The sequence below is a fragment of the Amycolatopsis sp. NPDC031561 genome, from assembly GCF_055580625.1.
This window is the reverse complement of sequence record NZ_JBVILA010000007.1, coordinates 273,599-330,345: the sequence shown is the minus strand read 5'-3', so window position 1 is coordinate 330,345 and position 56,747 is coordinate 273,599. Positions and strand designations below refer to the sequence as shown.

General features: G+C 69.0%; 48 protein-coding genes and 2 tRNA genes (1 of these 50 cut by a window edge). 20 read left to right on the top strand and 30 right to left on the bottom strand.

The window, feature by feature from the left end:
• Positions 1-152: 152 nt before the first annotated feature.
• From ACZ5IK_RS18345 to ACZ5IK_RS18310, 8 genes are all read right to left on the bottom strand, one after another.
• A complete protein-coding gene (locus tag ACZ5IK_RS18345) occupies positions 153-1,055 on the bottom strand; it encodes a TauD/TfdA dioxygenase family protein (protein WP_465488744.1) in 903 nt (300 codons plus the stop codon).
• A complete protein-coding gene (locus tag ACZ5IK_RS18340; protein ID WP_101605951.1) occupies positions 1,052-2,383 on the bottom strand; it encodes an LLM class flavin-dependent oxidoreductase in 1,332 nt (443 codons plus the stop codon). Before ACZ5IK_RS18340 ends, ACZ5IK_RS18345 begins: the two co-directional genes overlap by 4 nt.
• Positions 2,380-3,219 (bottom strand): ABC transporter permease, encoded by an 840-nt coding sequence (locus ACZ5IK_RS18335; RefSeq protein ID WP_465488743.1) that lies wholly within the window; start codon positions 3,217-3,219, stop codon positions 2,380-2,382. The genes ACZ5IK_RS18340 and ACZ5IK_RS18335 overlap by 4 nt, the downstream gene beginning before the upstream one ends.
• Positions 3,216-3,977: an ABC transporter ATP-binding protein gene (locus tag ACZ5IK_RS18330; RefSeq protein ID WP_465488742.1), complete on the bottom strand. Its 762-nt coding sequence runs from the start codon at positions 3,975-3,977 to the stop codon at positions 3,216-3,218. Before ACZ5IK_RS18330 ends, ACZ5IK_RS18335 begins: the two co-directional genes overlap by 4 nt.
• Positions 3,974-5,002 carry an ABC transporter substrate-binding protein gene (locus ACZ5IK_RS18325; protein WP_465488741.1) on the bottom strand — a complete coding sequence of 343 codons (1,029 nt, stop codon included), beginning with the start codon at positions 5,000-5,002 and terminating at the stop codon, positions 3,974-3,976. The genes ACZ5IK_RS18330 and ACZ5IK_RS18325 overlap by 4 nt, the downstream gene beginning before the upstream one ends.
• A 96-nt stretch (positions 5,003-5,098) precedes the next feature.
• Positions 5,099-6,265, bottom strand: coding sequence for an ROK family protein (locus tag ACZ5IK_RS18320; RefSeq protein ID WP_465488740.1), 1,167 nt, complete (start codon positions 6,263-6,265; stop codon positions 5,099-5,101).
• 60 nt (positions 6,266-6,325) lie between these two features.
• Positions 6,326-6,766, bottom strand: a complete 441-nt coding sequence (locus tag ACZ5IK_RS18315; RefSeq protein WP_465488739.1) for a GNAT family N-acetyltransferase — start codon at positions 6,764-6,766, stop codon at positions 6,326-6,328.
• Between the two features lie 58 nt (positions 6,767-6,824).
• Positions 6,825-6,901 (bottom strand) — tRNA-Pro (locus ACZ5IK_RS18310).
• 86 nt (positions 6,902-6,987) lie between these two features.
• On the opposite strand from ACZ5IK_RS18310, the gene ACZ5IK_RS18305 reads away from it, so the two are divergent.
• A tRNA-Gly gene (locus ACZ5IK_RS18305) sits at positions 6,988-7,061 on the top strand.
• Positions 7,062-7,346: 285 nt separating this feature from the next.
• On the opposite strand, the gene ACZ5IK_RS18300 is transcribed toward ACZ5IK_RS18305, so the two are convergent.
• The gene (locus ACZ5IK_RS18300) at positions 7,347-11,972 is read right to left on the bottom strand and encodes a HAMP domain-containing protein (RefSeq protein WP_465488738.1); all 4,626 of its coding nucleotides are present in this window, start codon (positions 11,970-11,972) and stop codon (positions 7,347-7,349) included.
• Positions 11,973-12,156: 184 nt separating this feature from the next.
• Between ACZ5IK_RS18300 and ACZ5IK_RS18295 the strand changes: the two genes are divergently transcribed.
• Positions 12,157-13,734, top strand: a complete 1,578-nt coding sequence (locus tag ACZ5IK_RS18295; protein ID WP_465488737.1) for a SpoIIE family protein phosphatase — start codon at positions 12,157-12,159, stop codon at positions 13,732-13,734.
• On the opposite strand, the gene ACZ5IK_RS18290 is transcribed toward ACZ5IK_RS18295, so the two are convergent.
• Positions 13,717-14,724: a DNA topoisomerase IB gene (locus ACZ5IK_RS18290; RefSeq protein WP_465488736.1), complete on the bottom strand. Its 1,008-nt coding sequence runs from the start codon at positions 14,722-14,724 to the stop codon at positions 13,717-13,719. The genes ACZ5IK_RS18295 and ACZ5IK_RS18290 overlap by 18 nt on opposite strands.
• Positions 14,725-14,823: 99 nt before the next feature.
• Here ACZ5IK_RS18290 and ACZ5IK_RS18285 point away from each other — a divergent pair, with 99 nt between their 5' ends.
• Positions 14,824-15,366 carry a type 1 glutamine amidotransferase domain-containing protein gene (locus tag ACZ5IK_RS18285; RefSeq protein WP_465488735.1) on the top strand — a complete coding sequence of 181 codons (543 nt, stop codon included), beginning with the start codon at positions 14,824-14,826 and terminating at the stop codon, positions 15,364-15,366.
• A 68-nt stretch (positions 15,367-15,434) separates the two neighbouring features.
• Positions 15,435-15,617, top strand: a complete 183-nt coding sequence (locus ACZ5IK_RS18280) for a hypothetical protein (protein WP_465488734.1) — start codon at positions 15,435-15,437, stop codon at positions 15,615-15,617.
• On the opposite strand, the gene ACZ5IK_RS18275 is transcribed toward ACZ5IK_RS18280, so the two are convergent.
• Both ACZ5IK_RS18275 and ACZ5IK_RS18270 read right to left on the bottom strand, forming a co-directional pair.
• Entirely contained in the window at positions 15,610-16,005 is a 396-nt protein-coding gene (locus ACZ5IK_RS18275; RefSeq protein ID WP_465488733.1) for a hypothetical protein, read from the bottom strand. The two genes, ACZ5IK_RS18280 and ACZ5IK_RS18275, sit on opposite strands and share 8 nt — an antisense overlap.
• Before the next feature lie 49 nt (positions 16,006-16,054).
• Complete coding sequence (locus ACZ5IK_RS18270; protein ID WP_465488732.1) at positions 16,055-17,371, bottom strand: serine/threonine-protein kinase; 1,317 nt, start codon at positions 17,369-17,371, stop codon at positions 16,055-16,057.
• 144 nt (positions 17,372-17,515) lie between these two features.
• On the opposite strand from ACZ5IK_RS18270, the gene ACZ5IK_RS18265 reads away from it, so the two are divergent.
• Both ACZ5IK_RS18265 and ACZ5IK_RS18260 read left to right on the top strand, forming a co-directional pair.
• On the top strand, positions 17,516-18,613 hold the full coding sequence (locus ACZ5IK_RS18265; protein ID WP_465488731.1) for a sialidase family protein: 1,098 nt from the start codon (positions 17,516-17,518) through the stop codon (positions 18,611-18,613).
• Between the two features lie 140 nt (positions 18,614-18,753).
• On the top strand, positions 18,754-19,587 hold the full coding sequence (locus tag ACZ5IK_RS18260) for an SAM-dependent methyltransferase (RefSeq protein ID WP_465488730.1): 834 nt from the start codon (positions 18,754-18,756) through the stop codon (positions 19,585-19,587).
• Here ACZ5IK_RS18260 and ACZ5IK_RS18255 read toward each other — a convergent pair.
• The 3 genes from ACZ5IK_RS18255 to ACZ5IK_RS18245 all read right to left on the bottom strand — a co-directional run bounded on the left by ACZ5IK_RS18255 (position 19,577) and on the right by ACZ5IK_RS18245 (position 23,798).
• On the bottom strand, positions 19,577-21,418 hold the full coding sequence (locus ACZ5IK_RS18255) for a M48 family metalloprotease (RefSeq protein ID WP_465488729.1): 1,842 nt from the start codon (positions 21,416-21,418) through the stop codon (positions 19,577-19,579). The two genes, ACZ5IK_RS18260 and ACZ5IK_RS18255, sit on opposite strands and share 11 nt — an antisense overlap.
• 336 nt (positions 21,419-21,754) lie before the next feature.
• On the bottom strand, positions 21,755-22,588 hold the full coding sequence (locus ACZ5IK_RS18250) for an aldo/keto reductase (RefSeq protein WP_465488728.1): 834 nt from the start codon (positions 22,586-22,588) through the stop codon (positions 21,755-21,757).
• A 28-nt stretch (positions 22,589-22,616) separates the two neighbouring features.
• Positions 22,617-23,798, bottom strand: a complete 1,182-nt coding sequence (locus ACZ5IK_RS18245; protein WP_465488727.1) for an MFS transporter — start codon at positions 23,796-23,798, stop codon at positions 22,617-22,619.
• A gap of 143 nt (positions 23,799-23,941) precedes the next feature.
• Between ACZ5IK_RS18245 and ACZ5IK_RS18240 the strand changes: the two genes are divergently transcribed.
• The gene (locus ACZ5IK_RS18240) at positions 23,942-24,394 is read left to right on the top strand and encodes a MarR family winged helix-turn-helix transcriptional regulator (protein ID WP_101605968.1); all 453 of its coding nucleotides are present in this window, start codon (positions 23,942-23,944) and stop codon (positions 24,392-24,394) included.
• Here ACZ5IK_RS18240 and ACZ5IK_RS18235 read toward each other — a convergent pair.
• Positions 24,375-25,187 carry a metallophosphoesterase family protein gene (locus tag ACZ5IK_RS18235; RefSeq protein ID WP_465488726.1) on the bottom strand — a complete coding sequence of 271 codons (813 nt, stop codon included), beginning with the start codon at positions 25,185-25,187 and terminating at the stop codon, positions 24,375-24,377. The genes ACZ5IK_RS18240 and ACZ5IK_RS18235 overlap by 20 nt on opposite strands.
• A 74-nt stretch (positions 25,188-25,261) precedes the next feature.
• Between ACZ5IK_RS18235 and ACZ5IK_RS18230 the strand changes: the two genes are divergently transcribed.
• Both ACZ5IK_RS18230 and ACZ5IK_RS18225 read left to right on the top strand, forming a co-directional pair.
• Positions 25,262-26,719, top strand: a complete 1,458-nt coding sequence (locus tag ACZ5IK_RS18230; RefSeq protein ID WP_465488725.1) for an amidohydrolase — start codon at positions 25,262-25,264, stop codon at positions 26,717-26,719.
• A 72-nt stretch (positions 26,720-26,791) separates the two neighbouring features.
• Positions 26,792-27,256, top strand: a complete 465-nt coding sequence (locus tag ACZ5IK_RS18225; protein WP_465488724.1) for a DUF2127 domain-containing protein — start codon at positions 26,792-26,794, stop codon at positions 27,254-27,256.
• A gap of 9 nt (positions 27,257-27,265) precedes the next feature.
• Here ACZ5IK_RS18225 and ACZ5IK_RS18220 read toward each other — a convergent pair whose 3' ends face one another.
• From ACZ5IK_RS18220 to ACZ5IK_RS18195, 6 genes are all read right to left on the bottom strand, one after another.
• The gene (locus ACZ5IK_RS18220) at positions 27,266-27,964 is read right to left on the bottom strand and encodes a PP2C family protein-serine/threonine phosphatase (protein WP_465488723.1); all 699 of its coding nucleotides are present in this window, start codon (positions 27,962-27,964) and stop codon (positions 27,266-27,268) included.
• A 96-nt stretch (positions 27,965-28,060) separates the two neighbouring features.
• Positions 28,061-29,908 carry a glycosyltransferase family 39 protein gene (locus ACZ5IK_RS18215; RefSeq protein WP_465488722.1) on the bottom strand — a complete coding sequence of 616 codons (1,848 nt, stop codon included), beginning with the start codon at positions 29,906-29,908 and terminating at the stop codon, positions 28,061-28,063.
• A gap of 4 nt (positions 29,909-29,912) precedes the next feature.
• On the bottom strand, positions 29,913-31,166 hold the full coding sequence (locus tag ACZ5IK_RS18210; protein ID WP_465488721.1) for a bifunctional glycosyltransferase family 2/GtrA family protein: 1,254 nt from the start codon (positions 31,164-31,166) through the stop codon (positions 29,913-29,915).
• A gap of 74 nt (positions 31,167-31,240) precedes the next feature.
• Complete coding sequence (locus tag ACZ5IK_RS18205; RefSeq protein ID WP_465488720.1) at positions 31,241-33,091, bottom strand: ArnT family glycosyltransferase; 1,851 nt, start codon at positions 33,089-33,091, stop codon at positions 31,241-31,243.
• 4 nt (positions 33,092-33,095) lie between these two features.
• Positions 33,096-34,634 carry a sensor histidine kinase gene (locus ACZ5IK_RS18200; protein ID WP_465488719.1) on the bottom strand — a complete coding sequence of 513 codons (1,539 nt, stop codon included), beginning with the start codon at positions 34,632-34,634 and terminating at the stop codon, positions 33,096-33,098.
• A gap of 322 nt (positions 34,635-34,956) precedes the next feature.
• A complete protein-coding gene (locus tag ACZ5IK_RS18195; RefSeq protein ID WP_465488748.1) occupies positions 34,957-36,969 on the bottom strand; it encodes a fatty acid desaturase in 2,013 nt (670 codons plus the stop codon).
• Positions 36,970-37,435: 466 nt separating this feature from the next.
• Here ACZ5IK_RS18195 and tig point away from each other — a divergent pair, with 466 nt between their 5' ends.
• The 6 genes from tig to ACZ5IK_RS18165 all read left to right on the top strand — a co-directional run bounded on the left by tig (position 37,436) and on the right by ACZ5IK_RS18165 (position 43,300).
• Entirely contained in the window at positions 37,436-38,806 is a 1,371-nt protein-coding gene (tig, locus tag ACZ5IK_RS18190) for a trigger factor (protein ID WP_101605974.1), read from the top strand.
• A gap of 184 nt (positions 38,807-38,990) precedes the next feature.
• Positions 38,991-39,593: a ClpP family protease gene (locus tag ACZ5IK_RS18185; RefSeq protein ID WP_076166113.1), complete on the top strand. Its 603-nt coding sequence runs from the start codon at positions 38,991-38,993 to the stop codon at positions 39,591-39,593.
• Between the two features lie 27 nt (positions 39,594-39,620).
• Positions 39,621-40,292, top strand: a complete 672-nt coding sequence (locus ACZ5IK_RS18180; RefSeq protein ID WP_101605975.1) for an ATP-dependent Clp protease proteolytic subunit — start codon at positions 39,621-39,623, stop codon at positions 40,290-40,292.
• A gap of 230 nt (positions 40,293-40,522) precedes the next feature.
• Complete coding sequence (gene clpX, locus ACZ5IK_RS18175; protein ID WP_101605976.1) at positions 40,523-41,818, top strand: ATP-dependent Clp protease ATP-binding subunit ClpX; 1,296 nt, start codon at positions 40,523-40,525, stop codon at positions 41,816-41,818.
• A gap of 104 nt (positions 41,819-41,922) precedes the next feature.
• Positions 41,923-42,303 carry a hypothetical protein gene (locus ACZ5IK_RS18170; protein WP_465488718.1) on the top strand — a complete coding sequence of 127 codons (381 nt, stop codon included), beginning with the start codon at positions 41,923-41,925 and terminating at the stop codon, positions 42,301-42,303.
• A 76-nt stretch (positions 42,304-42,379) separates the two neighbouring features.
• Positions 42,380-43,300 (top strand): anti-sigma factor RsbA family regulatory protein, encoded by a 921-nt coding sequence (locus tag ACZ5IK_RS18165; RefSeq protein ID WP_465488717.1) that lies wholly within the window; start codon positions 42,380-42,382, stop codon positions 43,298-43,300.
• 6 nt (positions 43,301-43,306) lie between these two features.
• On the opposite strand, the gene ACZ5IK_RS18160 is transcribed toward ACZ5IK_RS18165, so the two are convergent.
• Together ACZ5IK_RS18160 and ACZ5IK_RS18155 are read right to left on the bottom strand one after the other, a co-directional pair.
• Positions 43,307-44,269, bottom strand: coding sequence for an alpha/beta hydrolase (locus ACZ5IK_RS18160; protein ID WP_465488716.1), 963 nt, complete (start codon positions 44,267-44,269; stop codon positions 43,307-43,309).
• Between the two features lie 103 nt (positions 44,270-44,372).
• The gene (locus tag ACZ5IK_RS18155; protein WP_465488715.1) at positions 44,373-45,071 is read right to left on the bottom strand and encodes a TetR/AcrR family transcriptional regulator; all 699 of its coding nucleotides are present in this window, start codon (positions 45,069-45,071) and stop codon (positions 44,373-44,375) included.
• Between the two features lie 75 nt (positions 45,072-45,146).
• On the opposite strand from ACZ5IK_RS18155, the gene ACZ5IK_RS18150 reads away from it, so the two are divergent.
• Positions 45,147-46,586, top strand: coding sequence for a carotenoid oxygenase family protein (locus ACZ5IK_RS18150; protein WP_465488714.1), 1,440 nt, complete (start codon positions 45,147-45,149; stop codon positions 46,584-46,586).
• A 1-nt stretch (position 46,587) separates the two neighbouring features.
• Here the strand turns inward: ACZ5IK_RS18150 and fdhD are convergent, their stop codons facing one another.
• The gene (fdhD, locus tag ACZ5IK_RS18145; protein WP_101605982.1) at positions 46,588-47,418 is read right to left on the bottom strand and encodes a formate dehydrogenase accessory sulfurtransferase FdhD; all 831 of its coding nucleotides are present in this window, start codon (positions 47,416-47,418) and stop codon (positions 46,588-46,590) included.
• A 101-nt stretch (positions 47,419-47,519) separates the two neighbouring features.
• Here fdhD and ACZ5IK_RS18140 point away from each other — a divergent pair, with 101 nt between their 5' ends.
• The 4 genes from ACZ5IK_RS18140 to ACZ5IK_RS18125 are packed head-to-tail and all read left to right on the top strand — an operon-like array spanning position 47,520 to position 51,238.
• Positions 47,520-48,881 (top strand): L-lactate MFS transporter, encoded by a 1,362-nt coding sequence (locus ACZ5IK_RS18140; RefSeq protein WP_465488713.1) that lies wholly within the window; start codon positions 47,520-47,522, stop codon positions 48,879-48,881.
• A complete protein-coding gene (locus ACZ5IK_RS18135) occupies positions 48,878-49,006 on the top strand; it encodes an MFS transporter small subunit (protein ID WP_400945053.1) in 129 nt (42 codons plus the stop codon). The genes ACZ5IK_RS18140 and ACZ5IK_RS18135 overlap by 4 nt, the downstream gene beginning before the upstream one ends.
• 18 nt (positions 49,007-49,024) lie before the next feature.
• Entirely contained in the window at positions 49,025-49,783 is a 759-nt protein-coding gene (locus tag ACZ5IK_RS18130) for an SDR family NAD(P)-dependent oxidoreductase (RefSeq protein WP_465488712.1), read from the top strand.
• 48 nt (positions 49,784-49,831) lie between these two features.
• On the top strand, positions 49,832-51,238 hold the full coding sequence (locus ACZ5IK_RS18125; protein ID WP_465488711.1) for an LCP family protein: 1,407 nt from the start codon (positions 49,832-49,834) through the stop codon (positions 51,236-51,238).
• 3 nt (positions 51,239-51,241) lie between these two features.
• On the opposite strand, the gene ACZ5IK_RS18120 is transcribed toward ACZ5IK_RS18125, so the two are convergent.
• From ACZ5IK_RS18120 to ACZ5IK_RS18100, 5 genes are all read right to left on the bottom strand, one after another.
• Entirely contained in the window at positions 51,242-52,129 is an 888-nt protein-coding gene (locus tag ACZ5IK_RS18120) for a hypothetical protein (protein WP_465488710.1), read from the bottom strand.
• An 87-nt stretch (positions 52,130-52,216) separates the two neighbouring features.
• Entirely contained in the window at positions 52,217-53,779 is a 1,563-nt protein-coding gene (locus ACZ5IK_RS18115; protein ID WP_465488709.1) for an SMI1/KNR4 family protein, read from the bottom strand.
• Positions 53,776-56,091 (bottom strand): FdhF/YdeP family oxidoreductase, encoded by a 2,316-nt coding sequence (locus ACZ5IK_RS18110; protein WP_465488708.1) that lies wholly within the window; start codon positions 56,089-56,091, stop codon positions 53,776-53,778. The genes ACZ5IK_RS18115 and ACZ5IK_RS18110 overlap by 4 nt, the downstream gene beginning before the upstream one ends.
• A gap of 43 nt (positions 56,092-56,134) precedes the next feature.
• Positions 56,135-56,458, bottom strand: coding sequence for a hypothetical protein (locus ACZ5IK_RS18105; RefSeq protein ID WP_465488707.1), 324 nt, complete (start codon positions 56,456-56,458; stop codon positions 56,135-56,137).
• A gap of 28 nt (positions 56,459-56,486) precedes the next feature.
• Positions 56,487-56,747, bottom strand: the 3' portion of a protein-coding gene (locus tag ACZ5IK_RS18100) for a hypothetical protein (RefSeq protein ID WP_465488706.1). 732 nt of this gene lie beyond the right edge of the window; only the last 261 of its 993 coding nucleotides appear in the window; its start codon lies beyond the right edge, outside the window; it ends in the stop codon at positions 56,487-56,489.

Here is a 56,747-nt window from a genome sequence, read left to right as displayed (position 1 = left end):
AGTATCGCCCACTGCTCATTCGTCAGGTCACCACGCCCCACACGAAGATCATCTCAAACCAAGACACACTTCTAAAACACGCCCTAGTTGCGGTAGTTGCACGCGCAAGGACCGCAACTAGAGGACGAAACGCGGGGGATCAGGACGCGGGATCAGGCGACGGGGGAGTAGTGCGAGGCGTCGCCTTCGAGGGATTCGCTGGGCACTCCGTCGATGCCCACCGGGACGTCGCCCGCCACGGTCACCCGGTTCAGGCGGCGGGGCAGGTCGTCGTAGTTGTCGACGGCGTAGTGCTGGGTGATGCGGTTGTCGAACAGGACCAGCTGGTTCGGCTCCCAGCTCACCCGGACGACGTTCTCCGGCCGCGTCACGTAGGACTGCAGCAGGCGCAGGATGTCGCGCGACTCTCCCTTGGACAGCCCGATGATCCGCTGCGCGAACCCGCCGATGTACAGCCCGCGTTCGCCGGTCACCGGATGCACCCGCACCACCGGGTGCACCGTGCGGAACTTCTGCGAGACGAACACCTTGCGGCGTTCCTGCTCCGCCTCGTCGAGGGTTTCGGGCGCCTTCGCGTAGTCGTAGTCGTTGGTGTGCTCGGCGCGCAGCGTGTCCGCGAACGCCCGGAGCGGCTCGGGCAGGTCACGGTAGGCGGCGGCCGAGTTGGCGATCAGCGTCTCGCCGCCGTAGGGCGGCACGACCAGGCTGCGCAGGGTGCTGGCCTTCGGCGGGTTGTGCACGAAGGTGACGTCGGTGTGCCACTGGTTCGCGCGGCCCTGTTCGCTGTCGACCGGCAGGATGGCGGGCTCGCCGTCGACCGACGGGACGGTCGGGTGCGCCTTCGTCAACTCGCCGAAGTGCTCGGCGAACCGCTGCTGGCCCGCGTCGTCGAGGTCGACATCGCGGAACACGAGCGCCTTGTGCTCGTGCAGGGCGTCGGTCACGAACGCGACGGTCGCGGCGTCGAGTTCCTTGGCCGGATCGACGCCGATGACCTGCGCGCCGATCCTGCCGGTGATCTTGCGGACCTCGACCTGGGTGTTGAGGGCGGTCATGCGGCGTGCTCCTTCACTGGGATTCGGTTGACTGGGCGGGCGAGGCCGTAGTGGCCGCGCAAGGTCGTGGCGGTGTACTCGGTGCGGAACAGCCCGCGCCGCTGGAGTTCCGGGACGACGAGGTCGACGAAGTCCTCGAGCCCGCCGGGCAGCGTGGGCGGCATGACGTTGAAGCCGTCCGCGGCGCCTTCGGTGAACCAGTGCTCCAGCTGGTCGGCGACCTGCGTGGCGGTCCCCGCGAAGACACGGTGTCCTCGGCCGCCGGCCAGCCGCTCGATCAGCTGGCGGATGGTCAGGTTCTCGCGCCTCGCCAGGCCGGTGACCAGCTCGAACCGGCTCTGCGCGCCTTCGGTGAAGGTGCCGACGTCGGGCAGCGGACCGTCGAGCGGATACGGCGTGAGGTCGTGGTCGAGCATGTTCGACAGCTGCCGCACGCCGTACGCGGGCGTGATGAGGGCGTTGAGTTCGGCCTCGCGTTGCTTCGCTTCGGCCTCGGTGCGGCCCAGGATCGGGCTGATCCCCGGCAGGATCTTGATCTCCTCCGGCGAGCGCCCGTACTTGGCGAGCCTGCCCTTGACGTCGTCGTAGAAGGCCTTGCCCTCGGCGAACGTCTGCTGCGCGGTGAACACCGCCTCGGCGAACCGGGCCGCGTATTCCTTGCCCGTCTCGGACGAACCGGCTTGGACCAGCAAAGGATGTCCCTGCACCGGCCGCGGAATGTTCAGCGGGCCGCGCACCTGGAAATGCGGGCCGTTGTGGTCGATCGGGTGGATGAGGTCGGTGTCGGCGTAGACCCCGGTCTCCTTGTCGATCCTGGCCGCGTCGTCGTCCCAGCTGTCCCAGAGTTTCCTGGCCACTTCGACGAATTCGGTGGCGCGTTCGTAGCGCAGCGCGTGCGCCGGCCGGGCGTCGCGGTTGAAGTTGCGGGCCTCGTCCTCACCCGCCGACGTCACGATGTTCCAGCCCGCGCGCCCGCCGCTGAGGTGGTCGAGCGACGCGAACTTCCGTGCCAGGTGGTACGGCTCGTTGTAGGTCGTCGACGCGGTGGCGATGAGGCCGATGTGCTCGGTGGCCCCGGCCAGCGCCGAAAGCAGCGTCAGCGGCTCGAACAGGGTGTGCGAGTTGTAGCGGACGTTGCCCCACAAGGCGACGCCGTCGGCGAGGAACAGCGAATCCAGCTTGCCGCGCTCCGCCGTGCGCGCGATGTCGACATAGTGCTTCAGCGTCGCGGCGCGGCGCGGATCCGTGCTCGGATGCCGCCAGGCGGCCTCGTGATGCCCGTTCGGCATCACGAACGCGTTGAGGTGCAGGTGTTTCTGCGAGGTCATGCCTTCTCCTTGACACGCCAGGTGGAGAATCGCCGCTCCAGTGCGACGAAGCCCGCGTTGATGGCCAGCCCGAGCACCGACACCGTGATGATCGCGGCGTACATCTGCTGGATCTGGAAGTTGACCTGGGAGTTGTTGATCAGATAGCCGAGCCCGGCCTTGGCACCGACCATTTCGGCGGCGATCAGGATGAGGATCGAGTACGCCGCCGCCATCCGGATACCGGTGAAGATCGTCGGCACCGCCGACGGCAGGATCACCTTCCGGAACAGGCTCGGACTCGACAGCCCGAGCGAACGCGCGGCCTTGACCAGCAAGGGATCCACGGTGTTCACCCCGGCGATCGTGTTGAGCAGCACCGGCCAGACGCAGGCGTAGACGATCAGCGCGATCTTGGACACCTCGCCGATCCCGAGCAGGAGCGTGAACACCGGCAGCAGGGCCAGCGCGGCGGTGTTGCGGGCCAGCTCCAGCAACGGGTTCAGGAATTCGGCGAGCGGGCGGTACCAGGCGATCAGCAGCCCGAGCGGGACCGAGACGGCCACCGCGATCACGAACCCGGCGGCGGACCGGCCGAGGCTCGCCAGCAGATGATCGGCCAGCTGCCCGTTGAGGACCAGCTCCCAGAGCGCGACGAGATCTTCCGACAGCGGCGGAAGGAAGGTCCGCGTGCCTTCGTCGAGGACGAAGCGGGGAGCGAGTTCCCAGACGGCGAGGAAGAGCAGGATCGCCGCCGAGCTGCGGAAGGCCTTGCTCAGCCGGTTCTTCTTCTTGCGAGGTGGCTCGGCGACCTTCGGTCCGGTGTGGACGGCAGGCGCTTCGAGGGTGGTGGTCACGCGGCCCTCCGGATCTCGTCGTGCAGGAGTTCCCACAGTTGGTGGCGATGCGCGACGAACGCGGGAGCCGACCGCAGGTCGTCGTTCGAGCGGTCGCCGAGGTCGATGTCGACGACGTCCTTGAGCCTGCCCGGCCGCGAGGTGAGCACCGCGACCCTCTGTCCTAAGTAGACGGCTTCTTCGATGCTGTGCGTGATGAACACGATGGTCTTGCCGGTGCGGCCCCAGATCCGTCGCAGTTCTTCCTGCAGCAGCTCGCGGGTCTGCGAGTCCAGCGCGGCGAACGGCTCGTCCATCAGCAGCACGTCGGGGTCGTAGGCGAGGCTTCTCGCGATCGCGACACGTTGCTTCATCCCGCCGGAAAGCTGGTGGGGGAGATGGTCCTCGAAGCCGGAAAGCCCGACCAGGTCGAGGAATTCCCGTGCCCGTTCGGCGCGCTGCCGTTTGGTGAGCGTGCCGCCTTCGAGGCCGAACTCGACGTTGGCGCGTGCGGTGCGCCAGGGGAACAGGGCGTACTGCTGGAACACGACCCCGCGGTCCAGGCCCGGTCCGGTGATGGGCTTCCCGTCGATCAGGACCTCGCCGGAGCTCGGCTTCGCGAGGCCGCCGAGCAGGTCGAGCAGGGTCGATTTGCCGGACCCGCTCGGCCCGACGAGCGACAGGAACGTGCCGTCCTCGATGTCGAGGGAGACATCGTCCAGCGCGGTCAGCGCGCCGAAGGTCTTGGTGACCGAGCGAAGGCTGATCTTGGCGGTCATGCGCCACCGCCTTCGCGGAAGGGGTTGAATTCGTTGGTGTAGAGCTTCTTCAGGTCGACCTGGTCGTTCTTGATGAACCCGGACTGCTTGAGCCAGTCCGTCCAGAGCGTGTAGTCGTTGTCGGAGATCAGCCCGCCCTTGGTGACGCCGGTGCTCTTCCAGTACTTGAGCGTTTCGGTGTTCTCGTTGCGGCCGCGGTTCTGGATGATCTTGGTGAACCGGGCGATCACCTCGTCGCGCGGCGTGGTGCGCGCCCATTCGATCGCCTTGGCGACGCCGGCGACGAAGGTCTTCGTGGTCTCCGGGTACTTCTTGATGAAGTCGGTCCGCAGCACGTACGGCCCGCCGTTGTAGGGACCGAACGCCTCGACGTCCTTCACGATGGGCCGCAGGCCGCCGACGGCGGTCGCGCGGTCCTGTAGCACGCCGTTGAGCGCCGCGACGTCGATCTGGCCGTTGCGCAGGGCCTGTTCGGTGTTGATCGGCGGCAGGACGACCAGTTGCACCTGGTCGATCTCGGCGTCGGAGAGGCCCTGGCGCTTGAGCCAGGTGTCGAGGGCGGCCTCCAGGTTCGCGCCGACGGTGTTGACGCCGACCTTCTTGCCGATGAGGTCGCGAGGGTTGCGGATCGGGCTGTCTTCCTTGACGTAGAAGCCCAAGAAGGTCTTCTCGTCGGAGCCGTAGTAGTTGACGACGGCCTTGATCGGGGCGCCGGCGTCGACGAGTTTGGCGACCGCGCCGGTGAAGGCACCGCCGAAATCGGTCTGATCGGTCGCGGCGGACTGGATGTCCTGCGGTCCGCTGATCGTGTTCCCGACCCACTTGAGCTTGACCGGGCCGAAGTAGCCGAGGTCTTCGGCGAGTTCGGGGAACGTGACGTTGTTCGCCGATCCCTGGTAACGGAGTTCGAGCTTCTCCGGCTGTCCGGCGACACTCGCCGGGCTCGCGGACGCGCCGCAGCCCGACAGCGCCACCCCGGCGAGAAGCACGGCGGCCGCGGCGAGTAAGGGCACTGGTTTCTTCACGGTGGGCTCTTTCGTTCGGGTTCGCGTCGTTGAAGGAGATTCTTCGCAGGCCCGGTGGAGAGCGTCAATTTTGCGATTAAATGAAGTAACCCCGGCTCAAGAAGCGTTGGCGAGCTTCGTGAAAAGCGGATCTTCGTAGAGGACGTTCAGCATGACGGCGCCACCGGCCGTAGCCAGCTCGGTACCCGGAAAGCTCGACGCCACAACATTTTTCGTCGCGTCCTGGCAGATCCAGGATCGCTGGGAGACCTCGTCCCGGATCGTGGAAAGGCAGCCTTCGACGTCGCGTACACTCTGATCGAGAACGATGAGAATTTCCGGATTGAGGACGTCGAAGAGCAAGGCGGCGGCCTGTCCGATTATTCGCGCACGCTCGTGGAAAATAGCGATGGCAGCCGAATTTCCCGATGCCGCCAAATGGAGCACGCCGGTGAAATCCGGTTCTTCGATGATTCGCGCTTCGACGGCTTTGCGGGCGACCGTCCGCTCGGACACCGTGGCCTCGAGACAACCGGAACGTCCGCAGCGACACGGTTCTTCACTGTCGTCGACCCGCAGATGCGCGACGGCGCCCGCCGCCGAACGAGGACCATGATGGACGGTGTCGCCGGTGGCGAAGGCGGCGTCGACCACGTTGCCGGTGAACAACTGCACGACACTGCTGCGCGCTCTCGGCTGCCCCAGCAGGCGTTCGGCGTGGATGAGCGCCCGCGAATGCCCGTCGACCCGGACGTCGAGACCGGTGACCTCCGTGAGCAGCTCGCGCAACGGAACCCCGTGCCAGCCGAGCAAACCGTGCTCCACCACCGTCCCCGAGGCCTCGTCGACCCACCCGCCGGTCGCCACGCCCAGCCCGAGCGGCGTCCGCTCCGGCGCGTGTCCGATGAGGAGGTCGTCGAGCAACTCCGCGATCTGCGCGACCTGGACGGCGGGCTCGGCGCCGTGATGCGGGGCCTCCTGCTGGGCCAGCACTTTCCCGCGCAGATCCAGCAACCCGACGGTGAGATGGTCGACCGCGATATGCGCGCCGCCCACCACGAACCGCTCGGTGTCGAGCTCCAGCGGCACATGCGGCCTGCCGACCGCGCCGGCGACCTCGGGCAGCTCGATGAGGAACCCCCGGCGCATCAGCTCCGCCACATGCCCCGTGACGGCCGCCGCGGACAGCCCGGTGCGGCGCGCGATGGTGCTGCGCGCTATCGCCCCTTCGTCCAGCACCACGCGGAGCACCGCGCTGGCACTGGCGCTCCGCCTGCCGGTCACGGTGCCGATGTTCGCAAGCGGGTGCCGAGGGGCCTAGGGCTCTCAGCATCCGGGAGCTGGTCAGACGGTCAACTGGCGCACGAACCTGGCGCTTTGTTCGCAGCGGTCCTCGTAGCCGCGCGCCCGGTAGAAGGCGTGCGCGCCGGTCCGATGGCGGGAGCTGGTGACCTCCATGAAGTTGCAGCCCCAGCGCTGCGCCTCCGCTTCGGCCGCGGCGACCAGCTCGCGGCCGACCCCCGTGCCGCGCTGGGTCTCGTCCACGACCAGGGTCACGATCCGGCCGCCGGAGCCTTCCTTCTCGAGAAGGGGGATCGCGACCACCGCGACGACGCCGATCACGCCGTCGTCCGACACGGCGACGAGCGCGGCACCCTCGGGATGACGGGCCCAGCGTTCGAGCCGACGGCGCACGTCGGCCTCGTTGTTGTCCGGGTAGCCCAGCTCGGTGAGCAGCGCGGTCACGGTGGGGGCGTCGGTGCTGCGGGCCGGGCGGATCTCCACGGGCTCTCCTCTTGCGTTCCGGACCGAAAAAGGCCGGACCCGCAGGTCCGGCCTCATCTGGTCGGGATGACAGGATTTGAACCTGCGACCCTTCGCTCCCAAAGCGAATGCGCTACCAAGCTGCGCCACATCCCGTGACTTCCCCGATCTTGCCGGGGGGTGTGCACACAGCCTAGCGGGTCACGCTAAGCTGTTTTCGCACCCGGGTCCTCCGGGTGCATGCGGGTGTAGCTCAATGGTAGAGCCCTAGTCTTCCAAACTAGCTACGCGGGTTCGATTCCCGTCACCCGCTCCACAGTTTCAAACGAGACCCGCAGGCACTCTGGCCTGCGGGTTCTTTCATGTTCGGGACCGGGAGTTCGAGACAGACCCTGCTGACGCCGCCGTGGGTCGTGAGTGGCCGCGGTGTCCGTGAAGGACTCCTTGAGGGACCCAGGGTCCCTCAAAGTTCCCCTCACTCGCCCAGAACAGGCCCGGAACAGCACCCTTAGCCTCAGCAACCTCACGAGACCCAGCGACGGCGCGTGAAGGACCCCTTCACGTACTTCAAGCGACCAGCGGGCGACCGCAGTCCGCGGCCTCAGTCCGAAGTGTCCGCAGGGACAACGGCCTGCGAGAGGCCGCTCGAGGCGGCATCCGCTTCCAGGTGCGCCGCGATCAGGTCCAGCAGCCGGTCCGTGTCGACAGGCTTGGTGACGTAGTCGTCCGCTCCCGAGGCCAAGGTCCGCGCCTTGTCCTCCGCGGTCGCCTTCGCGGTGACGGCGATCACGGGCAGGTCCTCGTGCGCGGCTTCGGCGCGGATCGCGGTGATCGTGGCGTTGCCGTCCAGTTCGGGCATCATCACGTCCATCAGCACCAGCGCGGTGTCCTCGTGCCGTTCCAGGGCCCGGATGCCCGCGACGCCGGTCTCGGCGTAGATGACTTCCAGGCCGTTGCGTTCCAGGACGGCGGCCAGCGCGAAGACGTTGCGCAGGTCGTCGTCGACGATCAGGATCTTCTCGCCGTGGAACCGCAGCGACGAGGTCACCGGGATCACCTGCGGGACGGCCATGATCAGCGGGACGCCGCTCGCCTGCGTGGTCGGGACGATCAGGTTCGACGCGCTCACCGGCAGGTACAGGGTGAACGTGCTGCCCTTGCCGGGTTCGCTGCGGACGCGCAGTTCGCCGCCGAGCAGTTCCGTCAGCTGCTGGCTGATCGACAGGCCCAGCCCGGTGCCGCCGTACTTGCGGCTGGTGGTGCCGTCGGCCTGGCGGAACGCGTCGAAGATGATCGCGAGTTTGTCCGGCGCGATGCCGATTCCGGTGTCTTCGACGGCGAACGCGAGGACACCGGGGGCCTGGCGGAGCGAGTCGGCTTCGACCTCGCCCTGGTCGGCCATGCGGATGTGCAGGCGCACGGCGCCCTCGTCGGTGAACTTCGCCGCGTTGGACAGCAGGTTCCGGAGCACCTGCTGCAAACGGTGTTCGTCGGTGTGGATCGACGACGGCACCGGCGGGTCGATCAGGACGGCGAATTCCAGGCCCTTGTCCGAAGTCAGCGGCCGGCAGATCGATTCGACGTACTCGACCACTTCCGGCAGCGTGACGTCGGACATCTGCAGATCGAGATGCCCGGCTTCGACCTTGGCCATGTCGAGGATGTCGTTGATCAGCTGTTGCAGGTCGCTGCCCGCCGAGTAGATCGTCCGCGCGAACTGGATCTGCTTCTCCGACAGGTTCCCGTCCGGGTTCTCCGAAAGCAGTTTCGCGAGGATCAGCGCGCTGTTGAGCGGAGTCCGCAGTTCGTGCGACATGTTCGCCATGAACTCGGACTTGTACTGCGACGCCATGGTCAGCTGCCCGGCGCGCTCTTCGAGTTCCTGTCGCGCCTGCTCGATCTCGCTGTTCTTGACCTCGATGTCGCGGTTCTGCTGCGCCAGCAGTGCCGCCTTCTCCGCCAGATCCGTGTTCGACCGGCGCAGTTCCCGTTGCTGCGCCTGCAACTGCTCGGACCGCGCGCGCAGTTCCTGTGCCAGGCGCTGGGATTCGGTCAGCAGCGCCTCGGTGCGCGAGTTGGACTGGATGGTGCTGACGTTGACCGCGATGGTCTCCTTCAGCTGCTCCAGCAGGTCGATGTGGACGGTGCTGAACGCATTGATCGTCGCCAGTTCCAGCACACCGAGCACCTCGCCCTGGAACAGCACCGGCAGCACGATCACGTTCACCGGCGCGGCCGAGCCCAGTCCCGACGAGATGAGCGCGTACTCCGGCGGGGCCTCGTGGACCAGGATCGTGCGCCGGTCGACGGCGGCCTGGCCGATGAGCGACTCGCCGGGGGAGAACCGAAGGCCCGCTTGGGATTTCGCCAGCCCGTAGGTGGCGATGCTCTCCAGGACCGTTTCGTCCTGCTCGTCTTCGCGCGCGAGGAAGAACGCGCCCTGCTGCGCGGACACCAGCGGCGTCAGCTCGGACAGGATCAGCGAAGCCACCGAAGCGAGATCGCGGTGGCCCTGCATGAGCGCGGACAGCCGGGCGAGGTTGGTCTTGAGCCAGTCCTGTTCGCGGTTCGCCCGGGTGGTCTCCTTCAGGTTCGCGATCATCTGGTTGATGTTGTCCTTGAGTTCGGCCACCTCCCCGGACGCGTCGACGGTGATGTGCCGGGTCAGATCGCCCGCGGTCACCGCGGTGGCCACCTGCGCAATCGCCCGCACCTGGGTGGTCAGGTTCCCGGCCAGCTGGTTCACGCTCTCGGTCAGCCGCGACCACGTCCCGGCGACCCCGGGCACCTCCGCCTGTCCGCCGAGCGTGCCGTCCGTGCCGACCTCGCGCGCGACACGCGTGACTTCGGAGGCGAAGGACGACAGCTGGTCGACCATCGTGTTGATGGTCGTCTTGAGTTCGAGGATTTCGCCGCGGGCGTCGATGTCGATCTTCTTCGACAGGTCGCCCTGGGCCACCGCGGTGGTCACCGTCGCGATGCTGCGGACCTGGCCGGTCAGGTTGTCGGCCATGACGTTCACGTTGTCCGTCAAGGCTTTCCACGTGCCCGCCACGTTCGGGACGCGGGCCTGGCCGCCGAGGATGCCTTCGGTACCGACCTCGCGCGCGACCCGGGTGACCTCGTCGGCGAACGCGCGCAGCGTCTCGACCATGCTGTTGATCGTCTCGGCGAGGACGGCGACCTCGCCTTGGGCGTCGATCGCGATCTTCTTCGACAGGTCGCCGTTCGCCACCGCCGTCGTCACCGTGGCGATGCTCCGCACCTGATCGGTGAGGTTGTCGGCCATGACGTTGACGTTGTCGGTGAGGTCCTTCCAGGTCCCGGCGACGCCGCGCACCTGTGCCTGGCCGCCGAGCTTGCCCTCGGTGCCGACCTCGCGGGAGACGCGGGTGACTTCGTCGGCGAACGCGGACAGCTGGTCGACCATGATGTTGACGGTGTTCTTGAGCTCCAGGATCTCACCGCGCGCGTCGACGATGATCTTCTGCGTCAGATCGCCCTTGGCCACCGCCGTGGTGACCTGGGCGATGTTCCGCACCTGGTCGGTCAGGTTGTTCGCCATGAAGTTGACGTTGTCGGTCAGGTCCTTCCAGGTCCCGGCCACACCGGGCACCTGTGCCTGGCCGCCGAGCCGCCCGTCGCTGCCGACTTCGCGGGCGACTCGGGTGACCTCGTCCGCGAACGACGACAGCTGATCCACCATGGTGTTCAGCGTGTTCTTGAGTTCGAGGATCTCGCCCTTGGCGTCGACGGCGATCTTCTGCGACAGGTCGCCCTTCGCCACCGCCGTCGCCACCTGGGCGATGTTCCGCACCTGCGCGGTGAGGTTGTTCGCCATGAAGTTGACCGACCCGGTGAGGTCGCGCCAGGTCCCGGCGACCCCGGGCACCTGCGCCTGCCCGCCGAGCTGACCTTCCGTACCGACTTCGCGTGCCACTCGCGTGACTTCGTCGGCGAAGGACGACAGCTGGTCGACCATCGTGTTGACGGTCGTCTTCAGTTCGAGGATCTCGCCGCGCGCGTCGACCGTGATCTTCTGTGTCAGGTCGCCCTTGGCCACGGCGGTGGTGACCTGGGCGATGTTGCGGACCTGGTCGGTCAGGTTGTCCGCCATCTGGTTCACCGAGTCGGTGAGCCCGCGCCAGGTGCCCGCGACGCCCGGCACGGTCGCCTGGCCGCCGAGACGCCCTTCGCTGCCGACCTCGCGCGCGACCCGGGTGACTTCGTCGGCGAAGGACGAGAGCTGGTCGACCATGGTGTTCAGGGTGTTCTTGAGTTCTAGGATCTCGCCCTTGGCGTCAACGTTGATCTTCTGCGACAGATCGCCCTTGGCCACGGCGGTGGCGACCTGGGCGATGTTGCGGACCTGGTCGGTCAGGTTGTCCGCCATCAGGTTCACCGAGTCGGTGAGGTCGCGCCACGTGCCGGCCGCGCCGGGGACCTGCGCCTGGCCGCCGAGACGGCCTTCGCTACCCACCTCGCGCGAGACGCGGGTGACTTCGTCGGCGAACGACGAGAGCTGGTCGACCATGATGTTGACGGTGTTCTTGAGCTCCAGGATCTCGCCGCGCGCGTCGACGTTGATCTTCTGGGTCAGGTCTCCCCGCGCCACGGCGGTGGTGACCTGGGCGATGTTGCGGACCTGGTCGGTCAGGTTGCTGGCCATGACGTTGACGTTGTCGGTGAGATCACGCCAGGTGCCCGCCACGCCGGGGACCTCGGCCTGTCCGCCGAGCCGTCCTTCGGTGGCGATCTCGCGGGCCACTCTGGTGACCTCGGTCGCGAACCGGGAAAGCTGTTTGATCAGGCCGTTCAGTGTCTTCGCGACCTCGGCGAACTGACCCTGCAGCGGCCGCCCGCCGACCTCCAGGGGCATCGGCTCCGAAAGATCGCCCTCGGCGACCGCGCCCAGGACGCGGTTGAGCTCGGCAGTGGGCCTGCTCACGTCCTCGATCAGCCCGTTGACGACGTCGACCGCGGTCGCCCAGCCGCCGGGACCGATCTCGGCCGCGACGCGCTCGGTCAGCCTGCCTTCCTTGCCGACCGCTTCGCGGACGCGCAGGAGCTCGGTCACCAGTCGCTGGTTGCGTTCGGCGATGTCGTTGAAGGCGCCCGCGAGCTGGGCCGCGAGCCCGTCGCCGTGTGCCACGAACCGTCGCCGGAAGTTGCCGTCCCCGAGGTCACGAGCCGCCGCGAGCAGGCGTTCCAGAGTCGCTTCGTCCACCTGGGCGCCACCACCTTCCACGGGGGTCCGGTCCCTTTGGGAGTGCTGTGTCATCTGTGTCGACCCTCTCCACCACGCATGCCAAGCCATGGTCGTCGCATCAGCGTGCCATGATTCGACCTACACTTCGAGCCAGTCCGCCCGCTCACGCTGCGCTACCCGCCAGGCAGGAGGAGGTCCGGGAATGGTGTCACGGCCCGCCCCGGCCTCGACGTCGCTCCCCTCGGAGCCGTCGCCCACGACGAGCGAGAGCGCGCTGCCCGAATCCGGGAGGTTCTGGCGCGAGCTGCTCGAAGACGTGCGTGACGCCGTGCTCGTGCAGGACGTCGGCGGCGCGCTGCGCTGGTCGAATCCCGCCGCCCGCGAGCTGTTCGGCGGCGGCCGCCCGATACTGACCGCCGAAGGCCCCGACGTCGGGCATGTCGAGCACACCGGCCGCCGGTTCCCCGCGCGCATCCGGACCCTGCCCGGCGGCTGGCACGCCTGGACGGTGACCTCCGAGGTCGCGGCCGACGGCCCGCGCGTCGACGGCTTCCTCGCCACTTCGGCGCCCCGGCTGGCCTCAGCCCGGGGGCGGCACGGGACGGCGAAGGTGATCGCCGAGGTCGCCGCCGCCGAACTCGCAGACTGTGTGTTCGTCCTGCTGCCGACCACCCGGGGGCGGTGGGAGTGGTGGAGCTGCGACCACCGCACCAGCCACGGGCACGGCCGGATCCGCCGCGTCCCGGCCCAGCTGGCGCCGGTGCTCGCCGGCACCTTCGCCTCCACCGAGGAGCCCGAGGCCAAGGCCGTGCCGGAGGAAGAGGTCGCGACGTTGCCCGCGGTCGTCGCGGAGCGCCTCGCCGGCCATTCGTCGGTCACCGTGGTCTCACTGGGCCTCGACGGCGGCGCCGGGGTCACCGGCGCGGTCCTGCTCGGCAGGCGCGGCGCGCCCGCGTTCGGCGACGACCACCCGCGCGCGGTGACCGAGTTCGCCCGGGCGGCCGGGACGGCGCTGGCGAACGCGCATCGCTACGCCCGCCAGGAAGAGGCCACCCGCGGCCTGGAGACCACGCTGCGCCCGACTCCGCCGCCCGACGTTCCCGGCGTCAAGTTCGACGTCTGGTACGAGCCGTCGAGCGGCCTGCTCGACGTCGGTGGCGACTTCTACGACGTCCTCCCGAGAGAAGACGGCGGCGCGATGTACGTGCTCGGCGACGTCTGCGGCAAGGGAGCCGAGGCGGCCGCGCTCACGGGCAGGGTCCGGCAGACCCTCGCCGCGCTCAATCTCGTCGAGCACGACAACACGACGTTGCTGAGCCTGCTCAACTCCTTGCTCATCACCGGCGGCAGCGGCCGGTTCGCCACGCTGGTGCTCGGTTCGGTGCTGGCAGGCGAGGACGGTCTCGCCGTCACTTTGGCTTCCGGCGGGCATCCCGCGCCGCTGGTGGTGCGCCGACGCGGCGGGGTCGACGAGATCACCCTGCCCGGCACGCTGGTCGGGATCTCCCCGCAGGCCCGGTTCGCCGAGACGACGATCCGGCTGGCCGAGGGCGACGTCTGCCTGCTCTACACCGACGGGATCACCGAGGCGCGCCATCACGAGCGGCCGTCGGACTTGTTCGGGGACGAGCGCCTGCGCGAACTGCTGACCGGCTGCCGGGGCCTGTCCGGCCGCGACGTGGTCGCCCGGGTGCGTTCGGCGGTGCGGGAATGGCTCGGCAGCGGGACGCACGACGACATCGCCGTCCTCGCCATCGAGGCCTCACGACCCGCGCAGTAGCCGCAGCACCGCCCGCTCCACGATGTCACGCGCCTCGTTCGGGTCGGTGACCTTCTCCGCCCGCCTTGCCGCGCGGGCGATCGTCTTGTCCTGCTGGTACGCCGTAATCACTCGAGGGTCCACATAGGACCTCCGGGCGACGGCCGGGGTGTTGCCGAGACCTTCCGCGACCTCGGTCATCACGGCCTTCTCGACGCGTTTCAGACCGCGCTGGCTGGACGGCTTCTCCAGCGCCGCAAAGGCGGACGCGGCGAGCACGGTCGCGTTCCAGGTGCGCAGGTCCTTCGCGGAGAAGCCATCGCCCACGAGTTCCCTGAGCCGCTCGTTGATGTCGTCGGCCCTCACCTCGTGCCAACCTTCCTTGCCGCGATAGGCGAGCAGGCGGACGTCGCCACCCCGTTCCCGCCGGAGCGACCGGACCAGCCGCACGAGTCCCTCGTCGCGTAACCGCACCTTGCGCTGGATCCCGTGTTTCGCCGGATAGTCGCAGACCAGGCAGTCACTGTGGAGCTCGACGTGTTCGCACAACAGGGTCGCCACCCCGTGCGTGCCGTGCTCGTCGGCGTAGCTCTCGCCGCCGGTCCGGAACACACCGAGGTCGATCATGCGCAGGGCCCCGGCGAGGACACGATGGCGAGTGAGCCCTCGGGAGTGGAGGTCCTCCTGGACCACCTCACGCAGTTTGGGAAGCCTCCGCGCCAACGCCAGGACCCGTTCGTGCTTTTCCTCGTCCCGCGCCCGGCGCCAGTCGGCGTGGTAGAGGTATTGCTTACGCCCGGCATCGTCCACACCGACGGCTTGGATATGCGCGTTGTCGTGCGGGGAGATCCACACCTTCCGCCACGCGGGCGGGATCGCCAGCTGGTTGATCCGCTCGATCGTTTCCTTGTCCTTCAGCGGCTCGCCGTCCGAGGTCAGATAGCCGAAGCCACGGCCTCTGCGCCGTCTTCGGATGCCGGGGGACCCGAGGTCCGCTCGCCGTAGTCGCATGCGGCCGGGATACCCCCGGTGATCGCGCTTCATACCGGTGATTCGACCGGGCCGGTGCGGGGTAGCCCGGGGGCGAAGCCGACTTGAGGAGGAAACCCGATGGCGACATCACTGAACGGACGCCGAGTGGCCATTCTCGCCGCGGACGGCGTGGAACAGGTCGAACTGGTCGAACCGCGCAAAGCGGTCACCGATGCCGGGGCGACGGCCGAGGTCGTCTCCCTGGAAACCGGGGAGATCCAGGCCATGAACGGCGACATCGACAAGGCGGACAAGTTCACCGTGGACCGCGTCGTCAAGGACGTCACGGTCGACGACTTCGACGCCCTCGTTCTGCCTGGCGGCACGATGAATCCGGACAATCTGCGCGCGGATGAGAACGCGGTGCGGTTCGTCCGCGATTTCGTGAACAGCGGCAAACCGGTCGGGGTCATCTGTCACGGGCCGTGGACGCTGGTCGAGGCCGACGTCGTCCGCGGTCGCACGCTCACGTCGTATCCCAGCGTCCGCACCGACATCCGCAATGCCGGCGGCACGGTCGTCGACCAGGAGGTCGTCAACGACAACGGCTTGATCTCCAGCCGGAATCCCGATGACCTGCCCGCGTTCTGTGCCGCGATCGTGTCCGAATTCGGCAAGTGAGTCCGGGTAAACGAGTGGCGCTCGTCACATAATTGAGGGAGTCTGGTGGTAGAGAAGGAGGTGCCGCGATGACCGTGCATTCGAGACGCTACGGCCGTTGGTGCCGTGAGCATTTCGACACCGAACCGGAGACCGGAGGGCAGCGGCCCGCCGGTCAGGCCGTGGAAGCCGCCGCGACCGTCACCGACGCCCAGGCCGAGCAGGCCCAGGCCGGTGACGCCCCGCGGGGGAAGCCGGATTCGCTCAACTGAGTGTTCGCCGGTACCAGACCCGTTTCGGCCCGGGGATGCCGATCCGGGTGATGAGGTCGGTGAGCACGCCGCTGATGATGAGCCACAGCAGGGCGGCCAGCCCGTCGTTGAGCAGGGTGCGCAGCTTCGCCCCGTCCGGGGTGAAGAGGTTGCGCAGGCCCAGCGAGACCCCTCGCGACCATTGGTCGATCAACTGCGCGAAACCGTTGCCCGCGTTGGCCTCGCCGAACACCAGCAGGATGTGCACGACGAGCACCAGTGCGAACACCGAGCACACGGCGCGGATGAGGGCGTTGACGACGCGGACGACGCGGATCCGGGCGGGTGTCCGTTCGACGATCTCCTCTTGGGGCACCTGAGGCTCACGCGGGTCGTTGATGTAGGTCATCGCCGTCTCCCATCATCGTCCACAGTGGACAGCCCGGCCGGGCGGAAGCTCAGCCGGGATCCCGGGTCTTGGTCCTCGACTTGGTCCGGGTCTTCGTCTTGCTCGGTTTGTCCGAGGTACTCGGGTCGCCGTTGGAGGCCGTGGCGCCACTCGGTGTCGACGTGACGCCGACGCTTTCGGCGGTATTGGGCCGGTTCGCGGAGACCGGGACGGCTTCGGTCACCACGACCGTGCCGTTGGGTGCCTTCGCGTCGCGGGTCGGTACTTCGACGGCTTCCGAGGACGGTTGTCCCTGTCCCGCCACCGGACCTGAGGTGCCTGTCGCCGCCGGAGGGAGCATTCCGCCCGGCTGAGCAGGCGGGTTCGTCCCGGTCTGGCTGACCATCAGCAGCACGCCGACGGTGATCGCGGCGGCGGGTGCGCTGATGGCGGCGACCACGGCCGCCCGCTTGCGGGTGCCCGGGTTGAGATGGGCGACCTTGGTCCCGGTGGAGTCCTCCAGCAGGATCCGCGAGATCGCCGCGGCGGTCGGGCGCTGCGACGGCTTCCGCGCGGTCATCCCGCGCAGCAGCGTCGACATGGTCACCGACAGTCCGGTGGGGATCCGGGGCGACCGGTGCAGCCGCCCGACCGCGGCCTCGACCGGCGTCCCGGTGTATTCGCGTTCCCCGGACAGGCATTCGAGCAGGACCAAGCCGAGCGAGTAGACGTCGGCGGGCGGTCCGACGTTCTCACCGCGGACCTGTTCGGGTGCCATGTACGCCGCCGTGCCGACGACACCGCCGGTCTCGGTCACCCTGGTGGCGTCGAAGGCGTGCGCGACACCGAAATCGCCGATCAGCGGACCGTCGTCGGCCATCAGGATGTTCGCCGGTTTCAGGTCGCGGTGGGTGATGCCGTGCGCGTGGACGTGCGCGAGCGCGTCGCTCAACCGGGCGGCCAGATCGACGACCGCGTCCTGGGAGAGCGGGCCGGATCGCAGGCGCTGGGCCAGATTCGGCCCTTCGACCAGACGCATCGTGAGATAGGTGTAGCCGTCGTCGGAACCCGCGTCGTACAACGGGACGAGCCCGGGATGACGGACCGCGCTGAGAACCTGGATCTCCTGCTCGCGACGGCGCTCGTCGCGGGTCATCGTGTCGGCGTGGAACAGTTTCAGCGCGACCTCGCGCCGCTCGCGCAGATCGCGGGCGCGGAAGACCCGCGCGGTCGCGCCGCGGCCGAGCAGATCCCCGACCTCGTACCGGCCGGCGAGTTTGCGCGGCAGGTGATCCGGATCGTGGACGTTCAGGCTGAACCGTCGCTGGGTGGTCCCAGCGTCGAGGTCGTCGTCGTCACCGCCAGCGCGCGAACCCGCGTCGTCCATCGGTGCTACCTCCGTCTCACCGGCCGAACGCCGTATACCCGGTCCGGCTCCGGGCGAAACAAGGTTTGCGAGCGTACCGGACGTGATCCGCGGGTTCACCCCGAACGGCGGGCAACCCCCGCGAGGGCCGGACGTCTCGTGGTCATGAAGCCGAACCGGTGGGCCGCGCTCGCCGTCACCGCCTTGACCGCCGTCGCTGTGATCACTCCGCCCGCCACCGCCGATTCGCTGGTACCCAAGGGTTTCGCGCCCGCCTCGACGAGCTGGACCGGGCCGCTGCGCGGGTTCGTCCTCGGGTTTTCGCCGTGCGGGACACCGGGATGGTGTGCGTCGCTGCTGTCGACGGCCGACGGCGGGAAGCGGTGGCGGCGAGTCGGCACGCCGCCGATCTCCTTGCCGGACAACCACAACCAGGTCAAGCTCACCGTGATCGACGAACGCGATATTTTCCTCTCCGACGGCACCCGGTTGCTCGCCAGCCGCGACGGCGGCGTCAACTGGTCCCGCGTCCGCCTCGCCGGAGTCCGGGAACCTTTCTATATTTCGAAAATCACCGAAGCAGGACCTCGCGTGTTCGCGATGGTCACCGGTTTCGGCAGCCCGTCGACGACGGCGCTGTACGCCGGGATCGCCGGTACGCGGGTCCTCCAGCCGGTCCCGGGGTTCACCGTCACCGGTTCCGCGACCTACGGCGACATCGCCACCAGCGGCGGGATCCAGGTGTCGATGGGGGCGGACTACCGCGTCCAGAAGTACTGGACGTCGTCCGACGGCCTGACCTTCGAGTCCGCGCCCGCACCGTGCCCGGCGGACAGTTCGGCTTCGTTGAGCGGAGTCCGGCGGGGGCACGTGCTGGCGCTGTGCAGCGGGGGACCGGGGACGCCGCAGCCGGGGTCGACCGTCCGGCGGCTGTGGCGGGCGCCGAAGCTCGGCGGGCGGTTCACCGGAACGGCGCAAGCGCCCACGCTCGGGATCAACCAGAGTTTCAGCGCCGCTTCGCCCGCGGCGGCGACCGTCGCGGCGGAAGGCGGCGGCACCGGATTCCTGCACAGCACCGCCGACGGCGGGGCGACCTGGACGACGACGGTGCTCAGCGGCCGCGGGGTCTGTCTCAACGATCTGGACTTCCCGGACGAGCTCGTCGGGGTGGTGGTCGACGGGCTCCCCGACGCTGAGGGCGGCTCGGCCGTGTACCGCACCACCGACGGCGGGATCACCTGGGGTGAGCTCGTCTTCGGATGATCATTGCAGGTAGGCAAGGCTGTGGGGAGGTTCACATTCCCATACGCCATGTCGTAACCTGTGCACTGTCCGTCGATGTCGAGGGAGCCGTGGACCGTGTTCGCCGCGATCCGCATACGGCTGAAGGGTGGAGCGTGTCCATGACTTCGGACGAGGTCCGGTCCATGCCGAGGCGCCCGTTACCGCCCCTCGACTACGACAAACCCAATCTCGCCCGGATGAAGGACGCCCTCCTCGGGGGACACGACCACTACGAGATCGACAGGCTGGCCGTCGAAGCCTTCCTCACGGTGGCCCCCGACGGCGCCGCGGTGGCCAAGGAGTTCCGGTCCTGGGCCAGCCGGGTGGTCCGGTTCCTCGCCGGCACCCGTGGGGTCGGCCAGTTCCTCGATCTGGGCTCCGGCATGCCGTACGTCGAGAACACGCACCAGACGGCGCAGCGGTACAACCCCGACGCGCTGGTCATCTACGTCGACGACGACCCGGTGGTCCAGGCGCACGGACTGGCGTTGCTGGAAGACCATCTCGTGCACGTCAGCGGCGCGGATCTGCGCGATCCCGAGCAGACGCTGAACGATCCGGCGATCGCCGGGCATCTCGAACTCGACCGCCCGGTCGCGGTGCTGCTCAACGCGGTGCTGCACCACATCGAAGACCTCGACAGGGCGCGAGCCATCGTCCGCGGCTATGTCGACGCGCTCGCCCCCGGGTCGTATCTGCTGCTCACGCACTATTACACCGACGGCGAGGGGCCGTACGGCGAGTTCGCGCGGAAGCTCGACGGCCTGATGGACGGCATCGGTTATGGCACGGTGCACCGCAGCCGCGAGGAGATCGAGTCGCTGTTCGACGGGCTGGAGATGCTCGATCCCGGTCTCGTCCACCTGCACGAATGGTGGCCGGAGGGCCCGCGTCTGGCTCCGCTGACCCGGCTGAACTACCTGAGCCTGGGCGGCGTGGCGGTCAAGCCTTAAGCGAGCTGAAGAACGCTTTCAGGTCGTCGTGTGCGGTCCCGAAGTCCTCTGTGTTGCCGGTGATCGCCAGTTCCAGCGTCTCGCCGTCGGAGAGTTCCATCGTCAGGTAGACGGTGAGCTTCCGGCGGGGGAAACCACCCGCGACGATGTCCGTGAACGGGATCCGCCGCGCGCCCGGCTCGGCGCGCAGATCGTCGAGGCCGCGTTCCCGCAGCTTCCGGATCCGTTTGCGGTCCGACACCCCGCGCGCTCCGATGAGCCCGGCGACGCCGCGGCGGACCAGCACCGAACGCGACATCGGCAGCAGCACCACTTCGGTGTCGCAGACGACCAGGTCGTAGAGCTTCCGCTTGGCCTTCAACGCGGTGAACATCCCGAGCATCCGTGCTTCGGCGGGATCCGGCTCCCGTTCGGGCTCCTGCTTGCAGAAATACCCGGCGGGCACGGTGAGCAACTGCAGGTTGTGGACCAGTTCGTCGACCGCGCGCGGGCTCTGCACCGCGGGGCCGACCAGTTCGGTGACGTCGAACGGCTCGCCGTCGCCGAGGCACAGTTCCCAGCCGCCGCCCCAGTTCAGGCGGTGCGCGGCGACACCGTTGTCGATCATCGCGGCGGTGACGGTGTCGGCGAACAACTCGGTCAGCAGTGCGCGGCCCTCTTCGCGGGACGGGGCCCGCAGGGGTTTGGCGAGCGCGTCCGCGTCGCCGTCGCGCAGGACCCGGACGACTTCGCCGATCGTGCCGCGCGGCGCCAGCCTGCTCTCGATCCCGGCCGAGGTCAGCAGCTTCGCGCCCTCCGCCACCGACGCCCGCCCGGCGCGTTTGACGACCTCGTCCCAGTCCGCCCGCGGCCCGACGTCGCGGATCAGCACCGCCAGTTCCGCTTCGGGGACATCGATCTTCGGCGCGCCCAGCAACGCCCAGCCCGGCCGCGCGTCCGGCTTCACCGGGTTGTCCGGCACGCCGGCCAGCGCGGCGATCCGCCGCTTCGTGGGCGGATGACTGTCGAACTTCGAGAGTTCCTCGCCGTCGAGGATGTCTTCGGCGTACTCGGTCATCCAGTCCCGCTGGACCGGGTGGTTGAGGTACGACCGGAAGCCCAGCAGCACCGCGGGAGTGCGCCGCGCCGCCGCGCCGAGCGAGATGTAGCGCTCGGCGTAGTCCTTCCAGAGCGGGTTGAGTGTCGCGACCTTCCGCAGCGCCGCGGCCGCTGTCCGGCTTCCCGCCGCGAGCACGGACGCCTCGTCGGCCTGGAGTTCTTGCCGCCGGTTCGCCGACCGCGCGACCAGCAAGTACAGCTTCGAGTAAGCGGAGAGCAGGGCCCTGGCGGGGCCGCCGTCGAGCCTGTCGACGGTGAAGGCGAGTGTCTGGGTGCCGCGATAGGTCAGTGCGAGCAGGCGGGTGTGGCCGCCGCTGTAGTGGCCGAGTTCGTGGGCGAGGACCGAACGCAGCTCGCTCACACTCAGCGCGGCCAGCAACGGCAGTCCGACCAGCATCGTCCGGCGGCCCGGTCGCAGGCCGAGGAACCGGGCGTCCTCGCTGACCGCCGCGTTGATCTCGCCGATCAGCACGATCTCGTCCGGTGGCCGCGTCTTCACCTGGGCCGCGAGGTCGTCGATCATCTCCCACAGCTCCGGATGGGCGTCGCGAGCCAGCCGCGGTCCCTCGATCGGCGGCCGCCGCGCCCGCAGCGCGCTCACCAGCCCGAAGCCGAGCGCGATCATGATCGCGAGCCCGGCGAGCATCACGTAGGTGCCGATCTTGCCCTGGATCCGCAGGCCCGCCAGCACACTGGCGACACCCACCGCGACGACCACCACTGGGAACGCCACGAGCAGAAGTGTCGCGAGGACGGCGCGTCCTCGGGCCTGCATCGTCCGGTTACCTCTTTTCGCACAAGTGCCGTCTGTGCGGCCGAATAGTAACCGGCTACCCAGCGGACTCGTGCGGGAACGAAGAGCTACGCCCGCCACCTGGGACGAGAGACCTCGTGAGTGGTAGGGGCGGTTAGAGCGGACCGGTATTTGCCTAGGAATCTCACCGCGGCGGGTTCGTGTGTGGAGGATTCGGGACGTTCACCGTCCCAAATCCTCCCCACTCACCCAGGATCCAGTGGGTAGGCAAATACGGGTCCACCAGAACCGTCCTTACCACTCACGAGGCTCCGGCTACGCGACGTTGAAGGTGTCGGGATCCGGTCCGGTCCGCTCGCCCCGGTCCAGCACGGACAGCGAGGCGACGTCCTCCTCCGACAGCGTGAACCCGAAGACGTCGAGGTTCTCCTTGATCCGCGACGGCGTCACGGACTTCGGGATCACGATGTTGCCCAGCTGCAGGTGCCACCGCAGGACGACCTGCGCCGGAGTGCGGCCGTGCTTCTCCGCGAGCGCCTTCACCGCGGCTTCGCCGAGCAGGTCGCCGCCCTTGGCCAGCGGGCTCCACGCCTCGGTCGCGATGCCGTGCTTCGCGTCGAACTCACGCACCTCGGCCTGCTGCAGGTACGGGTGCACCTCGACCTGGTTGACCGCCGGGGTGACGGAACCGGCGTCGAGAAGCCGCTCGAGGTGGGCCGGCTGGAAGTTGGACACGCCGATCGCGCGCACCCGGCCGTCGGCGTAGAGCTTCTCGAAGGCCTTCCACGTGTCGTTGTAGAGGTCGCGCTCGGGCGTCGGCCAGTGGATGAGGTAGAGGTCCAGCCGCTCCAGGCCCAGCTTGGCCAGGCTGGCGTCGAACGCCTTCAGCGTGGCGTCGTAGCCCTGGTCGCTGTTCCACAGCTTGGTGGTGATGAACAGGTCGTCGCGGGCGATGCCGGACTCGGCCAGTGCCTTGCCGACGCCTGCTTCGTTGCCGTAGACCTTGGCGGTGTCGATGCTGCGGTAGCCCGCGTCCAGCGCGGTCTTGACCGCGGCGGTGGTCTCCTCGTCCGGCACCTGGAAGACGCCGAACCCGAGCTGCGGCATCTCCACCCCGTTGTTGAGCTTGACGGTGGGAATGTCGGTCACTTGCGTTCCTTTCGTGGGTACTTGTGGGTCAGGCGGCGGGGGCCAGTTCGGCGCGACGAGCCTTCCGCCGCCCGTGATCGAGCATGCCTGAGATGACCGCGACCAGCAGTCCGGCGAGCGCGAGCGCGGCGCCGATCCAGTTGGACGCGGTGTAGCCGAGACCCGCGCTGATGGCCTGGCCGCCGAGCCACGCGCCCCCGGCGTTGCCGAGGTTGAACGCGGCGATGTTGGCCGCCGACGCCAGCGCGGGGGCACCTTCGGCCTTGTCCATGACGCGGGCCTGCAGCGGCGCGACGGTCGCGAAACCGGCGGCGCCGAAGACCGCGATGGTGATCGCGGCGGGAATCTGGGCGTGTGCGGTGAAGACGAAGACCACCAGCACGGCCGCGAGGGTGGCGAGGATGACGTACAGGCTGGGCATGAGCGCCCGGTCGGCAGCCTTGCCGCCGATCAGGTTGCCGGCGAACAGGCCGGCGCCGAACAGCACGAGCAGCCAGGTCACCGCGCCGGGGGAGAAGCCGGCGACCTCGGTCATCATCGGGGCGATGTAGGTGAAGGACGCGAACACCCCGGCGAACCCGAGCGTGGTCATCGCCAGCGCGAGCCACACCTGGGGGCGCCGGAAGACGGCGAGTTCGCTGCGCAGCCCGGCGCTCCGCGTCGTCGCCTGGACCGGGACCAGCGCGAGGATCCCGATCAGGCCGACCACCCCGAGGACGCTGACCGCCCAGAACGTCGAGCGCCAGCCGAGCGCCTGGCCGAGTGCCGTCCCGGCGGGCACGCCGAGGACGTTGGCGACGGTCAGCCCGGTGAACATCATCGCGATGGCGCTGGCCTGTTTGGCGGGTGCGACCAGCGAGGAGGCGACGACCGCGCCGACGCCGAAGAACGCGCCGTGCGAGAGCGCGGCGATCACGCGGCCGGTCATCAGCAGGCCGTAGGTGGGGGCCAGCGCGGAAACGACGTTGCCCGCGATGAACAGGACCATCAGGCCGACCAGGACCGTCTTGCGCGGCACCCGTGACGCGAGCGCGGTCAGCACCGGGGCACCGACCACGACGCCGAGCGCGTACCCGGAGATCAACAGCCCCGCGGAGGGGATCGAGACGCCGAAGTCGCTCGCGACCTCGGGCAACAGGCCCATGATCACGAACTCGGTGGTGCCGATACCGAAGGCGCTGATCGCCAGTGCGAGCAGAGCGGCAGGCATGGAGGCCTCACTTCTTCCCGTAGAGTGGTGTTGGCTGGCGTAGGCAACTACGAGCGTCTGAAATAGTTGCATGCGCCGTATATTGCACACGCTTGATGATGCACGACGCAACGAAGTCCGGGCAACCGGGGAAGAGGTGAACCGTGTCACTGGCCGACGACGCCGTGGAAGCACGTGCGCAAGGCTGGCGGACCCTCGCCGCACTGCACGCGCGGATCGAGGACGCGCTCGAGCGCGCACTGGCGCAGAAGCACGAACTGTCCGTCAGCGAGTACACCGTGCTGGACGTGCTCGGCCGCCAGGACGGCTTCCACCTGCGGATGAACCAGCTGTCGAACGCCGTCGTGCTCAGCCAGTCGGCGACGACGCGGCTGGTGTCACGGCTGGAGGACCGGGGACTGCTGCAGCGGTACCTGTGCCCGGACGACCGGCGGGGGATCTACACGGAGGTCACCCCGGCGGGACAGGAGCTGCTCGCGGCCGCGCGGCCGACGCACGACAGCGTCCTCACCGGCGCGCTGGCCGCCGCCGAGGACCTCCCCGAACTCGCGCCCTTGGTCGCGGCGCTCGGAAAGCTCACCTTCGCCCGCTCCTGATGCCCCGCGTTTCGTCCTCTGGTTGCGGTGGTTGCGCGTGCAAGGACCGCATCCAGAGGACGGAACGCGGCCGGAAGACGGCCAAGGCTTCGGTGTCGGAAGCCCGGGCGTTCAGGAAGTAGTCGGTCCATTCGTCGACGTCCGGGCAGGACGAATCGGCGCGGATCGCGGCCCGGGCCCGGTCGATGTCGAAGGTCGTGCGGCGCAGGGTGACGGCGCCGTCGGAGAGCTGCGCCCAGTGCGCGCCGGGACGGCCGTAGGGCATCCCGACGCTGCCGGGGTTCACCACGAGACGTCCCTGCGCCAGCCGGACGAACGGCATGTGGGTGTGCCCGCACACCACGGTCGACACGTCGGCGGGAACGCCGGCGAGGACGTCCGCCCAGCGCTCCGGTGCGGAGTCGACCAGGACGACCTCGTCGTCGTCCCGGGGAGTGCCGTGGCAGAACAAGACCTTCCCGAACCCCTCGACGGCCAGGGTGACCGGATAGGGCAGAGCGGCCAGCAAGTCCACGTGGTCCGGCCTCAGTTGTGAAGCCGCCCAGGGGGCGATGGGGTCGGGGATGGCCGTCTCGCCGCCGCGCGCGAGGGCGACGAGTTCGCGGTCGGCGTTGCCGCGCACCCAGACGACGCGGTCTCCCAGCGAGATCAGGCGGTCGAGGACCTGCGCCGGTTGCGGGCCCGCCGCGATGTCACCGGTCACCACGAGGCGATCGACGCCAGGTTCCGCCAGGACGGCGTCGAGGGCCGGAAGTACCCCGTGGATGTCGGACAGCACCGCGATCGTGGCCATGATCGCAGCGTGTCAACGGATTTGCCGGACCGCAACCAGAGGACTAAACGCGGCCGAGCTGGCAAGGTGAAGGCGTGGACGATCTTCTGTTGCGCCGGGTCCGGGTCGGCTTGGCGGGTTCCCTGTCGGACGTACTGATCAAGGGTGGCCGGATCGCGGCCATCGGAGGCCCGGGGCAAGCGGGTGAGGCGTCGGAAACCCTGGACGGGCACGGCGGAACGCTGCTGCCGGGACTCGTCGACGCGCACGTGCACACCGCGCAGTGGTCCGCCGCGCGCCGCCGGATCCCGCTGGGGGAGGCGAAGTCCGCCGCGCATACGGTCGAGCTCGTGCTCGCCCATCTGCTGGCGAACCCCGTGCCGCCCGGCGATCTCGTGCTCGGCGCCGGATTCCGCGACGGCCTCTGGCCCGACGCCCCGCACAAGGACCTGCTGCAGAAGGCGCTGCCGGGGCATCCCGTCGCCCTGTTCAGCGCCGACCTCCACACGCTGTGGCTCAGCCCCGCCGCGCTGAAACTCATCGGCCGCGACCATCCGACCGGTGTGCTGCTGGAGAACGACTGCATGAGCGCGACGGCCGAACTCCCGGTCGCCCCGGACGACGTCATCGACGGCTGGGTCGCCGACGCGCTCGACGCGGCGGCCGCCCGCGGCGTCACCAAGATCGTCGACTACGAGTACACCGACACGGTCACCGCCTGGCGGCGTCGGCTGGCGCGGAAACCCTTGCCGGTCCGGGTTTCCTGCGTGATCGCGAAGTACCTGCTCGACACCGCCGTCGAACGCGGCCATCGCACCGGCGACGTCCTCGAAGACACCGGCGGGTTGCTCACGGTCGGCCCGTTCAAGCTGTTCGTCGACGGTTCGCTGAACACGCGCACCGCGTACTGCGTGGGGCACTACGCCGGGACCGAGTCACACGGGCTGCTCGAACTGCCGCCCGAGGAGCTGGAACCGTTGATGCGCAAGGCTTCCGAGCACGGTCTCTCGCCTGCGGTGCACGCGATCGGCGATCACGCCAACAAGATCGCGCTCGACGCCTTCGGAGGCGTCGGATGCGCCGGCCGCATCGAGCACGCCCAGCTGGTGCGTGCCGAAGACGTCGCGCGGTTCGCCGAACTGGGTGTCGTGGCGAGTGTGCAGCCCGCCCATCAGCCGGACGACCGCGACGTCGCCGACCGGCACTGGCACGGCTGGACCGACCGGGCTTTCCCTTACGGCGCCTTGCATCGCTCCGGGGTGACCCTGGAGTTCGGCTCGGACGCGCCGGTCGCCCCGCTGGACCCGTGGGACGCGATCGCGTCGGCGGTCAGCCGCACCGACGACGACCGCCCGCCGTGGCATCCCGAGCAGGCCATGCCGCTGGAGGCCGCGCTCGCGGCGGCTTCGGGTGGCCGGGCGGGGGTGGCCGTCGGCGACGTCGCGGATCTGGTCGTCACCGCGGTGGATCCGTCGCGGCTGTCCCCTGCCGGACTACGCGACACTCCCGTCACCGCCACCGTGATGAACGGCAGGGTCACCTACGCGTCCTGACCCCTTCCGGTGACGGTGGCTGCGGGCGGGGATCGGGTGCGGCAGGGTGAGGTGATCGCGGAGGGAGCGCCCATGAGCACCGAGAAGCTGTTCCGGATCGCCATCGCCTTGAAGGGGCTCGATGGCGCGTTGCAGCTGGTGGGCGGACTGGTCCTGATGCTCGTCCCGGCGTCGGTCGTCACCGGTTTCGCGCACGCCGTGGTCACCCGCGACCTGCTCGGCGACCCGGAAGGGACACTGGCCCGGCACCTCGAACTCGCCGCCGGCCACTTCGTCGAGGGCCGGACGTTCGCCGTCGTGTACCTCGTCGCGCACGGGCTCATCAAGCTCGGCCTGGTCTGGGCGCTGGCTCGCAAGGTGATGCGCGCCTACCCCGTGGCCGCGGTGGTGCTCTCGGCGTTCGTGGTCTACGAGATCTTCCGCGCGATCCACACGCACTCGCTCGCGCTGCCGTTCTTCGCCGCCCTCGACGTCTTGATCGTCGTGCTGGTGCTGCGGGAGTACCGGCAGCTCAAAAGGGATCGCGTCGCGGCCTGACCGCCCGGTTCAGGCCGCGACGCGAAATTTCTCCGTGGTGAGATCCGCACGGGGCGGATCCACCACGATCGCGGTGGCGTTGTCGGAGCCACCGAGCGAGATCGCCGTCCGCACCAGCTCCGTGGCCGCCCTGTCCGGCATCCCGAGGATGTCGAGCATGGTCGGCCCGCTGAGCGTCTTGTGCACGCCGTCACTGGTGAGCAGAAGCCCTCCGGTCGTGACGGTGGCCGTGCCGATCTCGTGAGCACCGGCCGTGCGGACGCTGGTGGTGACGACGTGTTCCATCCGCGGTGTCACGGGTTGATCGTGGTCGCGGAAGTACTGCGCGAGCGTATGGTCCTTCGTCACCTGCCGCACGGTGTATCCGTCCCAAGCGTACGCCCGCGCGTCCCCGACCCACGCGATGCCATACCCCTCGTCGCTTGGGACGGCCACGACGAGGACGCAGTCACCGGTCCCGCCGTGTTCGAGTACAGCGCGCTGAGCAGCGAGAACAGCCGCGACAGCCCCTTGCCCGACCGGTGACCGGGCCGCCGCCGAAGCCGCCGTCCGTGCCGCGTGTCCCGCGTTCGGGTGATCTCCGACTCCATCGGCCAGCGCGAACACGATCCCCGCCCCGCCCGCGGCCGCGTAGGCCCCGACGGCGTCCGCGTTGTGCTCGCGCGGGCCCTGCGCGCTCGCCGTGTGCCAGTGTGGAAGTTCCCTCATGGTCTTCTCCTCACCCCTGGGTGATCCCTGATTCCAGCATCCGCCTGGTTCCTGTGCGCGGGCTGAGGGTTGGCTGTCGGAAGTCCGTGGGTCGGGTCAGGACAGCAGGTTGTACACCGTCTGCTCGCCGACCGTGGTGGCGGTGAAGTTCGCCGCGACCCATTCGGCGATCTCGTCCGACCCGCCGCCGGGACCGCCGCCCCGCCCACCTTCGACGTAGTAGGTGATGTCGCCGTCGGCCACGTACCGCTGGAACTCCGCCAGCGTCGGCGCCGGATCCGAGCCGCTCCAGCCGCCGATGCCGATCACCGACTTCCCGCTCGCGAGTTCCAGGTTCGCCGCCGACTGCGAGCTCGACGTCGCCGCCGCCCACTTCGTCGTGGTCGCGGCGAGGAGGGTGCCCATCTCCGCCGACGAGCCCTCCTCCATGCCCATCCCGCCCATCCCGCGTGGCTCGCCACTTGAGGCGGGACCGGACGTCGGGATCGAACCGGAGTGCGCCTGCGAGGCGGTTTCGATGCCGTACGCGGTGGTCCCGAGGCCGACCGTCAGCACGGCGACAGTCGCGACAACGGCGACGAGTTTGCGCGCCGGCGGGACACCCACCAGGACGACGGTCGCGGTCACCAGGCCGAGCCCGGCGATGATCCAGCGCAGCGCGGGCAGCCAGTCGGCGTCGCGGTCGAGCAGGATGTACGCCCAGACCGCGCTCGCCGCGATCATCAGCGACAGGAACACCCGCGGCGCGAGATGCGCCCGGCCACGCCACAGCGAAGTCCCGGAGATCGCCACCACGGCGGCGATCGACGGCGCCAGCGCGACCGCGTAGTACGGGTGCACGATGCCGCTCATATAGCTGAACACCAGCGAGGTGACGAGCATCCAGCCACCCCAGACGATCAGCGCGGCCCTCGTCCGGTCGGTACCGGCGGTCCGCCTGGTGAACCACAGGCCCGCCACCAGGCCGATCAGCGCGGCGGGCAGCAGCCACGACACCTCGCCGCCGAAGCTGGCGCCGAACATCCGGGTCAGGCCGCTTTCACCGCCGAAGCCGACGTTCCCGCCGCCAGTGCCGCCGACCATCACACCGCCACCGCCGCCGCTCCCGCCGAAGATCCGGCCGAGGCCGTTGTAGCCCAGCGCCAGTTCGAGCAGGCTGTCGTCGGTCGAGCCGCCGATGTACGGCCGTGAGCCGGTCGGCCACAGATCGACCAGCGCGATGAACCAGCCCGCCGAAACGACGACCGAAACCACCGCTCCCAGCAGGTGAAGCAAACGTTTGCCCACCGAGGTCGGCGCGGCGATCAGGTAGGCGAGCCCGAACGCGGGCAGCACCAGGAAAGCCTGCATCATCTTGGTCAGGAAGCCGAATCCGATGGCGACACCGGCGAAGGCCAGCCAGCGCGGGCTCGCCTTTTCGATCGCGCGGACCGTGCAGTACGCGCCCGCGATCAGCAGCAGCGTCAGCAGCGCGTCCGGGTTGTTGAACTTGAACATGAGCGCGGCGACCGGGGTGACGGCGAGCGCCGCCCCCGCGAACAGCCCGGCGACGGGTCCTGAGGTCCGTTTCACCGTCAGGTACAGCAGCCCGACGGAGGCGACACCCATCAGCGCTTGCGGGGCCAGCACGGTGAAACTCGAGAAACCGAAGACCCGCGCGAACGCCGTCGTGACCCAGAGCGCGGCCGGGGGTTTGTCGACGGTCAGGACGTTCCCGGCGTCGAGCGACCCGAACAGCCACGCCTTCCAGTCCTGCGTGCCGGACTGCACCGCCGCCGCGTAGAACGAGTTGCCGTAGCCGGACGCCGTCAGGTTCCAGAAGTACAGCAGGGCGGTCGCGGCGAGCAGTCCGAAGACCGCGGGGCGGACCCATCGGCCCGGCGGTTCGACGACGTTCTCCTCGACAGGGCCGGGTTCCACCCGGGAAGCGAGTGTGGTGGTCATGGGGTCAGTTCTCCCTCTCGATGGCGGGCCGGCGGCGGAAGACCCAGCCACGCAGCAACAGGAAACGCAGCACGGTGGCCGCGAGGTTCGCGAGCACGAGAGCGGTGATCTCGAGCGGCAGCCCGGGCGCCGTCATCGTGTGCAGCAGCGCCAGCGCGCCGCTGGTGAGCCCGAGCCCGAGACCGAACACGACGAGGCCCTGGAACTGGTGCAGCCCGGCGCCTCCCCGGCCGCGGATGCCGAAGGTCAGGCGCCGGTTGAGCGCGGTGTTGCCGATCGCGGTCACCAGCAGCGCGACCAGGTTCGCCGCTTGCGCGCCGGTGAACGTCCGTAGCAGCAGGAAGAGCACGAGGTAGGCGATGGTGCTCGCGACCCCGACGGCGGCGAACCGCACCAGTTGCCGCACGAGGCTCGGCGCCACCCCCGGCGCCTGAACCTGGATCGGCGCGCGGCCGAGTTGCTCGCGCAGGCCGCTGATCGGGATCTCGCCGGTCAGCGTCGCCTTGGTCAGCCGCGCGATGCCCTTGAGGTCGGCGGTAGCGGTGGCGACGAGGTTCACCGACGAGTCCGGGTCGTCGACCCAGTCGACCGGGACCTCGTGGATCCGCAGCCCGGCTTTCTGCGCCAGCACGAGCAGTTCGGTGTCGAAGAACCAGCCGGTGTCCTGGATGTGGGGGAGCAGCCGCTCGGCGACGTCGGCGCGGATCGCCTTGAACCCGCATTGCGCGTCGCTGAACTTCGCGGCCAGTGTGCCGCGCAGGATCAGGTTGTAGCAGCGGGAAATGAACTCCCGTTTCGGCCCGCGCACCACCCGCGCGCCGCGGGCGAGCCTGCTGCCGATGGCGAGGTCGGAGTGCCCGGACAGCAGCGGTGCGACGAGAGGGCCGAGCGCGGCAAGGTCGGTCGAGAGGTCGACGTCCATGTAAGCGAGCACCGGAGCGTCCGATGTGGACCAGACGGCGCGCAGCGCGCGACCGCGGCCTTTTTCTTCCAGGTGCCGGACTTCGACGTCGTCGAACTCGCGGCTCAGTCGCTCGGCCACCCGCAGGGTGCCGTCCGTGCTGGCGTTGTCCGCGACGGTGATCCGGAACGGGTACGGGAACTGCTCCGCGAGATGCGCGTGCAGGCGCCGGATGCACGGCTCGAGGTCGGTTTCCTCGTTGTAGACCGGGATGACGACGTCGAGGACGGGGGAGCCGGTCGGGGCGATGGCGGGGCGGCTGCCGGTGTCGGCGCCGGAGATGATCGCGGCTGTCATAGCGTCAATCTCGGTCATCGCGCTGAGGCCGGCTTGTGTCCCGCCTGTGCCGTCGCTGTGTTCCGCCACCGGTTTCACCGGCTCAGGTCGTAGACGGTGACGCCGTCCACAGTGGTCGGTGTGTAGGTCGCCTGGACCCATTCGGCGATCCGCTCGGCGGCGTCGCTGCCGGTCTCCCCGCGCATCATCATGCCCTCGCCGAGGAAGTAGTGGATCTGTCCACTTCGGACATACTCCTGGAACCGTGTCAAGGTGGGCGAAGGATCCGTGCCGTTGAACCCGCCGACGGCCATCACCGGCGCCCCGCCGCCGAGCTGGTAGCCCGCCGCGTTGTTGGAGCCCACCGTCGCGGCCGTCCACGTGTAGTTCGCGGCGTCCTGCCGCAGGAGGGCGGCCAGGTTCTCGCCGGGCAGGCTCGTTCCGAGCAGGCCGCCGGGGCCGCCCATCCTCATGCCCCGGCCGGTGTCGGGCCCGGCGGACGGAAGCGCGCCCTCGTGCGGGGTGGCCGCGGTCGCGACCGTGTAAGCGCCGGTGCCCGCGAGAACGGTGACCAGTGCGCCGACGGCGACCAGACGCCTTGCCGCGTCGGGTAAGCGTGCGGCGAAGAAGACCAGGAACGCGCACAGGAGACCGGCAACGAGGATCGCGATCGCCAGCCCGGGAAGCCAGTCGGATTGCCGTGACAGCAGGAGATACGCCGTGAGCGCGGTCAAACCGATCCCGGCGCTCAACGTGCCCGCGGCGGCCGGATTCCCTCGTGCTCGCCACAACTGGATGCCCGCGATCCCGACGAGCGCGGCGATCGCGGGGGCGAGCGCGATCGTGTAGTACGCGTGGATGATCCCGCTCATGTAGCTGAACACCACGGCGGTGCTCAGGAACCAGCCGCCCCACAGGATCAGCGCCGCGCGGCCGCGGTCGGTGCGCCCGGCGTGGCGGGTGAACCACAGCCCGGCGGCCAGCGCGAGGGCGGCGGCCGGGAGCAGCCAGGCGATCCCGCCCGCCATCTCGGTGCCGAACAACCGGTCCCAGCCGGTGCCGCCCCAGCCGCCGTTGCCACCTCCGCCGACACTGCCGACCTCGTCACCGGTGATCCGGCCGAAACCGTTGTAGCCGAAGGCGAGCTCCCACAGGCTGTTGTCCTGCGAGCCGCCGATGTACGGCCTGTCGGCGGCGGGCCACCACGCGACGACGGCGAGGTACCAGCCGGCCGAGAGGAGGGTCGCGCTCAAGGCTCCGAGCAAGTGAAGCAACCGTTTGCCCACCGAGGTCGGCGCGGCGATCAGGTAGGCGAGCCCGAACGCGGGCAGCACCAGGAACGCCTGCAGCATCTTGGCGAGGAAGCCGAAACCGACGGCGACCCCGGCCAGCGCCAGCCAGCGCGGGCTCGCCGTCTCCAGCGCGCGGACGACGCAGTAGGCACCCGCGACGAGGAGCAGGACGAGCAGGGCGTCGGGGTTGTTGAACCGGAACATCAGCGCGGCGGCCGGGGTGAGCACGAGGACGGCGCCCGCCAGCAGACCCGCGGCCGGGCCGGAAGTGCGTCGCACCGTCGCGAACAACAGAGCCACCGAGCCGACACCCATCAGCGCCTGCGGAACGAGGACGCTCCAGGCGTTGACGCCGAACAGGCGCGCGGAAAGGCTCATCACCCACAACGCGGCCGGCGTCTTGTCGACCGTGATCGCGTTCGCGGCGTCGCTCGATCCGAAGAACAAGGCCTTCCAGTTCAGCGATCCGGCTTGCGCGGCCGCCGAATAGAAGGCGTTGGCCCAGCCGGATTCGCCGAGGTTCCAGAGATAAAGGACGGCGGTCGCGAGCAGAAGCGCGGCGAGGGACGGGCGGACCCAGCGTGGGCCGTCGGGCCTGCCCCGGGCGGGTGGAGCGTCTTGATCGGCTTCGTCGCGGGAGGCGAGGAGGGTCATGGCCTCAGGGTCGGATGCCGACCTGGGGGGTGGTTGTGCCGAAGCTGTGCACCCGCTGTGAGGAATCGATCACCGGCAGATACACCGCGAATTCGGTGTGCCCTGGGCGGCTGTGCACCTCGATCGTGCCGCGGTGGGCCACCACGATCGCCGACGCGATGGCCATCCCGAGCCCGGTGCTGCCCGCGGTCCGAGAACGCGAGGAGTCGCCGCGGGCGAAGCGTTCGAACACACTCGGCAGGAGTTCCGGCGCGATGCCGGGCCCGTTGTCGGTGACGGTCAGCACCGCGGCCCCGGTGTGGGAGCGGCTCAGCGCGGTGATCACCGTGGTGCCCGGCGGGGTGTGCGTCCGCGCGTTGGACAGCAGGTTCGCCAGTACTTGGTGCAGGCGCTGGACGTCGCCGCGGACGGGCACCGGCCCGTCCGGCAGCCGCAGTTCCCAGCGGTGGTCCGGTCCGGCGACGTGCGCGTCGCCGACCGCGTCCGCGGTCAGCCGGGTGAGGTCGGCGACGCCCACGTCGAGCGGCCGCCCGGCGTCGAGTCTCGCCAGCAGGAGGAGATCCTCGACGAGCGTCGTCATGCGGGCGGACTCGGACTGGATCCGGGACATCGAGTGCGCGACCTCCGGCGGTACCAGCGCGCTGCCGCGGCCGGCGAGTTCGGCGTATCCGCGGATCGCCGCGAGCGGGGTGCGGAGTTCGTGGCTGGCGTCCGCGACGAACCGGCGGACACGGGTTTCGCTGGCGTGCCGGGCCTCCAACGCCTGCGCGATATGGCCGAGCATGAGGTTCAGCGCCGAACCGACCTGGCCGACCTCGGTGCGCGGATCGGTGTCGATCTCGGGCACCCGCACGGAAAGCGCGACCTGACCGCGGTCGAGCCGCATCGCCGACACCCGGCCCGCCGTCGCCGCGACGCGGTCGAGCGGCCGCAGCGTGCGCCGGACCGCGAACGCGCCGAGGAACCCGGCACCGGCGACACCCACCGCCGCGACCCCGAACAGGATCCAGCCGACCGTGGCCAACGTGTCCTGCATCGGCCCGAGAGGGAGACCGGTGACGACCACGCCACCGGGGATCGAGACGGCCTGCACCCGGTAGTCGCCCAGCCCGCCGAGCGCCATCGTCATCGGCGGGCGGTCCGCCGGAATGGAGAGCAGGCCGGACTCCTGCGCAGCCGACAATCCTTGAGGAAGTCCTTGTACGGTAAGGACTCCCGCGTAGAGCACCCGATCGCCGGAGAAGCGCACGCTCAGCGTCCCCGACGCCTGGCCCGGCGCGTTGAGCGGATCGGGACCGGGGCCGGGCGAGTCGTCCGGCGGCCGGTTCGCGTAGTCGTGGGCGCGGGCCGACGCGGCCGAGAGCTGGCCGTCGATCTGGCCGACGAGGAACGACCGCAGCGCGATCTCGCTCGCGACGCCGATCACCAGGCAGACGAAGGTGAGCAGCAGCACCATCGAGCCGGTCAGCTTGGTGCGCAGGGAAAGCCGCCCGGGCCGGGACCACCGGCGCGGGCCGGTGGTCGGGACCGAGCCGGATGCCATGCCCCCGAGCGTGCGCCGCGGTCGTATGCGCGCGTTGTGTCCCGCCTGTGAGCCCGCTGTGCGCGCGGGGCGTCCACTTCGGACCCGGTAGCCGCGCTTTGCGCGGCGAGTACGTCGTCTCGGACGGCAACGGCGGCTACACCACACAGCTCATGCGGACGGGAAGGTGACCGAGCCGAGCGCGACGTCCCTGACGGCGCCCCGGGGTGCTCGCAAGTGTCATGAAAGGGGCTTTCAGGACAAAAAATGTCTTGAAAGCCCCTTTCATGACATCCGGAGCCGCACAAGAAGCCGCAAGCAGGCGACTAAACGCGAAGAGAGCTCAGGAGTCGTAGTCCACCGCGAGTTCGGGTGAGGTCGCCACCGCCCGGCAGGTCAGGATCCGCCCGGCCGCGACCTCCTCGTCCCCGAGCGCGTAGTGCACGTCCATCCGCGCGCTGCCCCGCACCACGGTCGCCCGGCACGTCCCGCAAGCCCCGCCGACGCACGCGTACGGTGCGTCGACGCCGTGCCGCAGCGCGGCGCTGAGCACGGTTTCGCCCACCGTCGCGGGGATTTCGGCGGTCTTCCCGCCCGCCGTCACGGTGAGCACCGGGCCCGGGCGTTGCGACGGGCGGACCGGCAGCGCGCCCTGGAAAAGTTCGAAGTGGACGTTCTCCTCGGGGACGTCCTTGTCCGCCAGCGTCCGGCGGGCCATGTCGACCAGTTCACGCGGGCCGCACAGGAACCAGTCGTCCACCTTCGCCGGGTGCAGCCGTGCCTGCAGCAGCGCGCGGAGGCGCGTGCCGTCGAGGCGGCCGCGCTGGTAGCGCTCGTGCGAGATCGCCAGTGCCTCGCCGACGGTGTCGAACGGCTTCCCGATCCGTTGCGTGCGCAGGTCCGGGTCGCGTTCGTCGGTGCGGTAGTGCACGACGTGCAGCCGTCCGCCCAGCTGGGCGGCGAGCACGCCGAGTTCGGCGGCGAACATCGTGGTGGCGCCGGAGGTGTTGATGTACAGCAGGGTCGCCTTGCTGTTCGGCTCGTTCAGCAGGGTCGCGGTCAGGATCGACAGGATCGGCGTGATCCCGCTGCCCGCGGCGAGCGCGACGTACCGGCCGGAGCGGCCCGGTTCCGGGGTTAGCGTGAACACACCGTCAGGGGGCAGGACTTCGAGTTCGTCGCCCGCCTCCAGTTCGGTGGTGGCGAACGTCGAGAACGCGCCGCCGACCTGGTGCTTGATCGCGATCCGCAGCTCTCCGGAGTCCGGCGTCGAGCAGATCGAGTAGGCGCGCCGCACCTCTTCGCCGTCGACCTCCGCGCGGATGACGAGGTGCTGGCCGGGGGTGAACCGGAAGGTCTCCCGCAGCCGCTCCGGCACGTCGAACGTCACGGTGACGGCGCCCTCGCACAGCGGCCGGACCTCGGCGACCCGCAGCGAGTGGAACCGGCTCGGCTCCCGGGGCTGGGGAGCGGGCGGTTCCTCGTCGAACGAACCGGTGAGCTGACGCCATTCGCGGTACTCCGTCGACGTCAGTTCGCGGCCCCACGCCGTCGCGATCGGGACGTCCCTGGCGAGGTACGCGTCGCGGTTGTCCTTCCACGCGCGCAGGTACCGGTAGAACGGGATCGCCGGGTGGAGATGGTGCACCAGGTGATAGTTCTGGCACAGCATGATCGGCGTCATCAGCCATTCGAGCCCGACGCGGACGCGGGTGGCGCCGAACCGGTTCTGCCGCTGCTCGCCGAGGTCGTGATGGGGGAGCCAGTCGAACCACCAGGCCAGGACGGCGAGGCCGACGCGCTGCGGGATCAGGTAGACCACGAGCAGTTCCCAGCCGTGGCCGGTCGCGACCAGCCACGCGAACGCGGCGAGGCTCAAGGTGACGACGGCCGCGGTCTCGATCCGCTCGGACGGCGGCCGGGTGCGCTGCCTCGCCACGTAGAAACGGGCGTACCAGAAGTCGATCGTCAGCCACCGCAGCGGCAACTGCCACCAGGGGCCGTGCGCGGTCCAGGCGTCGGGATCGGTGTAGGCGTCCTCGTTGGTGTTGCGATGGTGTTCCAGATGGATGTAGCGCACCAGGGGAAAGGAGCCGTAGCCCGCCACGAACGGCATCGCGAGCCTGCCGAGCAGTTCGTTGACCCAGGTGAGCTGCCCGGCCGCGTGATGCGTCGACTCGTGCAGCACGGTGAACATCGTGAAGGTGACGAGTGCGTGCAGGGGAATGGTCACCCACAGCGGCGCGGCCTCGTTGACCACCAGCCAGGTGGCGCCCACCCAGACCATGATCCCGCCGGTGAACAACAGCACCGTCGGCACCGAGACCACCGGCAGCGGGATCCGCGGATTGGGCACCCCGCGTCTCAGTGTTCTCTCGGCCAGTTCCCCCGTGTCGTCGGACCGGGTGGCGGCGACGGTCATCGATCGGTCCCCTCGGTCGATGGCTACCGGGACGAAGCTGTCACACCGTAGACAACTGGTCCTGGTTTGTAAACTTCAACTACCTGCCGAAACACCTCAGCACGGCGCCCGATGGTGAAGCGTGGCACGCATCCGTGTCCAGGAATGGGCCGGTTCGTAACAGAGAAGAACCGAAAACTGCTCCGATCGGGTGGTCCGCGCCCGGTTCGCCGGACGGCTCCCGAAACCTGTGAACGGGCCGGGAGGGCGGTCGCGACGGGGCCGGGATGGCCCCGGGCCCGGACCGGTGAGCCGCGGGGCCTAGACTCGGACGGCCCGGTCTGCAAGCTGGCCAGGGCACATCCGCTGTCGACCGCATGCGGATGCTCAATCACATCGTTTACCGCTCGAGGAGAATACGTTGAAGAGCACCGTCGAGCAGCTCAGCCCGACGCGAGTCAAGATCAATGTCGAGGTGCCGTTCGACGAGCTCAAGCCGAACTTCGACCGCGCCTACCGCAAGATCGCCCAGCAGGTGCGCATCCCCGGCTTCCGCCCGGGCAAGGCGCCGGCTCGCGTGCTGGAAAGCCGGATCGGGCGAGCCCCGGTGCTCGACGAGGTCGTCAACGAGGTCATTCCGGCCAAGTACATGGAGGCCGTGCGCGCGGGCGAGGTCCGCACGCTGGGCCAGCCCGAGTTCGAGGTGACCAAGCTCGAGGACCGTGAGGTCCTGGAGTTCACCGCCGAAGTCGACATCCGCCCGGAGATCTCGCTGCCCGACCTCGAAGGCTTCGCGGTCAGCGTCGACGACGTCGAACTGACCGACGCCGAGATCGACGAGCAGCTCGACGAGCTGCGCGCCCGCTTCGGCACGCTGACCGGCGTCGAGCGCGCGGCCGAGAACGGCGACTTCGTCTCGATCGACCTCGCGGCCACCGTCGACGGTCAGGAGGTCGAGGAGGCCTCGACCACCGGCCTGTCCTACGAGATCGGCTCCGGCCAGCTCGTCGACGGCATCGACGAGGCGATCATCGGCGCGAACGCGGGCGAGACCAAGACCTTCACCACGAAGCTGGTCGCCGGCGAGCACGCGGGCAAGGACGCGGACGTCACCGTCACCGTGCAGACCATCAAGCAGCGCGAGCTGCCCGAGGCGGACGACGAGTTCGCCCAGATGGCGAGCGAGTTCGACACGATCGACGAGCTGAAGGGCGACCTTCGCGAGCGTCTCGGCCGCGTCAAGAAGATGCAGCAGGGCGTCCAGGCCCGTGACAAGGTCCTCGAGGAACTCCTCGAGCGCACCGAGGTCGCGATCCCGGAGAAGGTCCTCGAGGCCGAGATCGAGAACCGCAAGCACGACGCGATCCACCCGTTCGACCACGACGAGGCGCAGTTCGCCAAGGCGCTCGAGGCCGAGGGCAAGACCGTCGAAGAGTTCGACACCGAGGTCCGCGAAGAGTCGGAGAAGGCGGTCCGCACGCAGCTGCTGCTGGACAGCATCGCCGACGCCGAGCAGACGTCGGTCAACGACGGCGAGCTCACCGAGCGGATCATCTACCAGGCGCAGCGCTTCGGCGTCAGCCCGGACGAGTACGTCCAGCGGGCGCAGCAGTCCGGTCAGCTGACCGCGATCTACGCCGACGTCCGCCGCGGCAAGGCGCTGGCCTCGGTGGTCCGCAAGACCACCGTGACCGACGCCTCCGGCACCGCTGTCGACCTCGAAGAGCTCTTCGGCCCCGCAGCCGAGGAGACGCAGGTCACCGAGGAGACCGCGAAGACTGCGGCCGAGTAGGGAATACGCGGTCCCGGCGAAACGGACCGTAAAGCTGTAAGCGAACTTGGGCGGTGTCAGGCATTCTGCACCGCCCAAGTTCGTTAGGGTCGGTTGCAAGATCCTCAGCACCAGGACACAGCATCTGGACATACAGCGGCGGCCGAGGCACGGCTGGCCGCCGTCGGCGAAAAGGCAGGCAGACGTGACGCAGCACACGCCCGAGGCGCGGACCGGTACCGCAGGGCTCAACCTCACCGACTCGGTCTTCGAGCGGTTGCTCCAGGAGCGCATCGTCGTCCTCGGCTCCGAGGTCAACGACGAGGTCGCGAACCGGATCACCGCCCAGTTGTTGCTGCTCGACGCAGACGACTCCGAGTCGGACATCCGCTTCTACATCAACTCGCCCGGTGGCTCGGTCACCGCGGGATTCGCGATCTACGACACCATGCAGCTGATCCGCCCGGACGTCGCGACCTACGCGATGGGCCTGGCCGCGTCGATGGGGCAGTTCCTGCTCTCCTCCGGCACGCCCGGCAAGCGGTACGCGCTGCAGCACGCGCGCATCCTCATGCACCAGCCCTCGGCGGGTGTCGGCGGCACGGCCTCCGACATCGCCATCCAGGCCGAGGTGTTCGGCAAGTGGAAGCAGGAGCTGGCCAAGATCACGGCCGAGCAGACCGGCCAGACGGTCGAGCAGATCGTCAAGGACGGCGACCGCGACCGCTGGTTCACCGCGCAGGAGGCGAAGGACTACGGCTTCGTGGACCAGGTCCTCACTCGCGAGAACCCGCTTCCCAACAGCTGATCCGCTCCGGCACACAGGAGAATTCCAATGAGCAACTTCCAGCTTCCGATCGGGTCGCAGGCGCCGGGGATGCAGTCGCGGCTCCAGCTGCCGCAGTCGCGGTACGTCCTGCCCTCGTATGTCGAGCGCACGAGCTACGGCATCAAGGAATCGAACCCGTACAACAAGCTCTACGAAGAGCGTCAGATCATGCTCGGCGTGCAGATCGACGACGCGTCGGCCAACGACGTGATGGTCCAGCTGCTGCACCTCGAGCACGAGGACCCGGACCGCGACATCATGATCCTGATCAACTCGCCCGGTGGTTCGTTCACCGCGCTGATGGCGATCTACGACACGATGCAGTACGTCCGCCCCGACATCGTCACCATGTGCATCGGCCAGGCCGCCTCGGCCGCCGCGGTGCTGCTGGCGGCCGGTACCCCCGGCAAGCGGTTCACGCTGCCGAACTCGCGCGTGCTGATCCACCAGCCCGCCACCGAGGGCACCTACGGCCAGGTGTCGGACCTGGAGATCCAGGCCAACGAGATCCAGCGGGTGCGTCGTCAGATGGAGGTCATCCTGGCGAAGCACACGAACAAGGACGCCGACGACGTCAAGAAGGACATCGAGCGCGACAAGATCCTGACGGCCGACGAGGCCAAGGCGTACGGGATCGTCGACGAGGTCCTCGAGTACCGCAAGGCTTCGAGCAGCTGATCGTGCCGGGATCCGGTGCGTGTCGGGAGACGACACGCACCGGATCCCTGGTCTAAGGTCAGCTTCTGGCGTGCTCAGATGTGACGTTGGTTCTCCCGCCGGCGGCATCGGACGGGTACCGTCAGTGGCAATGTGTGAGGCTCCGAGAGGTCATCCGTGACCGGGGTACGACAGTCAGGCACGACAGTGCAGGCGCAGACACTGCGCCGGAGGGGACGAGGTCAACGGCCATGGCACGGATCGGTGACGGCGGCGACCTGCTGAAATGCTCTTTCTGCGGCAAGAGCCAAAAGCAGGTGAAGAAGCTCATTGCCGGCCCCGGGGTCTACATCTGCGATGAGTGCATCGATCTCTGCAATGAGATCATCGAGGAAGAACTGGCCGAGGCCGGTGAGGTCAAGCTCGACGAGCTGCCCAAACCCGCCGAGATCCACGAATTCCTCGAGCAGTACATCATCGGCCAGGACGACGCGAAGCGTTCGCTGGCCGTGGCGGTGTACAACCACTACAAGCGTGTGCAGTCCGACGACAAGGCCGGACCGAAGGATTCCAAGGACGAAACCGTCGAACTGGCGAAGTCCAACATCCTGATGCTGGGCCCGACGGGCTGCGGCAAGACCTACCTGGCCCAGACGCTGGCGAAGATGCTGAACGTCCCGTTCGCGATCGCGGACGCCACGGCGCTCACCGAAGCCGGCTACGTGGGCGAGGACGTCGAGAACATCCTGCTCAAGCTGATCCAGGCGGCGGATTACGACGTCAAGCGGGCCGAGACGGGCATCATCTACATCGACGAGGTCGACAAGATCGCCCGGAAGTCGGAGAACCCGTCGATCACCCGCGACGTGTCCGGTGAGGGTGTGCAGCAGGCGCTGCTGAAGATCCTCGAGGGCACCACCGCTTCGGTGCCGCCGCAGGGCGGGCGCAAGCACCCGCACCAGGAGTTCATCCAGATCGACACGACGAACGTGCTGTTCATCGTGGCCGGCGCGTTCGCCGGGCTGGAGAAGATCATCAACGAGCGGGTCGGCAAGCGCGGCCTCGGTTTCGGCGCGGAGATCCGCACCAAGGCCGAGATCGACGAGAGCGACATCTTCTCCGACACCATGCCGGAGGACCTGATCAAGTTCGGGTTGATCCCGGAGTTCATCGGCCGGCTCCCGGTCGTGGCGACGGTGACCCACCTGGACAAGGAGTCGCTGGTCAGCATCCTGACCACGCCGCGCAACGCGCTGGTGAAGCAGTACAAGAAGCTCTTCGAGATGGACAACGTCGAGCTGGAGTTCACCCAGACCGCGCTCGAGGCCATCGCCGACCAGGCCGTGCTCCGCGGCACCGGCGCCCGTGGCCTGCGCGCGATCATGGAAGAGGTCCTGCAGCCGGTCATGTACGACATCCCCAGTCGCGACGACGTCGCGAAGGTCGTCATCACCGAGCAGACGGTCCGTGAGAACGTGAACCCGACGATCGTGGCGCGCCAGCCGTCACGCCGTCGCAGCAGCGAGCGCGGTGAGAAGTCCGCCTGAGCGGAGATCTTTCGTCACCGATGCCCCGGCCGGATCCTTCCGGCCGGGGCATCGGTTTCTCCGGTCCCGTCCGGCCGGTGACCTGACCGAGATAGGATGCGACAGTGCCGCTGACTCCCACGAAGGACGAGAACGAGGCTCCCGAACTGGCAGCCGCGAGTCCACGCGAGGTCAGGGGACTCGTCGAACTCACCGAACGCATCATCCTCGGGGCCTATCGCGGGCACCCGTGGATCCCGCGCGCGCTGACGATCGCGCTGGGCGTATTGGTGGCGACCTGCCTGGTGGCCGGCGTCGTCCGGTTGTCGCCGCTGCCGCTGATCCCGCTGCCGTTGTTCGCCGGTTCGGCGTACGCGCTGATCCGGATCAAGGCGGCGCGGAGCGCGGAAGCGAACCAGGCGCTCGTCGCCTGGACCGGATTGTTCACCGGTGCGACGCTCGCCGGATTCTGGTTGATCTCGATGGCGGGACGCTGGCTCGGCTGAACAGCCCGAAGACCGATTTCGGATTTTCCTCCGTTAGCAGGGTTTCAGAATCACTTCAACGGGGTAAGACGAGTCCGTGACAGTCACCGCAGGGCCCTTCTTGCATGTGGGGCTGCTCTACTCCGGTGACTCCGAGTATCTGAGCGGTACGATTCCGTACATCCTGGAAGGCCTGAAACTCGACGAACCCGTCGCGGTGGCCGTACCGGGCCGGAATCTGACCTTGATCGAAGAGGCCTTGGGCGATTCGGCCGCCGAAGTCGAGCTGATCGACATGACCGAAGCGGGCCGTAATCCGGGCCGCATCCTCCCCGGTGTGCTCCTCGCGTTCGCGGACAACCGGCAGGGACCGGTCCGGATCATCGGCGAGCCGATCTGGGCGGGGCGGTCGGCCATCGAGTACCCGGCGTGCGCGCAGCACGAGGCGCTGATCAACTTCGCCTTCGGCGATCGAGACCTCAGCATCCTGTGCCCGTACGACCGCACCCGGCTCGAAGACGACGTCCTCGCCGACGCCGAGCGGACCCATCCGACGCTCTCCGGCGCCGAAGGCGACCGCCCGAGCGCGGGCTACGCCCCCGACACGGTCGTCGAGAAGTACAACCTGCCGCTGCCCGAGCCGCTGTCGGCCGACGCGTTCCGCTTCGACCTCGCCAGGCTCGGCGCGGTGCGTCACTTCGCGCAGGAACGCGCGGAGGAGAGCGGGCTCGTCCCGGACCGGGTGGAGGATCTCGTGCTCGCCGTGGCGGAACTGTCCGCCAACAGCGTGCTGCACGGGTCCGGTCACGGTGTCGTCCGTGTCTGGCGTGACGAGGACCATGTCCTCTGCGAGGTCATCGACGAAGGCACGCTGAGCGATCCGCTGGCGGGCCGCCGTCCCGCCTCGCCGGGGCAGATCGGCGGACGCGGGCTGGTGCTGGTGAATCAGGTCGCCGACCTGGTCCGGCAGTACCGGAGACCGGGTTCGACCGTCACCAGGATCTTCTTCCGCGTGTGAACCCGGTCAGGCGTTCTTCGGGACGTGTTTGCCGAGGAACGCGATCAGGCTCGGCACGACCGTGCGGTTGAAGGCGTCGCCGTGCTTGCCGCGCGCGGTGTGCGCGACCAGGGGACGTGCTTCGGAGATGAACTTCCGCACCCCGCCGATGAACGGGTCCTCGGTTCCGCACCAGACCCCGGTCGGCACGCTCTTGGTGACGTCGATGTGGCGCAACGGGTCCAGCGCGCCCCAGTCGGCGGCGTCGCGGAACGCGCGGCGTTTGCTCATCTCCGGCCACGACGTGATCAACGCGGGCGCGAGCGCCGCGACCGCGGACGGCGGACGGCGGCGTTCCAGGCGGCGCCGGGTGTAGAGCAGCGCGCCGAAGCCGCCCATCGAAAGCCCGGTGGCCGCGAACGGCAGCCCGTCCCGGCCGCCGAGGCCGCGGGCGGCCAGCCAGCGGGGAACCTCTTCGAGCAGCATCGCCATCGGGTTGTCGCCGGGCTGGTTCTCGTGCCAGTAGTGGTCGCCGCCGTCGACCGCGACGAACCCGAACGGGGGCACCGCCTTGCGGGCGACGTCGCTGCCGAGTTGCTTGAGGAGCCCGGTGGGGGCCGCGTGCCGCGCGGTGCCGTGGAGGCCGTGCAGCATCAGCGACATCGGCAGGCCCTTGGGCGGCGCCTTGGTCGGCAGCATCAGGACGAGGTCGACCTCGCGGCCGCGGGCTTCGGAGTAGACGCGTTCGACGCGGGGGCTGCCGAGCTGGGTGGCCGGGGTCGGCGACGCGACGCCGAGTGCCCGCTGGAGCGCTTCGCTGAACGGCAGGGCTCCGGTGGCCGTTCCGGCGGCGAGCCCCGCGACCCCGAGACCGGAAGCGCCGGCGATCAGCACGGAACGACGGCTCAGCCAACGGCGGGCGCCATGCACCCCCGGCAGCGTCGTCTGCCCCTGGTCGTCGTCGTTCACCCGTCCCCGTTCCGTCCCCATCCCGGTCGGTCCCCTACCGGGCAATGATCATCTATCAGGTCAGACGTGCGCCGAAGCCCGAAGGTTGCACGTGTCGCCGACCTGTGACCGGGGTATCGCCGGATCAGGTGCCGATGTTTCCCTCTTTCGCGCGCCATGACTCGATCGAGACCCGCGCGGACCGCGTCGCGGCCTCCAAGGTGTCGCCGAGACCCACTCCGAGGGCGGTGGCCAGGGGGATCAGGATCTGGTCCACCCCGTTTTCCCCGTCGCCGAAGTGGCCGGCGACCTCCAGGGTGATGTAGCCGTGCACGGCGCTCCAGAGCTGGGCGGCGACGTCGAACTCGGAGGCCGGGCGGAACCGGCCCGCGTCGATCACCCGCTTCGCGCCGCGGACGAGAAAGCCGAAGGCCTCGATGCCTTCTTCGCTGAGGTTCTGGCGGGTCTCCTCGTTGGTCATGTCGCCCAGCGCCGCCTTCTGCCCGCTGGGCTGGCTCTGGCCGAAGGTCACCGCGTAGAGCTGCGGATTGTCGACCACGGTCCGCCGGTACGTCAGAGCGAGGGTGAGCATGTCGGCCGCCGGATCGCCGGTGTCCTCGATCTCGCCCAGATTCGCCGACAGCCGCCGGAATCCCTCGCGCGCGACCTCGTCCACCAGTGCGCCCATCCCGCCGAAATGGGTGTAGACGGCCATGGTCGACGCGCCGATCTCGGCGGCCAGCTTGCGGGCCTGGAGGGCTTCCGGGCCGCCGTCGGAGAGCAGCCTGATCGCCGCGTCGATCAGCTTGGCCTTGACCTCGGCGGTGGCGGGCTTCGGGGACATGCTTGCCAGTATTCCATAACCCTGTTATAAATGTATCCATAACCGCGTTATAGTCACCGATCCAGGGGGCCTGCGATGGGCAACAAGTTCCTCCAGGGCAACTTCGCCCCGGTCAGCCGTGAGCACACGATCACCGAACTGCGCGTCACCGGGCACATCCCGGAGTACCTGGACGGGCGCTATCTGCGGAACGGGCCGAACCCGCTGTCCGAAGTGGACCCGGCCACCTATCACTGGTTCATGGGCGATGGCATGGTGCACGGCGTCCGGCTGCGGGACGGCCAGGCCGAGTGGTACCGCAACCGCTGGGTGCGCAACCCGAGGCTGTCGCGAGAGCTCGGCGAGCGCTGGGAGGGCGGCTCGGCCCCCGGGATCGCCTCGATGGGGGCGAACACCAACGTGATCGGGCACGCGGGCAAGACCCTCGCGCTGATCGAGGGCGGCGCCACGAGCTTCGAACTGACCGAAGAACTCGACACGGTAGGCGCCTGCGACTTCGACGGCACCCTGCCCGGCGGCTACACCGCCCACCCGAAGCGCGATCCGGAGACCGGCGAACTGCACGCCGTGTCGTACTTCCTCGGCTTGGGCAACAAGGTCCAGTACTCGGTGATCGACGCCCATGGCCACGCGCGGCGCAAGGTGGACATCGAGGTCACCGGTTCGCCGATGATGCACGACTTCTCCCTGACCGAGAAGTACGTCGTCTTCTACGACCTCCCGGTCACGTTCGACAGCCGGCAGGCCGTCGCCACGTCCATCCCGCCGTTCCTGCGCACACCCGCCCAGCTGGTGGTGTCCGCGCTGGTGGGCAGGGTGAAGGTGCCGGATCCGCTCAGCGCGAGGCTGCGTTCGCGGATTTCGGGCAACGCGGGCCTGCCGTACCGCTGGAACCCCGGCTACCCGGCGCGGATCGGCGTCATGCCGAGGGAGGGCGGCAACGGCGACGTCCGCTGGTTCGAGATCGAGCCGTGCTACGTCTTCCACCCGATGAACGCCTACGACGACGGTGAGGACATCGTGCTGGACGTCGTCCGGCATCCGAAGATGTTCGACAGCGAACTCCGCGGGCCCGCCGAGGGGCCGCCGACCCTGGACCGCTGGACCGTCGACCTGACCGTCGGCAAGGTCGTCGAGGAACGCCTCGACGACCAGGGCCAGGAGTTCCCGCGCGTCGACGAGCGGCTGCTCGGGCGGCCGCACCGGTTCGGCTACTCGGTGTCCACAAAGGATGGATCGGCTTCGGCGGGATCACTGCTCAAGCACGACCTGTGGAAGCGCACGGTCGAGTCGAAGGAATTCGGTCCCGGCTGCCAGGTGGGGGAGTTCGTGTTCGTCCCGTCCTCTGTGGACTCGGGTGAGGACGAGGGCGTGCTGATGGGGTTCGTCTACGACCCCGCGACGCAGAAGAGCGACCTGACCATCCTGGACGCGGGGACGCTGGAGACCGTCGGTGCCGTGCACCTGCCGGACCGGGTGCCCAACGGCTTCCACGGCAACTGGGTGGGTGCCTGAATCAGCCGAGCCCGAGCACGCGCTGCTCCCCGGTGTAGAGGTTCATGCTGTCGCCGCGCAGGAAGCCGATGAGGGTCATGCCGTTCTCCTCGGCCAGTTCCGCGGCCAGCGACGACGGCGCGGAAACCGCCGCCAGCAGGCCGATCCCGGCCATGGCGGCCTTCTGGACCAGTTCGAACGACGCGCGGCCGGACACCAGCAGACCGGTGTCCGCCGCGGGGATCCGGCCCTCCTGCAGCGCCCACCCGAGGACCTTGTCGACGGCGTTGTGCCTGCCGATGTCCTCCCGGACGACGGCGAGGTTCCCCTCGGCGTCGAACAGGGCGGCCGCGTGCAGCCCGCCGGTGCTGGAGAAGACCTTCTGATGCGTGCGCAGCGTGTCCGGGAGCTCGGCCAGCACGTCCTTGCTCACCGCGAATCCGGACTTCCCCGGTGAGAAACGGCTTCGCAGCTTGACCGCGTCGAGCGCCGCTTTGCCGCAGACTCCGCACGAGGACGTGGTGTAGAAGTTCCGCTCGACGCCCGTCTCCGGCGGAGCGACGCCCTCGGCCAGCGCGATGTCCAGCACGTTGTAGGTGTTGCGGCCCTGGTCGTCGACGCCGTCGCAGTACCGGGCCACCGCGATGTCCTCGCGAGAGGTGAGCACGCCCTCGGACAGCAGGAACCCGTGCGCGAGCTCGACGTCGTTGCCGGGGGTCCGCATGGTGACCGCGAGTGCCTTGCCGCCGACCCTGATCTCCAGCGGTTCTTCGGCCGCGAGAGCGTCAGGGCGTCGCACGTCCCTGGTCGCGGAGATCTTCCGCACCGGACGGCGCACCGTCACCCTGCCCACTTGTCCACCCTTCTGACCGATCATTCGACAGTCGAATACTGCAACGCCGGGTATTAAGTAATACATTCCCAGTGCCCACCCCCAGAGTACGGAGGCGCCGGATGGCTGTCGGCTTCCTGGACCGTTCACGCAGTGTCGCCCCGCCGGGCTGGAGCCGCTGGCTGGTGCCCCCCGCCGCGCTGGCCGTCCACCTGTCGATCGGGCAGGCGTACGCGTGGAGCGTCTTCAAACTCCCGCTGGAGAAGACCCTCGGGCTCACCGGCACGCAGAGCGCGCTCCCGTTCCAGCTCGGCATCGTGATGCTCGGGCTTTCGGCGGCGTTCGGCGGGACGCTGGTCGAGCGCAACGGTCCCCGCTGGGCGATGTTCGTCTCGATGGTCTGTTTCAGTTCGGGCTTCCTGATCTCCGCGCTCGGCGTGGCGACGTCGCAGTACTGGCTCGTCGTCCTCGGCTGGGGCGGGGTCGGCGGCATCGGGCTCGGCATCGGCTACATCTCGCCGGTGTCGACGCTGATCAAATGGTTCCCGGACCGGCCGGGGATGGCCACCGGGATCGCGATCATGGGCTTCGGCGGCGGCGCGCTGATCGCCTCCCCGTGGTCTTCGCAGATGCTGGGCGCGTCGCCGTGGACGATCGGGACGGTCGCGACGGCGTTCCTGGTGCACGGCCTGGTCTACGCGGTCTTCATGACGCTCGGAATCCTGCTGATCCGGGTCCCGGCCGACGGCTGGAAGCCGAAGGGCTGGGAGCCGAAGACCGACCACGGCAACGCGATGATCACCACCGCGAACGTGTCGGCGCGCAACGCCATCAAGACGCCGCAGTTCTGGCTCCTCTGGGTGGTCCTGTGCTTCAACGTGACCGCGGGCATCGGGATCCTCGAGAAGGCGTCGCCGATGATCGCGGACTTCTTCCGCGAGACCTCGACGCCGGTCGGCACGGCCGCCGCGGCCGGGTTCGTGGCGCTGCTGTCGCTGACCAACATGCTCGGCCGGTTCGTCTGGTCGTCCACTTCGGACCTGGTGGGGCGCAAGAACATCTACCGGCTCTACCTCGGCGCAGGAGCCTTGCTGTACCTGGTGATCGCCTTGACCGCCAATGCTTCGAAACTCGTTTTCGTCCTGTGCGCCATGCTGATCCTGTCCTTCTACGGCGGCGGCTTCGCGACGATCCCCGCGTACCTGAAGGACCTCTTCGGCACCTACCAGGTGGGGGCGATCCACGGCAGGCTGCTGACCGCGTGGTCGATGGCGGGCGTGCTCGGGCCGCTGATCGTCAACGCCATCTCCGACAGCCAGAAGTCGGCGGGCAAGGTCGGCCCCGACCTCTACACGACGTCGCTGTTCATCATGATCGGCCTGCTGGCCGTGGGGTTCGTCGCCAACGAGCTGGTGCGGCCGGTCGACCCGAAGTTCCACGAGCCGGCGTCGTCCGGCGAGCCCGCGAGGAGTGAGACCCGATGACCGAACAGGCTCCTGAGCGCCGCCGCACCGGGCTGATGATCTTCGCGTGGCTGTGGGTCGCGCTCCCGTTCGCCTACGGCGTCTACGAACTGTTCCGGAAGGTGGTCCAGCTCTTCGGCGGCTGACCAGCGTAGGGTCGGCACGTGGGAGTTCTGGTAACCGGGGCGTCGCGCGGCATCGGCCGTGCGATCGCCCGCGCCTTCGCGGAAAAGGGCGACCGTGTCGCCGTTCACTACGCCTCGAACCAGGAGGACGCCGAGCGGACATACGGCGAGCTACCTGGTTCCGGCCACGGGCTGGTCCGGGGTGACCTCTCCGATCCCGAAGTGGCGCAACGGATCGCGGACGAGGCCGAGGATCTGGTCGGCGGGGTCGACGTCCTGGTGAACAACGCCGCGTACGCGCCGTCGTCCTCGGCGGCCCATCCCGTCGCCGAAGTGTCCTATGCGGACTGGCAGCGGATCTGGCGGCGGATGGTCGACGTCAACGTGCTCGGCACGGCGAACGTGACCTACTGCGTGGCGCGGCACATGATCGAGCGCGGCGCACCCGGCCGCGTGGTCAACATCGGCTCGCGGGGCGCCTTCAAGGGCGAGCCCGAGTTCCCGGCGTACGGCGCGAGCAAGGCCGCGCTGCACTCGCTCGGGCAGTCGCTCGCCGTCGCGCTCGCCCCGCACGGGATCGCGGTGACCTCGGTCGCACCCGGCTTCACCGCCACGGACCGGGTCGCGGTCAAGCTCGAAGGCGCGAGCGGCGAGGCCCTCCGCGAGCAGAGCCCGTTCGGCCGGGTCGGCACGCCGGAGGAGGTCGCGGCGGCGGTGCTCTACCTGGCTTCCGCCGAGGCCGCCTGGGCGTCCGGCGCGATCCTCGACCTGAATGGCGCGTCGCATCTGCGGATGTGAAGTGGATCACCTCTGCAGCAATATGGGCTTCTCGCGCGTCCAAGGAACGTGCACAAGCTGGGGAAGGTCCTGGTCACCGTTCTCGCGGTGGCGGTGTTCAGCGGGACGGCGTACGGGTACTCGACCATGAAATCGCTGGACGGTGTGACCCGCGAAGACGTGATCGACGAGGCGATGGAGCCGGGGGAGCAGCCCGCCGACGGGTCGCTGGACATCCTGCTGGTCGGGCGCGATTCGCGGACCGACGAGCACGGCAACCCGCTGTCCCAGGAGATGCTGCGTGAGCTGCGCGTCGGCGCGAACGGCGACGACCTGACCGACACCCTCATCGTGCTCCGCATCCCCAACGGCCAGAAAGCGGTGAAGGCCTTCTCGATCCCGCGCGACTCCTGGGTCGCGGAGCCGGGGACGAAGGACAAGACCAAGATCAACGGGATCTTCGGGCACGCCAAGTTCGCTTCGGCGAGTGCGCAGCGCGAGGCGGGCAAGACCGACAAGGCCGAGATCGACAAGGTGGCGATCACGGCCGCGCGGAAGGCGACCTTGAAGGCGGTCGAGGACCTCACCGCCGTCAAGATCGATCACTTCGCCGAGGTCAACCTGCAGAGCTTCTACGACATCAGCAAGGCCGTCGGCGGGGTCGAGGTGTGCTTGAAGCGGGACACCAAGGACGTCAAGTCCGGGGCGAACTTCAAGGCGGGCAAGCAGACGATCCAGGGCGCCGACGCGCTGGCCTTCGTCCGTCAGCGCGAGGATCTGCCCCGCAGCGACCTCGACCGCGTCCGCCGTCAGCAGGTGTTCCTCGCCGGGCTGGCGAAGCAGGTGCTCTCCGCCGGGACGCTCGCCAACCCGTCTCGCCTCTCCGAACTGATCGACGCGGTGAAACGTTCGGTCGTGCTCGACGGCTCGTGGGACCTGCTCGACTTCGTCCGGCAGATGCGGGGCGTCTCCGGCGGCGGCATCGCCTTCGACACGATCCCGGTGGTCAACCCCGACTATCGCTACAACCCCAGGCAGCCGACCGCGACCGCCGTGCAGGTCGATCCCGCGCAGGTGCGCGCCTTCGCCGCTTCGCTGATCGGCGCCCAGCCCACGACACCGCAGGCGCCCGCCGGCCCCACGGTCGACGTCGTCAACGCGAGCGGCAAGGACGGCCTCGCCGCCCGCATCGCGGATCTCTTGGCGGAAAAGGGATTCGGCAAGGGCGAGGCGACGGCCGAGACCGGACGGCGGACCTCCGTCGTCCGGTTCAGCGACGCGTCCGGGCCCGCCACGGAGATCGCGAAACTGCTCGGCGGGCTGGAAACCCAGAAGGCCGATTCCGTCGCGGCGGGCCATGTGCAGGTCGTGCTCGGACAGGTCTACAAGGGACCCGGCGTGTCCGCGGGCGGTGGGGCGGCCGGGGTCCGGACCGACCAGCCCATCACCTCCGACGACACCGGCTGCATCAACTGACGGCTATTCCCGAGGCGGGATCTTGCCGTTCTTGGCGACCGGAAGACCCAGCTGGGCCGGCTCGGTGATGGTGACCTGCTCCGAGGGAAGGCTCGCCAGGACCGGGTTCAGATGGGTCAGTTTCAGCGTGAGCGGGCCGACGACACTCGGGCTGGTCGTGACATCGCTCTTCGCCAGATCGAGCCACTGGACGGTGTTGAGGACCGCCGGAGGGATCTCGTCACCGCGTTTGGCGACCGGGACGCACAACTGCCGCGCGTTGCCGACCTTGACGTCCACCTTCGGCCGGTCGGCCAGCACCGGGTTGAGGTGCCCCAGCGTCAGCGGGAAGGCCTGGCCGGGGATGCCGAGGACGCGCAGGGCGTAGCACTTGAGATCGATGTGCCGGACGAACGACAGGATCTCCGGCGGCGGCAGCACCCCGTTCTTCGCGACCGGGACACACAACTGCTCCGGTGACAGCATCGTCACGTGGGCGTCCTGGATCCCCAGCTTCTGCACGACCGGGTTCAGCTGGCTCAGCGTCAGCGGGAAGTTCGCCGCGCCGCCTTCGATCCGGTAGCAGGACAGGTCCACCCAGCGGACGTAGTCGAGGATCCCGCGCGGCGGGACGACCCCGTTCTTCGCGACGGGCACACAGAGCTGCTGTCGTTCTCCCAGCCGGGTCGTTTCCGCCGGCAGGCCCGCGAGCACCGGGTTGAGATGCCTCGTGGTGATCGTGATCGGCGGTGGTTTGTAGCCCTCGGTCCGGTAACAGGACAGATCGAGCTGGGAGACGAACGGGAGTGGCGGCGGTGCGGCCGGAGCGGCGGTGGCCGCTCCGGGGAGTACGGCGACGAGCACGAGCGAGATCAGGGCGGCGAAGCCGCGCAGGATCGATCTTCGTGACATGGCAAGGCCTTTCCGCGAGCGCGTGAACGGGTTTCCCCTTCACGGTGGTCGCGGATCGGCCTCGTCCGGCACCGCCAAGTGGGCAGCCTATGGTGCGGCCAGCGTGCCCGAAGCCTCGATGACCTCCGGCGCTGGGCCGTCCGGACGCAGCCCGCGGCGCAACCGCACGATCTCCGCGAGCGAGGCCCCGCCGGTGATCTCGATCGCGGCCAGCGAAGGCAGCGTGACACCGGCGTCCAGCAGCCGCCGGACCTGCCCGTCGTCCAGGGTGAGCACCCGCAGCGAGGCCAGTTCGCCGACGCGTTCCAGCTCGGGCACGTCGAGACCGGCCAGCCCCAGCCTGATCAGCCCCGGCAGTCCCAGCAGCGGGCCGAAGTCGATCGGATGCTTCACCCCGGTGAGCGAAAGGCCCCACAGGGCGGGGTGCCCGGCGATCCCGGTGAGATCCACCTTCGCGGTCTCGATGCTCGCCGCTTCGAGCGCCGGGAACCCGGAGAGGTCCGCGACGACGGAATCGGCGCGGTTGACCCGCAGATGACGCAACGACGACAACGGGTTCAGGATCGCGAGGTCCACCGAGCCCGGGTCGTTGAGGTACAGCTCCTGGACGAGTTCCGGATCGGCGATCCCGCCGAGATCCGTCGTCTCGGTCAGCACCTGGTCGTGGCCGCGGGCGGACTCGTCGTGGAAGGCGGCTTCGGCGATGAGATACGGCGAATCGGGTTCGTCGTTGTCGTACTCGCCCGCCTTCAGCGCGTGGACGACTTCTTCCATCATCGCGGTGATCGAGGCCGCGACGTACCGGATGGGGCCCCAGACGTTCCGCCCGTACTCGAGGATCTGGCCGCTCTCCCCGTCTTCCGCCGGGTCGAGGTCGACGGCGAGGAAGTCACCGGCGTGATCGCTGCCGAAGGTGATCCACCAATCGTTGCGGGACAAGCGTTTCACCCGACCGGCGGGCTGCGTCTCGAAGACCACGCCCTCTTCGGTGACCGGGTCTTCCCAGCCGTAGGAACCGGGAACGCCGTCGAGGTAGCGCTCGACGAGCAGGGGGAGCGGATCGTGGGCGTAGCGGCCCAGCAGCCCCGATTCGTTGTCCCAGCCCGTCACCCGGAACAGCGCGCGGAGGTCCTCGGGCAGCCGCGCGCCGATCCGTTCTTCGGCCTCGGCGAGCTCGGCTTCGGTGCGACCCGGCTCCCAGTCCGGCGCGTGGCCCTTGATCTTTTCGTACAGCCCGGCGAATTCCGTGGCGAGAGCGGTGATCCGGGAGAGCACGGCCGGGTCGGTCGGCGCCCCGGCCGGCCGGGATCGCGCGGGCAACGGCAGGCCCGGCAGCGGATGCCCCGGATAGCGAAAGCCGTCGTCGAACACGAGCCAGGCCGGGGACATGGTGCCGACGTCCGGCGTCGCGAGGAAGGTGTACTCCCCGGTGTGGCTCAGCCGGACCTCGTAGATCGACGGGGGCAGCGGCCGGAACAGCTCCGACAGCGCCATCATGTCGGGACTCAGGTACCGGCCGGTGTCCGTCTCCGCCTGCAGCGAGAACCCGCCGCCGGTGTTGTGGATCCGCAGCACGGCGCTCGTGAAGGTCGTTTTCGTGCTGGCGTACAGCAATCGCGCCATTTCACCGGCGATGTCCCCAGGGTTCATGAGGGGGAATCTAGCGGCTCCAACCTCACCACGACCGCCTTCGACACCGGGGTGTTCGACTTGTCCGCCACGGAATCCAGCGGCACCAAGGCGTTCGCCTCGGGGAAGTACGCCGCCGCGCAGCCCCGGGCCGTCGGGTAGGAGATTACCCGGAACCGCGGCGCCCGGCGGTCGCCGTCCCGCCATTCCGAGACCAGGTCGACCATCGCGCCGTCGGCCAGCCCGAGCGAGACCAGGTCGTCGGGGTTCACCAGCACCACGCGCCGGGCGTCCTCGATACCGCGGTAACGGTCGGAAAGGCCGTAGATCGTGGTGTTGTACTGGTCGTGGCTGCGCATCGTCTGCAGCAGCAGCCTGCCTTCGGGCACCTGCGGGTATTCGAGTCCGGAGACGGTGAAGTTCGCCTTGCCGTTGGCGGTCCCGTTGAACTGCCGGGAATCGCGCGGCGCGTTCGGGAGCACGAACCCGTCGGGCTCGCGGACACGGGCGTTGTAGTCGTGGCAGCCGGGGACGACGCGCGCGATCCGGTCGCGGACGAGGTCGTAGTCGGTGTGGAAGTCCCGCCACGGCACGGGATGCCCGGCGCCGAACAGCGCTTCCGCGAGATGACAGACGATCGCGACCTCGGAAAGCAGGTGCTCGCTGGCCGGGGTCAGCCTGCCGCGCGAGGTGTGCACCTGCGACATCGAGTCCTCGACGGTGACGAACTGCTCGCCGGCGGCCTGGGTGTCGCGTTCGGTGCGGCCGAGGGTGGGCAGGATCAGCGCGGTCTTGCCGGGGACGACGTGCGAGCGGTTGAGCTTCGTCGACACGTGCGCCGTCAGGGAGCAGGACTTGAGCGCCTTCTCGGTCAGCTCGGTGTCCGGGGTGGCGGAAGCGAAGTTGCCGCCGACGGCGAAGAAGACCTTGCCCTTCCCGTCCCGCATCGCGCGGATCGCGGCGACGGTGTCGTAGCCGTGCTCTCGCGGGACCTTGATGCCGAACTCGGCGTCGAGACCGTCCATGAAGGACTCCGGCATCTTCTCCCAGATGCCCATCGTCCGGTCGCCCTGGACGTTGGAGTGCCCGCGCACCGGGCACAGACCCGCGCCGGGTTCGCCGATCATGCCGCGCATCAGCGCCAGGTTCGCGACCTCGGAGATCGTCTGCACCGCGTGCTTGTGCTGGGTCAGGCCCATCGCCCAGCAGTAGATGGTCCGCTCCGACGTCGCGATCATCCGTGCCAGCCGCTCGATCTGCTCACGCGGCAGCCCGGTCGCGGTACCGACCTCGGCCCAGTCGATCTCCCGCAGATGCTTCGCGTAGTCCTCGAACCCCTCGGTGGACGACTCGACGAACGCGCGGTCGACGATCGTGCCGGGAGTCTCCTGCTCCCACCGCAGCAGGAGATGCCCGATCGCCTGGAACAGCGCGAGGTCGCCGCCGAGCCGGATCTGCGCGAACTCGTCGGCCAGCGGGGTTCCCTTGCCGACCACGCCCCGGACGTTCTGCGGGTTCTTGAACCGCATCAGACCGGCTTCGGGCAGCGGGTTGACCGCCATGATCTTCGCGCCGTTGCCCTTGGCCTCTTCCAGCGCGGACAGCATGCGCGGATGGTTGGTGCCCGGGTTCTGGCCGACCACCACGATCAGGTCCGCCTTGTGGATGTCGGCGAGCGTGACCGAGCCCTTGCCGATCCCGGTCGTGGCCGCGAGCGCGGCGCCGGACGACTCGTGGCACATGTTGGAGCAGTCCGGCAGGTTGTTGGTGCCGTAGGACCGCACGAGCAGCTGGTAGAGGAACGCGGCCTCGTTGCTGGTGCGCCCGGAGGTGTAGAAGATCGCCTCGTTGGGGTCCTGAAGCGCGCGGAGTTCGTCCGCGACCAGCGTGAAGGCGTCGGCCCAGGAGATCGGTTCGTAGTGCGAAGCGCCTTCGCGCAGCACGAACGGCTCGGTGATCCGGCCCTGCTGGCCCAGCCAGTAGTCGGTCTTCCCCGACAGTTCCTGGATGGAGTGCTCGGCGAAGAACTCGCGTCCGACCCGGCGTTTGGTCGCCTCCTCGGCGACGGCCTTCGCGCCGTTCTCGCAAAACTCCGCGAGCTTGCGGTGCTCGCCGTCGACCTCGCGCGGCTCGGGCCAGGCGCAGCCGGGACAATCGAAGCCGTCGCGCTGGTTCAGCAGGCGCAGCGTCTTGACCGTGCGCGCGGCGCCCATCTGCTCCATGCCGCGCACCAGGGAGACGGCGACCCCGGGGATCCCGGCCGCCCAGCTCTTCGGTTTCCCGACCTCGAGCTGTGTCTCGTCAACGTCGTTCGCGGGTGCTTCGCGGGTCATGCCACCATCGTGCGCCTTGCCGCCCCGGCGCGCGACCGAGGGGTCAGGCGTCGGTGACGATCCGGGTGATCTGCGACTCGTCCAGCGGGAACCACGGCGTCTCGTTGACACCGCGTTCCTGCACCGCGTTCACCGTCACCGCGGCCACGACCAGCACGACCAGGCCGATGATCGCGGCGATGCCCGGCCACCGGCTCGAACCCGGCTCGCGGTAACCGCCACCGGAAGCCGCCGCCTTGCGCTGCTTGCGGCGCTTCTTCTTGAGCTCCTTCTTCGCACCCAGCCAGGCGTCCAGTTCGGCGTGCTTCTGCCAGTTCGGGTCGGCCAGGTCCGGATGGGTCTCGATCCGCCGGTCCTCTTCGTCCATTTCGGTCCTTTTCCCCAGTGTTCGGCTGTTACTTGCAGGTCTCCAGCGACGGCAGAGGTTTCGTCGGGTCGTAGGTGGCGACTTCGTCGACGGCCACGGGCATGCCGACGCCGACGGGTCTGTCCTTGTCAGCGTACTGGGGCGCGAGGATCCCGGCCTTGGCCGCGTCACAGGCCATGCGTGTTCGATAGGCCGCACCGTCCCCGAAATCGAGCCCGGCGTCGTCCTTCGCGAACGGCGGTGCCTTGCGGATCACGTAGTCCTGCTCGTCGCGGACCAACGGGACGAT

Coding starts and splice junctions, on each gene's coding strand:
- ACZ5IK_RS18340 (WP_101605951.1), bottom strand. CDS start 2,383: ATGACCTCGCAGAAACACCTGCACCTCAACGCGTTCGTGATGCCGAAC.
- ACZ5IK_RS18330 (WP_465488742.1), bottom strand. CDS start 3,977: ATGACCGCCAAGATCAGCCTTCGCTCGGTCACCAAGACCTTCGGCGCG.
- ACZ5IK_RS18285 (WP_465488735.1), top strand. CDS start 14,824: ATGGCGACATCACTGAACGGACGCCGAGTGGCCATTCTCGCCGCGGAC.
- ACZ5IK_RS18210 (WP_465488721.1), bottom strand. CDS start 31,166: ATGACAGCCGCGATCATCTCCGGCGCCGACACCGGCAGCCGCCCCGCC.
- ACZ5IK_RS18115 (WP_465488709.1), bottom strand. CDS start 53,779: ATGAACCCTGGGGACATCGCCGGTGAAATGGCGCGATTGCTGTACGCC.
- ACZ5IK_RS18220 (WP_465488723.1), bottom strand. CDS start 27,964: ATGAGGGAACTTCCACACTGGCACACGGCGAGCGCGCAGGGCCCGCGC.
- ACZ5IK_RS18270 (WP_465488732.1), bottom strand. CDS start 17,371: ATGGACGACGCGGGTTCGCGCGCTGGCGGTGACGACGACGACCTCGAC.
- ACZ5IK_RS18275 (WP_465488733.1), bottom strand. CDS start 16,005: ATGACCTACATCAACGACCCGCGTGAGCCTCAGGTGCCCCAAGAGGAG.
- ACZ5IK_RS18155 (WP_465488715.1), bottom strand. CDS start 45,071: ATGTCCCCGAAGCCCGCCACCGCCGAGGTCAAGGCCAAGCTGATCGAC.
- ACZ5IK_RS18120 (WP_465488710.1), bottom strand. CDS start 52,129: ATGTCACGAAGATCGATCCTGCGCGGCTTCGCCGCCCTGATCTCGCTC.
- ACZ5IK_RS18265 (WP_465488731.1), top strand. CDS start 17,516: ATGAAGCCGAACCGGTGGGCCGCGCTCGCCGTCACCGCCTTGACCGCC.
- ACZ5IK_RS18215 (WP_465488722.1), bottom strand. CDS start 29,908: ATGACCACCACACTCGCTTCCCGGGTGGAACCCGGCCCTGTCGAGGAG.
- ACZ5IK_RS18345 (WP_465488744.1), bottom strand. CDS start 1,055: ATGACCGCCCTCAACACCCAGGTCGAGGTCCGCAAGATCACCGGCAGG.
- ACZ5IK_RS18200 (WP_465488719.1), bottom strand. CDS start 34,634: ATGGCATCCGGCTCGGTCCCGACCACCGGCCCGCGCCGGTGGTCCCGG.
- ACZ5IK_RS18245 (WP_465488727.1), bottom strand. CDS start 23,798: ATGCCTGCCGCTCTGCTCGCACTGGCGATCAGCGCCTTCGGTATCGGC.
- ACZ5IK_RS18150 (WP_465488714.1), top strand. CDS start 45,147: ATGGGCAACAAGTTCCTCCAGGGCAACTTCGCCCCGGTCAGCCGTGAG.
- ACZ5IK_RS18160 (WP_465488716.1), bottom strand. CDS start 44,269: ATGGGGACGGAACGGGGACGGGTGAACGACGACGACCAGGGGCAGACG.
- ACZ5IK_RS18225 (WP_465488724.1), top strand. CDS start 26,792: ATGAGCACCGAGAAGCTGTTCCGGATCGCCATCGCCTTGAAGGGGCTC.
- ACZ5IK_RS18280 (WP_465488734.1), top strand. CDS start 15,435: ATGACCGTGCATTCGAGACGCTACGGCCGTTGGTGCCGTGAGCATTTC.
- ACZ5IK_RS18105 (WP_465488707.1), bottom strand. CDS start 56,458: ATGGACGAAGAGGACCGGCGGATCGAGACCCATCCGGACCTGGCCGAC.
- ACZ5IK_RS18290 (WP_465488736.1), bottom strand. CDS start 14,724: ATGCGACTACGGCGAGCGGACCTCGGGTCCCCCGGCATCCGAAGACGG.
- clpX (WP_101605976.1), top strand. CDS start 40,523: ATGGCACGGATCGGTGACGGCGGCGACCTGCTGAAATGCTCTTTCTGC.
- ACZ5IK_RS18135 (WP_400945053.1), top strand. CDS start 48,878: ATGACCGAACAGGCTCCTGAGCGCCGCCGCACCGGGCTGATGATCTTC.
- ACZ5IK_RS18140 (WP_465488713.1), top strand. CDS start 47,520: ATGGCTGTCGGCTTCCTGGACCGTTCACGCAGTGTCGCCCCGCCGGGC.
- ACZ5IK_RS18295 (WP_465488737.1), top strand. CDS start 12,157: ATGGTGTCACGGCCCGCCCCGGCCTCGACGTCGCTCCCCTCGGAGCCG.
- ACZ5IK_RS18205 (WP_465488720.1), bottom strand. CDS start 33,091: ATGACCCTCCTCGCCTCCCGCGACGAAGCCGATCAAGACGCTCCACCC.
- ACZ5IK_RS18180 (WP_101605975.1), top strand. CDS start 39,621: ATGAGCAACTTCCAGCTTCCGATCGGGTCGCAGGCGCCGGGGATGCAG.
- ACZ5IK_RS18110 (WP_465488708.1), bottom strand. CDS start 56,091: ATGACCCGCGAAGCACCCGCGAACGACGTTGACGAGACACAGCTCGAG.
- ACZ5IK_RS18260 (WP_465488730.1), top strand. CDS start 18,754: ATGACTTCGGACGAGGTCCGGTCCATGCCGAGGCGCCCGTTACCGCCC.
- ACZ5IK_RS18235 (WP_465488726.1), bottom strand. CDS start 25,187: ATGGCCACGATCGCGGTGCTGTCCGACATCCACGGGGTACTTCCGGCC.